Here is a 57,671-nt window from a genome sequence, read left to right as displayed (position 1 = left end):
TTTTATTTCACAGAATTTACAATTTATTATCGATTGTCGATGGTGGCGATATCTACCAGAGTCAGGTGGTTCAGGTCTGTATTCTCAAGACTTGTGACCAGAGCCTCTGCAGTATCAAGGCTTGTAAGCACATTGACACCTGTCTCGATGGCATTACGACGGATCACGAAACCATCTTTCTGATGCTCAACACCCTGTGGCGGTGTATCGATGACAACATCGATCTTGTGGCCAAGGATCAGGTCCATCAGGTTCGGAGACGGCTGCTCCAGTTTATTGGTGCGTGTTACCTTGATTCCGTTCTCAGTCAGGACATTTGCTGTACCTCTTGTTGCGAAGATACGGTATCCCTGAGCCTCGAAGCGTTTTGCGATCGGGATGATATCCTCTTTATCCTCATCCTTAACAGTGATGATCATCTGTTTGTGTTTCGGAAGACGGATTCCTGCCCCGATGAATGCTTTGTAAAGAGCCTCGTTGAAGGTCTTAGCAATACCAAGGCACTCACCTGTGGATTTCATCTCCGGTCCAAGGCTGATATCTGCGCCTCTGATCTTCTCGAAGGAGAATACCGGCATCTTGATTGCGAAGTACTCTGCTTCTTTCTGAAGTCCCGGTGTGTAACCAAGCTCTTTGATCTTATGTCCAAGGATAACTCTTGTTGCAAGCGGAACGATCGGGATTCCTGTTACCTTGCTGATGTACGGTACTGTACGGCTGGAACGCGGGTTAACCTCGATGACATATACATCCTCGCCTACAACGATGAACTGGATATTGATCATACCGATTACATGAAGTGCCTGTGCAAGACGACGTGTGTATTCGGCGATGGTATCTTTTGCTTTCTGGCTGATGGTCTGTGCCGGATATACAGAAATACTGTCTCCGGAGTGGATACCTGCACGCTCGATGTGCTCCATGATTCCAGGGATCAGGATGTCCTCACCGTCGCATACTGCATCGACCTCGATTTCTTTACCCATCAGGTACTTATCAACAAGGATCGGATGCTCCTGTGCGATCTGGTTGATGATTCCGATGTACTCTTCCACGTCCTCATCGCTGACAGCGATACGCATTCCCTGTCCTCCAAGTACATAGGACGGGCGGACAAGTACCGGATAACCCAGCTCATTGGCTGCTTTTTTCGCCTCTTCTGCTGTGAATACGGTATGTCCCTTCGGTCTCGGGATCTCACATTTCTCAAGGATGGCATCAAAGAGCTCTCTATCCTCTGCAGCATCTACGTTCTCAGCAGATGTTCCGAGGATCTTAACGCCCATCTTGATCAGTGCCTCTGTAAGCTTGATGGCTGTCTGTCCACCGAACTGAACAACAGCTCCGTCCGGTTTCTCGATATTTACAACATTCTCAACATCTTCCGGTGTCAGCGGCTCAAAATACAGCTTATCTGCAATATCGAAGTCTGTACTTACTGTCTCCGGGTTATTGTTGATGATGATCGTCTCATATCCTTCTTTCGCAAATGCCCATGTACAGTGTACAGAACAGAAGTCGAACTCGATACCCTGACCGATACGGATCGGGCCGGAACCAAGTACCAGGATCTTTTTCTTATCTTTTGTTTCTACAGCTTCATTCTCTGTCTGCTCATCGCCGTATACAGAATAGTAATATGGTGTCGCTGCCGCAAACTCTGCTGCACAGGTATCAACCATCTTGTATGCTGCACGGATGCCGTACTCTTTACGCAGGTCTTTGATCTCCGCTTCTGTCTTACCTGTCAGGTCTGCGATGATGTAGTCCGGGAACTCCAGACGTTTTGCTTCCAGAAGAAGGTCTTTGTCCAGCTTCTGAGTTTTCAGAGCCTGCTCCATCTCAACAAGGATAGCCAGCTTATCGATGAACCAGATGTCGATCTTTGTGATATCATGAAGCTTCTCCTGAGAAACATTTCGTCTCAGGGCTTCTGCGATCTTCCAGATACGGCGGTCATCCACAATGTTCAGCTCGTCCATCAGTTCTTCATCAGAAAGATGTGAGAAATCATAGGACATCAGACTGTCTACATGCTGCTCCAGGGAACGGATAGCCTTCATTAAAGCGCCCTCGAAGTTATGGCAGATACTCATAACCTCACCGGTAGCCTTCATCTGTGTAGTCAGTGTACGTTTTGCTGTGATGAATTTGTCAAATGGCAGACGCGGGATCTTAACAACACAGTAATCCAGCATCGGCTCGAAGCTTGCGTATGTTTTGCCTGTGATGGCGTTCGGGATCTCATCCAGTGTGTAACCCAGTGCGATCTTGGCTGCAACCTTGGCGATCGGATAACCGGTAGCCTTACTTGCAAGTGCGGAGGAACGGCTTACACGAGGGTTAACCTCGATAACGCAGTACTCAAAGCTCTCCGGATGAAGAGCGTACTGTACGTTACATCCACCTGTGATGCCAAGCTCTGTAATAATGTTAAGAGCAGATGTACGGAGCATCTGGTATTCTTTATCTCCTAAGGTCTGGGAAGGAGCAACTACGATGGAGTCACCGGTATGGACACCAACCGGGTCAATGTTCTCCATGTTGCAGACTGTGATGCAGTTTCCTGCGCTGTCTCGCATTACCTCGTACTCGATTTCTTTCCATCCGGCGATACATCTCTCTACAAGAACCTCGCCTACACGGGAAAGACGGAGACCATTCTCAAGGATTTCACGAAGCTCCGGCTCATTATGCGCGATACCACCGCCGCTTCCGCCAAGTGTATATGCAGGACGGAGAACAACCGGATAACCGATAGTCTGAGTAAACGCAACACCGTCTTCTACAGTTGTTACGACCTTGGATGCTGCAACCGGCTCGCCGATCTTTTCCATTGTATCCTTAAATTCCTGACGGTCCTCAGCTTTACGGATCGTTGCTGCTGTGGTACCGATGAGACGTACATTGTGCTCTTTCAGGAAGCCCTTTTCCTCAAGCTCCATGGCAAGGTTCAGACCTGCCTGTCCGCCCAGTGTAGGAAGTACACTGTCCGGTTTCTCTTTGAGGATCAGCTGCTCTACGACTTCAACAGTCAGAGGCTCGATGTAAACTCTGTCTGCGATGTCTTTATCTGTCATGATGGTAGCAGGATTGGAGTTTAAAAGTACAACCTCCATGCCCTCTTCCTTCAGGGAGCGGCATGCCTGGGTTCCTGCATAGTCAAACTCTGCTGCCTGGCCGATTATGATCGGGCCTGAGCCGATTACAAGTACTTTTTTTATGTCCTTATTCCTTGGCATTATTTCTCTCCTCCCATCATCTTCATGAATCTGTCAAAAAGGTAACTGGAATCCTGTGGTCCCGGGCATGCTTCCGGATGGAACTGTACAGTAAAGATGTTCTTTCCGTTATATGCCATACCCTCGTTTGTTCCGTCGTTGACGTTTACAAATGCAGGATGTGCGATATTTTTCTCCTCAAGTCCCTCTGCATCTACAACGTAGCCATGGTTCTGGGAGGAAATATATACTCTTCCTGTCTCAAGGTCTTTAACCGGATGATTTCCGCCTCTGTGACCGTATTTCATCTTATGGGTGTCTCCGCCTGTTGCAAGAGCCATAAGCTGATGTCCAAGACAGATGGCAAAGATCGGTACATCAGAGTCATAAAGTTTTTTGATCTCTTTAATAATAGAAGTACATTCCTTCGGATCTCCAGGTCCGTTGCTGAGCATGATGCCGTCCGGATTGTCTCCAAGGATCTCTTCTGCAGATGTCAGAGCCGGGTAAATAGTAACCTGGCATCCTCTCTCATTCAGTGAGCGTGCAATGTTTTTCTTGGCGCCCAGATCAAGAAGGGCAACCTTCGGTCCGTTCCCCTTAAGCACTTCCTTTTCGCGGCAGGAAACCTTCTCTACCACTTTTCCTGTTGTATATGCTTTTAATCTGGGGATGATTGTATCCAGGTCATAGTTCTCATCAACTGTGATCATTCCGTTCATGGTTCCCTTCTCACGAAGGATTTTAGTCAGTGCTCTGGTATCAATTCCTGCGATTCCCGGAATGTCGTTTTTGCTCAGAAAATGCTGAATGGTGTCTACGCTTCTGAAGTTGCTGGGAACTCGTGATAATTCGCGTACAATAAATCCGTCAATCCACGGCTTCCTTGATTCCTGGTCATCATAACAGATTCCGTAGTTTCCGATCAGCGGATATGTCATACACACCGCCTGTCCTGCGTAAGAAGGATCTGTCATTACTTCCAGATAACCGGTCATGGAAGTGTTAAAGACAATTTCACTGATGACTTCCCTTGCAGAACCAATGCTAGTTCCTGTAAATACATGGCCATCTTCCAATATCAGAAATGCTTTCATACAATCTCCCTTTCTTTGTTCTCTTATTTTATCCTAAATCTTCAAAATTGTATCACAGGAATCGTCATTTTTCAACACCATATGCAAAAAAAATGTATAAAACTAACTTAAAATATTTTTTTTGAATTTTTTTAATTTTTTTGAATTTTTCTATTGACATTATCCAATTCCTGAGTTATTATAAGTGAGCAGTCGACGAGCGGAGCAAACAAATCAAAGCAAGCCGGTTGAAAAAATGCAGGAATGGCGGAATTGGCAGACGCGCAGGCTTCAGGTGCCTGTGGTCGCAAGATCGTGTGGGTTCAAGTCCCATTTCCTGCATTCTTTTTTATTTTATCCAAAATCAAAAAAACAGAAGCGCCCAACACCGGCACTTCTGTTTTTTTATTTATTTTTCTTTTTCAGAAAAGATCTCGCTCCCGCCCCAGAGAAGCGCACCTGTAAATATGAAAAGATCCGAAATATTAAATACGACCTTCTTAAGCTTCGGATTTTCCACATTCAGGCTCATATAATCCGTGACGTATCCCTTTCTGCGACGTTCCGTATAATTATTCAGACCGCCGCCCAGGATCATGGAAAGCCCAAGCTTGGATATGCGTGTGCCTTTTTCTCCGGAAGTACGTATATACTCCCAGATCGCACCGCCCAGCACCATAGATGCAAGATCTCTCAGGAATTCTTTATCTTTGTTTTTTAATATTCCAAGCATCATCCCATGATTATGGCAATTTCTTACGATCAGTCTGCCTCCCAGGCACTTTTCCTTCAGATCTTTCTTTTCCGATGTGTTGATTTTTTTCTTTATATAATAGTCTGTACCAAAGATTCCCGCCGTCAGTAAATTCCACAACATTATTCCCCCTCCTTATTTCTGTGGTCTGCATAATATTCAGGCAGGCTCCCACTGGGGAAAGCCTGCCTTATATGCTTATGGTTATTCTGTTTTTTCTTCTATTGTTTCTGTATTTTCCGGATCAGCCGCAGGCTCCTCTGTTTCTGTAGATCCCACTTCCGTTCTTTCCTCTTCCAATTCCGGATCTGATCCTGATGTTTCTGTTTCTGACGCTTCTGCGGTTTCTGCTGTTTCTACTACTTCTGACGCTTCTACTGTCTCTTCCGGATCTGCTGCCACTTCTGTAGCTTCTGCGTTTTCTTCCGCTTCTGTCTCCGGTACTTCTGTCACCTCTGCCTCAGCAGCCTCTTCAAGCTCCTCATCTGCCTGCTCGATCACATCGGCAGCTTTCTCTTCCAGCTCCGCTGTAGGACACGCCGCTCCGCAATACGGACAGAAGCTGGCCTCCCGCATCACCGCCTTATGGCAGGCCGGGCAAAACTTCTCCCCTTTGCTGGCAGCGATCGCATCTCTGTAGTGATCTGCCTCCAGCATATGCTGGCTGATCTCCTCGCAGATAGCTCCCGTCTCACCGTCAACGGCTTCTCCCTGCTCATAACGTGTATAGATCATCTTTCCGATATCCATCATCAGCTTTTCGGTCATACGCTCCTGTGCAGAGAGTTTGTTACGGATCTTCTGGATCTCATAGAGATTCTCTGCCCTGGAACTTAAGCCCTTTGCCTTTCTTGTCAGTGTGTTTCCCAGATCATCCCAAAAACTGCTTTTTGCCATATCTGTCACGCTCCTTTATATATTAAAGAATCTTCTTGTTTCTTACCCTTCCAGTGCCGGGATCTCCTGGCCACGCATAAGGATCTTCGGACCTCCGTTGCCCTGAATGTATCCCTCTGTGATCACAACCTCACCGATATTGTCGTCCTTTGGGATCTCATACATGATATCCAGCATATACTCCTCCAGGATAGCCCGGAGAGCTCTGGCCCCTGTATGGCGTTCCAATGCCTTACGGGCAATGGCATGTAAGGCACCGTCCTCAAACTCCAGTTTTACTTCATCCAGTGCCAGAAGCTTCTTGTACTGTTTCAGAATGGCGTTCTTCGGCTCCTTGAGGATCTTCACAAGCATGTCTTCCGTCAGCCCGTTCAGGGTAAAGATGATCGGAAGACGACCGATAAATTCCGGGATCATTCCAAATGCACGGAGATCATCTACCGTTACTTTCTCCAGCACATGCGGATCATCATCATATTTGTCCTTCAGATCTGCATAAAATCCGATAGACGCCTGTTTATTCAGTCTTTCTTTGATGATATTCTCAAGATCCGGGAACGCACCGCCACAGATAAACAGAATGTTCCTTGTATTTACAGTCACCATAGGTACCATGGCATTCTTGCTGGTAGCACCCACCGGAACTTCCACTTCACTTCCCTCCAGAAGTTTCAGAAGTCCCTGCTGGACAGCCTCTCCGCTGACATCTCTCTGGTTGGTATTCTTCTTCTTTGCGATCTTATCGATCTCATCGATGAAAATGATCCCGTGCTCTGCCTTCTCCACATCATTATCTGCAGCCGCAAGGAGCTTGGATACTACGCTCTCGATATCATCACCGATATAACCAGCCTCTGTAAGAGATGTGGCATCTGCAATGGCAAGCGGTACCTGAAGAAGTCTGGCAAGCATCTTCACCAGATAAGTCTTACCGCAGCCTGTAGGTCCGATCATCAGCATATTGGATTTCTCGATCTCAATATCATCCATGGTATCTGTGGCAACTCTTTTATAATGGTTGTATACACCTACAGACATTACCTTCTTGGCATATTCCTGTCCGATCACATATTCATCCAGAGTTGCTTTGATCTTATGTGGTGCAGGAATATCTTTGAGATCGATCACCGGCTTCGGAGTCTCTGATTTTTTCTTGATCTTCTTCGCCTGGTTTCCGGGATTCTGGAAACTGCTGAGATCGATCATGCTCACATTCGGCATGTTAAAAAGATCGGAATAATTTCCATTGTTCATCTGGGTGTTCATAGTATCAAAGCTTTTCTGCATGCAATCCGCACAGATATGTATATGATTAGGAAGATCGATCATCTTCCCTGCCTGACTCTCCGGTCTGCGGCATAAAAAACAGAATTTCTCGTATTTCTGCTCCTGGTCATTGTCTTTATTATTATCAAACTGATCTGCCATAACATTTCCTTTCTGGTTTTTATTATGCATATTATAGCACATAATCCGGCTGTATCAAATTAAGTTTTTATAAACCGGGGAGCTGCATGTTCTTATGCAGCTCCCCGGTTTATAAATGGTTATCCTGTATTTTCTTTTATTTGTCAGAAGAGGGTTTGCTTCCGAGGGTCACTTCAACCGTCTGTTCCTTGTACTCTCCGCTGTTCGCTCTGGAGATCACCACTTCGATGGTTTCTCCTGCCTCATAATACTGCAGCTTATCAACAAGGTCATCCTTGCCGCTTACCTTCTGTCCATCCAGCTTCACAATGATATCGCCTTTTTTGATCCCTGCATTATCTGCTGCGCCACCTTCCGTTACCTCAGTAATAAAAGCACCTGCCGGCATATTATACATCTGGATGGCTTCTGTTGTAAGATCGGCAGCCTTGACTCCCATATATCCTACCTTGGAAGAATCTTCCACCTTATCTCTGGTTTTGCGGTTCATCAGTTCTTCCAGGATCGGCTCTGCCTTGGAGATCGGAATGGCATATCCCATGCCTTCCACCTGACTGTCTGCATACTTGGCCGCATTGATACCGATCACTTCACCGTTCATGTTCAGAAGTGCACCGCCACTGTTTCCGGGATTGATCGCTGCATCAGTCTGGATCAGCCCGCTGGCTTCTCCGTCCTCTGTACTGATGCTTCTGTTAAGGGCACTTATCCATCCGGAGGTAACTGACTGTCCATAGCCCAGTGCATTGCCAATGGCAACCACCTGCTCACCAACTACAAGATCGTCCGAGCTTCCCATCTGTGCGATCTTGATCTCCTCCATGGTCTCATCCGGAATATCGGATTTCTCCACTGCCACCACTGCCAGATCATTCTCTTCATCGGTGCCTTTGATCTTGGCAGAAACTGCGTTATCCACATCCGCATCTCCATCGGAGCTGCTTGCCATAGCCTGGGTTTCTTCTTCCGCTCCTACCACATCACTGCCTGCAAAGCACACAGTAAGTGTAGTCGCTCCAGATACCACATGGTCGTTAGTCGCAATGAGAAGCTCGCTGTCATTTTCTCCTACAATAATACCGGAACCACTTCCTGCACTTTGATACTGCCTCGTTCCATATCCGAAAAAGCTTGGGATTTCCTGCACACTGACAGATGTAATGGCAACGATAGAAGACATGGTTGCCTGGGCTACACCGGCCACTGTACCACTCTCTGCCACAATATCCTTCACAGTAGAATCCGCAGAGCTACTGTCAGTACTGTCCTCTGTCCCGGTAACTGTTTCTGTCTTTCCGATCGTTGTACTGCTGTCATTTCCTCTGTATTTATCTGCTGCAATATTCACGCCCTGAAAAACTACTCCGGCTACCAGCCCAAAGATCACAGCCAGTGCCACCGCAGTGGCTGCTTTCTTTCCAAAGCTGTTGTTGCCTGAAAACTCTCTCTTTTTCCGCGGCTTTTTGGGCGGTATATTTCCACCGGCATAATTACCGGCCTGAGGCTGATGCACCTCATAATGTCCGTATTTTGGTTTCTCCTGCGAAGTGCCTTCACTCTGTCCGGCACCTGCATAACTGTCCTGTCCGCTCTCCTGCATCCTGCGTCCCTCAGAATAAGGATGCGTCAGCGGTTTCTGTTCTGCCGAAGCATTCTTATCCTCATCCGGCAAGTCTGTCACCCATTTATTCTCTTCACTCATGCCTCTGGTGCTCCCTTCTATGTTATCTGATGCATGTATCTGTTACTGCTCACTCCGTTCTCAGTAACATTTATTTCTCTTATAAAAGACAGTTTAACAGGGAATTGTGTTTAAACTGTGATATCTCTTTTAAAAAACCGTGACCTGCTCTTATTTGTTCTTTTTCCAGTATTCCGGATTCATGGTGCAGGAGCGGATCATTTTTTCAGGGAGCTTTTTGTATCGTTTTCCGAGAAAATATCCGGCGTATTTGGAGACACTTTGCAAAAACAGTCCGGGGATCAGCCATATGTGGCCTGTTTTCAGAAGATATGCCATGCTTTTTTTTACCAGCCGGATGCCCTCACCTTCGGAAGGCACTCCTTCAAAAACCTCCGGATGCTCCGCCTGGGAAACTCCCAGATCAAAATTCCTATGGAACTGCTGCATACAGGTGTAATTGTGAGAATGATATACACGCGCTTCTGATACATAGGCAACTCCATAGCCTTTTTTTACCATCCAGCCTGCATAGATCATATCTTCATTAAAAATAGCATGCTCCGGAAATCCACCAATCTCATCATAGATCCTGTGATCATAAGCAGCACAAACGTTGGAGCAGAAATAGGTTTTGATCCCGTAGGTCTGTACATCTTTTTCCGTTTTCAGACAGGACTGTTCCGGATAATTAAAGGAACGGGTATATTTTTCCAGAAATCTGCAGTCCTTTTTTGGAAGCTGACGCGCATAAGCGGCTCCTGCCTGTGGATTCTCTGCAAGAGCTCCTACCAGTGCTCCGATCAGTTCCCTGTCTGCCGGCATTGCATCCTGTGTCATAAATACAAGGATCTCCGCATCCGAAAGCTCTGCCGCCTGCCTTCTGGTACCGCCATGGTCAAATTCTTCTTTTGTAAGATGCCGGACTTCCACAAGCGGATATTCCTGTTCCCAAGTCTCTTTCCAGAATTTCTTTTCTGTATTCATGACAAGGATCTTATTGATAGGATATTTCTGTGCGCTGAGTCTTTCCAGCAGTTTTTCAAATTCTTCTCCCGGACGGTATGCCGGGATGATCACGTCTGTTTTTAATGTTTTCATATTTGTCTCCTGTCCAGAAAGGACCACCCGTTACTGGATGGTCCCTTCTGCTGGTTGCTTATTTTGATGTTTTATTCATTCTCCGAATAATCTTCTCCGTCGGTATAATCGTTATAATCTGTATCGGAATCGCCTCCGGAATAGTCCGTATCTGTGCTGTAATCGTCTCCGGAATAATCCGTATCTGTGCTGTAATCGTCTCCGGAGTAATCCGAATCATAATCTGTGTCTGTGCTGTAATCAGCATCATCACTTGTGTCCGTACTGCTGTAATCTGTGGATGTATCTCCCTGCCACGTGTACGAATCATCCGTTGCGTCATTCGGTGTATCTGTCACCGCAGGTGCAGTGTCCTGCACGTCGCCTCCGCCTGCGATATTTGTGATCTGGGCACTTCTGTTGAGTACATCCTGCGTCGGAGTGTAACTGGTGTCTCCATACAGAAACTGATGCATCTTCAGAACATTGGATTCCAGTGTGGTAGGTACGATAACGCTGCCCTTTACCTGGGCAAATTTATAATCGTTGGGGAAGCCTGTAGTTTCATCAATACTGTAGCCGATCATAGCCGGGATCATCTTCAGGATCTCTGTTTTGGAAACAGAAGTTTTGACCATCGGGAATACCTGATCCATAATATCAAAGATAGTGGAAAGTCCTGCCTTTTTCGCCTTATCTACGATCATCTGGATCACTCGCCTCTGTCTCTCAGTACGTCCCATATCAAGACTTGCGGTATAACGGATACGGCAGTAGGAGGTAGCCTGTACACCATTGAGATGATAGGTATCTACGATCGCTTCCTCATCCTCCGGCTTCGGATCCGGCAGTTCGACCGGTGTGTAGCTCTTTCCGGTTTCCTCTGATGTCTCCACACAGTAATTGTTCATATGAACGATCTCCGCATAGGAAAGAGGGATGTCCAATCCTCCGAGGCAGTCTACCACAGTTACCAGCGCATTAAAATCAATGGCAACATAATCTGTGATATTCAGATCCAGATTCGTATTCAGCATGGAAACCGCGTTGGTCGGTCCGCCAAATGCATATGCCGAATTGGCTTTGGAATAGGTATCATCCTTTACATTGAGAAGGGTATCTCTATAGACAGACACAAGTTTGACTGCCTTCGTATCATTGTTGATACTCGCAATGATGATGGTATCACTGTTCTCTGTATTCAGCTTCTCATTCTTGCTTCTGTGGTCCAGTCCGAACAGTGCATAGGTGGTATATCCCGTCATCTGCGGTGCCTGATCATTAGTTACAATATCCTGGTCTGCAAGATCTGTTTCCTGAATGTCGATCTTATCCAGTTTGGCTGAGATCTGACCATAAACGAACAGACCTCCGATAAACAGGAGCAGTACGACGATCTCCAGGATAAATAAAATCTTCTTGCTTTTTTTCCGAGGTTTTGACATCTTTTCCTTTTCCCCTTTTTAGTATGCGTTCTTATTAATAAATCCTTTGAATATGGTAAGAAACATGATCTTTATATCAAATCCCACAGACCAGTTTTCGATATAATACAGATCACACTCTATCCTTTTTCTGATAGAAGTATCTCCACGATAGCCATTTACCTGTGCCCACCCGGTAAGACCTGGCCGCACCTGATGCTTGACCATATAACGTGGTATCTCCTCCCTAAACTTTTCTACAAAAAATGGCCGCTCCGGTCTTGGTCCCACAAGACTCATCTCACCCTTCAGAATGTTAAAAAGCTGTGGAAGCTCATCCAGACTGGTATGACGCATAAATTTACCGATTCCGGTAACTCTTGGATCGTTCTTTACTGTCCACGCCTTTTTTTCTTCTGATTCTTTCTGGATCTCCATGGAACGGAATTTATACATCCGGAAAGTCTGATTGTGAAGCCCGACACGTTCCTGCTTATAGATCAGCGGTCCCGGCGAAGTCAGCTTGATCAGCATACACAACACCAGCATCACCGGTGAGGACACAATGATCGCAACGATCGCGCCTGCAATATCCATAGATCTCTTGATCAGTGCATTAAACGTGTTGCTCAGGGGCACATACCGGATATTGATCACCGGAAGCCCGAGAATATCTTCTGTATATGGTTTGGTCGGAATAATATTATTATAATCCGGAATAAATTTTGTGTGCACGCCGGATTTTTCACAGAGTGCAACGATCTCTTCCAGACGATAATACTCACTTAAGCCCAGGGTAATGGCTATCTCATCCAGACGACTGGATGGAAGGATGATCATCAGATTGGCGATTCGACCGATCACCTTAACGCCCTTATAAGTAGTGCCTGCCGGCACATTGTCATCCAGTATGCCCCTGATCACATATCCCCATTGCGGATTCTGCAGGATCCTGTCTACATATTCCTCGGCAGCACGGCTGTATCCTACCAGCAGCACCTGTTTCTGGTTCATTCCTTTTTTGCGCATATCCCGGAGAATGTAAAATATGACCATACGCACAAACCATTCCAGGACGATATTGATCACACAGAAAGAAACCAGAGTAAGACGGGAATAGTCCAGCTCTTTAAAATTGTAAAGTGCAAACATGATGATAAGGAGCCCTAACGCATTTGCCTTCACAATTCCGGCAAGTACGAGACGACGCCCCTGCATTCGCATCGGTGTATAAAGATCAAAGGCCTGATAAAGAAGTAAATATCCCGGAATAATGAATATCAGCATAAACATATATTCCTGGACGGTCTTGGACTGGACCGCCGAATGTTCAAAAATTCCCTGAAAACGGATCAACCAGGCCAGGGCATAGGAGGCCGCGATCACAAATACATCGATCAGCATATGGAGACGACTGAAATTTTTCTGGTTGTCTTTAATCAATTTCCGCCACCTCATTTAAGTTCATTGCTTTTATCTTATAATAGATGAAACTCAAAAGCAATAAAATCTTCCCTCCGAAATATAAAAATTCTGTGAAAATATGATGTCTTAACCGGCAAAACGCCTAAAAATGTTGATCCAGAGTTCAAACTGGAGCTGTATATAACGCGGAAGATTCCTCATGGAAAATCTGACTTTTTTGTTTTTGCGGCTGATCTGAAAGCCGTTTTTGATGCCTGCAAGGTACTCACGTCCGAATCCCTTGGACGCAAAAAACAGGATCTTCGCACCGAATCCCACCAGAAAAAACGGAAGGTTCAGCACGATCTGGAGAAACGGCATATTCTTATAGATAAGATAAATATTGTTTCTGGAAGAATACCGGATCTTAAACTGATTATATCTGGAGCCGCTGGTGCCGCTTCCTACATGATAAACCTTCGCTTTTGGAGCATACCAGTTCTGATAACCGCAGATCCTGGCACGATAGCCGATATCCAGATCCTCCAGATAAGCAAAATGCTCCTCATCAAAATCTCCGATCCTGTCAATAAATTTCTTCCGGTAGATCGCAGCTCCCGCACAGGTGGAAAAAATCTTCTGCTCTCGGTCATAATGGCGGATATCCTTACCTTTTCCCCTGGCAAAAGCCCAGCCAAGGGCACAGTAATAATTTCCGGCATCATCCATCTTGTCCCTGTCATGAAGTTGGATCATCTTTGCCTGACAGGAAAATGCCTTCTTATGTCTGCGCAGGGCAGCAACCATCTCCTCCAGGAAATCCGGTTCCGCTTCCGTATCATTGTTCAGAAGCAGCACATATGGGGAACGTGCCGCATGGATCCCTTCATTGACGGCTCTGCTGAAGCCGTAATTCTCCGGAAGCTGTATCATGTGTACCCATGGATATTCCGCTGAAACAAATGCACAGCTGCCATCAGTGGAACCGTTATCCACTAGTATAACCTCAAAATTACGGATAGTCTGTCTTTCAAGACTAGAAAGAACACCATCCAGATATGCCATTCCGTTAAAGTTTGGTATGACTACTGATACTTCCTGCATTGCTTTATCCCTTCTTCTTTCCCATTCCCGGAAGGGGCTTCAGGGAATAATTCCATTTGGTTAAAGAAAGATTTTTGTTATAGTATGGATCTCCTTTTTTCAGGATATCCAGCCAGTGACAGCGCATGTATTCGATCTCCGTCTGGAAACGGCGGACCTTTTCCTCGCTGTCCTCAGTGCCTCTTGACTTGGATTCGTAATGATAGAGCTTCACATACGGATCATAGACGATCAGATGGCCGTGGCTTCGCACCTTCAGACAGAGATCCACATCATTAAACGCAACTGCAAGCTCTTCCGTAAAGCCTCCTGCCTCCAGAAAAACTTCCTTCTTCATCATCATACATGCTGCAGTCACACAGCTCATATCCTGCAGAAGAGAGGCCTTATGGAGATATCCGGTACGCTCTGCCGGCATATTCACAAACATGTTCCCGGCAATTCCGCCCATTCCCACCACGCAGCCTGCATGCTGAATGGTGTTATCCGGATAGATCAGCTTGACGCCAACTGCACCTGTTTCCTTACGCTGGCACACGCTCAGCATCTCTGACATCCAGTCCGGATCGATGACCTTTACGTCATTATTCAGAAAAAGCAGGTAATCTCCTTTGGCATGGCGCACCCCGAAATTGTTGATGGCAGAATAGTTGAAGCCTTTTTTCCAGCGGATCAGATGGACCCTGGGATCCTCCGAAAGCTTTCTGTAATACCGGAAGATCTCTTCGGAGCTGCTGTTATTCTCCACAATGATGATCTCGTAATTTTTGTAGGCAGTTTTTTCAAAAATGGATTCCACGCAAGCCTGAAGCGTTTCTTTCTCCTCACGGTTCGGAATGATAACAGAAACCAGAGGTTCTCCCTGCACCGGATACTTCACACGGTAAAATCCAAAATCCGGAGTATGCTCCACGGTTCCCGGAGTTCCGGTCCGTTTGAGATTCCCCTCAATGGCACGTCTGCCGGCTTCAAAAGCATACATCTTGCTTGCCGGATTATCTGCTGTGGAGGATTTGTGGGTCCTCCAGTGATAAAGGATCTCCGGTACATGGACCACTTCCCTGGCCTGCTCCACACAGCGGAAAATGAAATCATAATCCTGGGCGCCGTCAAATTCCCGGCGGAATCCGCCCACTGTCTGCACTACGGAACGTCTTACCACCAGAAAATGGCAGATATAATTATTGGATCTTAAAAGATCCAGGTTAAAGTCCGGTTTCAGATGGGGCTGAAAATGTTCAGAAAGATCTGTCGTGACCTTATCCTCATCTGTATAGATCACATCCGCCTCCGGATGCTCCTCCAGTGCCGCCGCGATCTCATACAATGCATTAGGTGCCAGCAGATCATCATGATCCAGAAGTGCGATAAAATCACCCTCTGCCATGGCAAAAGCTGCGTTTGTATTTTCTGCAATGCCAAGATTCTCTTTCAGATCCTGATAGCGGATCCTCCTGTCCATCTCTGCATAGGATCTCAGCACAGTCTGCATGTCCGGATCCTCCGGGCTTCCGTTTGCCAGACACAGCTCCCAGTTCTCATATGTCTGTGCAAGGAGAGAGTCCAGCATCTGTCTTAAAAAACGCTCCGGTGTCAGATATGCAGGTACCACAATGCTGATCAGCGGCCCATCCGGAAATTTGCGTTTCCGCTGCTTCTCCAGTGTTTCCTCGTCAGGTCTGTATGCCTCATACCATGGTCCGTAAGGAACCTCTTCCGGTTCAAAACGCTCATGAAGCCGGATCCAGAACTCTTTCAGGCCATAATGCTTCAGGTATCTTAAGCCCTTCTGTACTGTATAGGGGGAAAGCTTCTTTATAAGTCTGTCCCATTGGATTTTTCCTGTAGAATCATCTTTACTCATATATTATCTCCGTATTACTCAGTTTGATGTTACTGTTCACTCTGTTCTCAGTAACAGTTTGATGAACATATTTTACCATTCCATCATTTTTTTTGCAAGGAAGAGAGGAAATGTGTTATACTGAGCTTACGTATGTATTGCTTACATAAGAATTATTTTTTATACAGGAGTACCATTTATCATGAAAAAATCAAGAATAACCACAGCGCTTCTGGCTATTGGGATCTCCGCTTCCATGGTGTTCCAGACTCCAGTTTTCGCCACAGAAGAAACCGCTGTTGCTGTATCCTCCGGTGTTACCACCAATGGGATCAGCGGATGGCCTCAGGGGCCTGAGATCACTTCCGCATCTGCCGTGATCATGGAAGATACTTCCGATACGATCCTCTATGCCAAGGATATGGACACCACGCTTTCTCCGGCCGGCGCAGTTAAGATCATGACCTGTCTTCTGGCACTGGAGAACAGCCAGCTTGACGATCAGGTTACCATGACAGAAACCGGTGTATCCGGTGTTACAGACGGAGGCGCTCATATTTCCTCACAGCTCGGAGAGGTATTTACCATGGAGCAGTGCCTTTACGCTCTGATGCTGGCCTCTGCCAATGACATTGCTCTCCAGGTCGCAGAACAGATCGGCGGATCTGTGGATGCCTTTGTCCAGAAAATGAACGACCGTGCCAAGGAGCTGGGATGTACCAATACGGTATTCACCAATCCTACCGGTCTCCCGGATGACAACCAGCATACCACAGCACATGATCTGGCTCTGATCATGCAGGCGGCTATCCGTAATGACAGCTTCCGCACCATCTCCGGAGCCACCTCCTATACGATCCCGGCTACCAATGTTTCCGGCGGTACCCGTAACCTGACAAGCTCTTTTACCATGACAGATCCTGCATCCGCTTCCTATTATGAAGGATGTATCGGCGGTCGTGAAAGTACCACCACTGCTTCCGGAAGCGTTCTTGTCACAGCTGCACAGCGAAACGGTACTACTCTGATCGCAGTAGTCATGAACGGAGCGACCGGTCAGACAGCCAACGAAGCGATCTCACTTCTGGATTACGGTTTTTCCAATTTCCAGCTTCTGGATCTCAGCGAGGATGATTTTCACATCCTGTCCGGCGGCACTGTAATGGTTCCATCCGGTGCGACCGCAGACGACCTGACTACGGAAGATACGGAATCTGATGGTCAGATCTTACGTACCTATTCCTTTGGCGGAACTCAGGTGGGAACTGCAGTTGTCGAGGATCCCTCCCAGGAAAGCTCCTCCGATGTACTGGAAAATGATGAAAACATGGATTCTGCAAAAGCTTATTCCGAATCCAGATCCCAGATCCCGTATTTTGCCATTGGCGGTGTGGGCATCCTGCTCCTGATCCTTCTGCTGTGGCGCATGATCCGGATCATCCGTTCCTGATCTTGGTCCCCAGGCGGATATACTTCAGAATTAAAAAATCCCTCCTATGTACCGGTCATATCCGGATACATAGAAGGGATTTTTTTCTGCCATCTCACCCGTCGGGGTGTCAGCCATAAAACGGAACTACCAGGAAGATATAGCATAAAAACGGCGAAGCAGCCAGAAGTGCTGTCAGGACCCGGTATATCCACATTCTGATATTTTCCTTTTTTACAAAACGCTCAAGCAGACGATTCCAACCGGCTGTCACAAAATACATGGCCGGATACAGTGCCGGCATGATATAACGTCCCTGTGCCTGGTTGTCACTATAATATACATAATACATAAACAGACCCACAGGGATCAGGATCAGAAGGATCAGCAGCAGATGAAAGATCCCTTTTCTGTCCCATTTATCGTACACGGTTATTGTTTTTATCTTCAGCTTTTCACTTCCTGCTGCTTTTCGTTCTTTTACCACAGTACGTTTCTTCGGATAAAACATTCCCAACATGGTTAAAATACCGATCCCACCCATTCCAAAGAACAGGAAATATGCCTTGCTCACACTATAAGGCATATAGATCTGCATCAGGCCAAAGGTTCCGATAAAGCTTACCAGAACTGTCAGCAGCCAGTTATGCTGCCAGCCCGGGTCCTGATACAGAAGGATATCCTTCCATGACCAGTTCAGCTTCTCCGGTGTAGGGTATCTGGACGGTCTGTAATCAACAGCCGCATATTTTTCCGCACACTGTGCACAGGCTTTTCTTCCGATAAGATCTCCGTCATAGAGAACGGCATTTCGTATAAACCACCAGCCGCATAAGGCAAAGGTTACTGCCGCGATCACGATCCCTCTCCGGAGCAGAAATGCAACTCTCTGTTTTACCGGCTCTTCCCTGCACAGAAGGACTGTCAGGCAGAAAAACAGAAAGCTGCATAAGATCCATCCGTAGGCATTATAGTAGGACAGTGCACAGACTGCCATTCCAACAGCCAGAAGGATCGAATTTCTGAAGCTCCAGTCTCCCGCTTCCAGATAACAGGACCAGGAATACAGGATCATCGCCATGGATAAAAGCGCCAGGGAATCCGTATTTACATAAGTTCCCAGAAACAATGCCTGCGGCATAAAGCCTGCCAGTGCGGCAAACAGCCATCTTCCCTCTTTCGGAAAAAGCTTTCCGGATGCTTTCACCACAAAATATACCGCTCCAGTCACAAAGAGCACATCTGCCATCCTCGCCGCATGGAGTAATCCGTCTGCAGATGCATGGAACAAACCTGCGATCCCCATAAATACAGCAGATACCATATAGGAAAGGATCGGATAATAGGCATAGGAAATCCCCCATGTCGCATCACGGATGGTTGGCTCATCTCCAAGAGGCAGCTTTCCCGGATGCTCATGAAGATACTGTGCCACCATGTAGCGCATTTTTTCATCGGGGCCTGCCCCCAGGGGCTGCATAAACGCCCATGCAGTCAGGAGCAGAAATGCTGCCAGGACAAGAACCCCTGCCTGAACTCTCTCATCCTTCCAGATTTTTTTCTTTTCCAAAATATAACCTCCTATATCCGCTTCAGAGAGAAATCCTGGCTCTCCAGTGTAAGGTTCGGATTATAGTAAGGATCTCCGTCACGGAGGATCTCCGGCCAGTGCTTCTCAAAGGAAGCGATCTCGCGGTTAAATCTTGCCACCTTCTCCGGTGTATCCTCAAGACCTCTGGATTTGGATTCATAGTGATAAAGCTCCGCATAAGGATTGTATACAACCAGATATCCGGCTTTTCCCAGACGAAGGCAAAAATCTATGTCATTAAAGGCAACCTGAAATTCCTCACTTAATCCGTGAACCTTATCAAAGGCCTCACGCTTCACCATCATGCAGGCTGCGGTTACAGCGCTGTAATCCTGGGCACAGATGATCCTGTGGCAGTATCCGGTAGCGTCTCTCTTCTGCTGCACAAAGCAGTGTCCCGCAATACCGCCGAAGCCAACGACTACTCCTGCATGCTGCACGGTATCATCCTCATAATAGAGCCGCGCTCCTACAGCTCCCACATCCGGTCTCATACAGTATCCCAAAAGCTGCTCCAGACAGTCCGGGCTGATGATCTCCGTATCATTGTTGAGAAGAAGCAGATAGTCACCCTTAGCATGAGCAGCTCCGAAATTATTGATGGCAGAATAGTTGAAAATACCATCCCAGTACACCACATGGGCTTTCGGATTGGATGCTTCCAGCTCTTTATAGTAAGCAAAGGTCTCATCCTCCGTACTGTTATTCTCCACGATCACATACTCATAATTGCGGTAAGTTGCCTTTTCTTCGATGGAATCAATACATCTCTTCAGATCATCGATGTGATCCTTGTTTGGGATGATGATGGAGATCAGCGGTTTTTCCTCCCAGAGGAATTTTGTACGGTAAAGTCCAAGATATTCACCCTTTTCGATTTCCACCGGAACTCCGAGCCTGTCATAATGAGCCTTGATGGCACGTGCTCCTGCATCAAAGGCATACATCTTGCTTTCCGGATTCTCTGCTGTGGAATCCTCATGGCATCTCCAGTGATAAAGGATCCTGGGGATATGATGGATCTGCTCTCTTCCCGCAGCTTCCACACAGCGGAACACAAAATCATAATCCTGTGCACCGTCAAATTCCTTTTTCAGCATTCCGATCTGATCCACGATTTCTTTTTTTACGACAAAAAGATGACAGATGTAGTTTACTGTACACAAAAGATCAATATTGAAGTCCGGTTTGAAATGCGGCTGAAAGAATTTGTGCCCGTCCATGGACATCTTATCTTCATCGGAATACAGAACCTTAAGCTCCGGATCCTCATTCAGCGCTTTCACACACCGGAACAAGGCGTCCGGCGTCAGCTCATCATCATGATCTGCAAACACGATAAAATCTCCTGTTGCCGCTTTCATAGCCGCATTGGTATTCTCTGCGATCTGAAGTGCCTGGTCGTTGCGGATCACACGGATCCTGTCATCACTTTTTTCCAGCCTGTTCAGATAATCGGTAAGAGGAGAATCTGCTCCGCTTCCGTCGGAAAGACAGAGTTCCCAGTTCCCGTAGGTCTGGGCTTCTATGGAATCTACCAGCTGCTGGAGATATTTTTCCGGTGTTTTGTAAAGCGGGATCACAATACTGAATTTTGGATTCCTGGAAAATTTCGTTTTTCTTTCTTCTGCAAGCTCTGCCTTGTCCGGCAGATGCTTCACGATCCATTTGGAATAATCCACCGGACGGTTTTTACGGTCCAGCACCTTTCCAAATACCTTTCCGGTAAGGGCTGCTGCCCCGTGAAGCTTCATGTAACGGCTTCCCTTACGGAAATATACCGCAGCTTTCTCCGCAAGGCGCTTCTGTGGCTGCAGATGTACCAGACGAAGCGTCCGCACATTGCCTGCCTCAAATACAATGTAGAATTCCTTCACACTGTCATAATGGAATTCAAAGAAAAAACCGCTCTTCTCATCGATCTCTGTTTCCTGGTACTGATTCTGTACATCCACACGTTTCAGTCTGGTGATCTCGCAGGGGATTTCCTTCCGGCTGCGATCCTCCAGGCGTATGGTCAGGGGGCTGTTAAAGGCTGCCCAGCCACGGACACGGCAGATCTTTTCCCCGGCTTCCACCTCGATGCTCTCAATAAAGTACTGCGGTTTTCCCTGTTTCCTGTAAAGCTGTGCTGCAGGAACAGAAAACCACCGGACACGTTTTTCACCCTTTACCGCATAAACAACAAGCTTCTTTTTGCCCTCCAGATCCGGCAGGCAGATTTCCATCTGCACACGTTCTCCGTTTACCAGATCCAGATCCTTAAAGCGCTCCAGGGCGCTGACACGCTCCTGGGCACTGATGGCTGCCGGAAGCTTTTCCCCGTCAAGAACGGCTTCCGGCTTATGATCCTTCGGCCAGGTTCCCTGAAGGTGATACAGAGAACTGTCCTTCAGGTCAAACCTGTCCTTTTCTACTTCGTATAGCTCTCGCTGCATAACAATTCCTCCATTGCATCCTTTCCGGTATTTACTGTAAGGTAATGTTCCATAACCTTCTGATGTGCGGCCTCACCCATGGCTTTTCTGGCCTTCTCATCAGTAACCAGAGCTTCCAGGGCATTGACCCACTCTTCTTTTGTGGTGCACATCCAGCCATCTTTTCCGTTTTCGACCACGTATTCCATCTCACAGTTACGGCTCATGACACTCGGAACCTTTACAAGGGCAGCCTCTGTCCACTTATTCTCGGATTTACACCAGTGGAACAGGCTGTTCTCCAGTGGCATCAGATTGATATCAAGTCCTGCGATCACGGCAGGCAGCTGTCTCCAGTCCATAAACGGAAGCTTCTCAATGCGGTTCTGCACCGGCTCCATTCCGGATTCATCCAGCACACCCACCAGCTTCAGATAAACCTCCGGGTGGCGCTCCATCACCTCCAGAAGTGCTGCCTCCACCTGGGCAAAATCCTGATCATGAGTTTTGGAACCACTTAAATATCCGATATAGATCCGGTCTTTAGCCTTGTCTGTCTGCTCCACAGCCTCGTGAGACAGGATCTCCATCTCCATACTCATACAGTTTCGGTTGATCACCACCGGTTTTTCCGGAAATTCTTCCCGGATCTCTCCTGCCAGTGTCTCCGTGGATGTAAAATATCCGTCGCAGAATCCCATACATCCGCGGATACGGTCTGTAGTTGTGCGGAAGTCACTGTACTCGCTTCCCTTCAGGAAATGCAGCCCGGAAATTTTTTCGTAATTAAATACCAGGTCATCCACATCATAGTAAACAGGGATTCCGGCTGCTTTCGCCCGGTTGGCAAGCAGCTCTGCTTCCATCAGCTTGCTGCAGCGGTACATCACGATCGCTGTATATTCCTCGATCTTTTCCTGCTCTGCCTGATCTATCTGGATAAACTTCGATGCATAGCCTTTAAGGATCAGCTGCTCCCGGAAATGCTCCACACGATATCTGGAGGCAAAGGAAATCTCCTCTCCTACGAAAAGAAGCCTGCGTTTTTCCACAGGGAGCTCACTTTCGCCGAGAGTTTTCCACAGAGAAATCATCTCTTCCACAATATTCTCCGGCTTCTCATCTTTCAGGACAAGGCCCTTGGCATAGCGTTTCACACGTTCTACAGGTGCACCTACCGGAAGTACCGCTACCGGAAATCCCATGGAAATGATCTCCGAGGTTGTGTAGGAGAAGGTCTCCGGCCATACGGACGGGATCAGGAACATATCAATATCCTGCTCCAGGGTAAGTCTTGGGATCTCCTCTCTTGTATATCTTCCTGTCTGGGAAAATACCGGACTTTCGATCTCTTCGTCGGAAGTACCGATCAGTCTCAGACGGATATTCAGTTCATTCTCTTCGATATATCCTGCAAGCGCCTTCACAACCTCCAGGCCTTTTTTGTAGCAGAGTACGCCGATAAGACCAATGTTAAAGGTCTCTGTGGTTTTTTTATTTTTTTTCACTGCCGGAAGGTAATGGGGTGCATGCGGGATCACATGGAGATTGTATACATCCGGATAAGCACGCTTGAACAGCCTTGCCGTATCATCGGAAAATGCACGGATCTCATCACAGTTTGACAGAAATTCCCGGAATTTTGTACGCCAGAGCGTTCCGGTTCCGTATTCTGTGCAGGCATTGCTGCGGTTATCCGGAATACATTTATCGCAGACCTCACAGGATGGAACACCACAGTATTTTCCTTCTGCATCGATCAGATTCACTGCCGGACAAAGGGCAAAGAAATCATGAAGAAGCATAAGGAGCTTCGCACCCTGCTCTCTCTTAAGACGCAGGATACGTTCCAGGGTTCCGTAAAGGTTCTGATAGGTCACAAGCTCATTGATCCAGATCTCATCCACACGCATCAGCTCACCAAGGGCAGTTTCCAGATCATTTGCAAAAAATTCCATCTCATACTGCTTATACTGATACGTAAAGTAAAAACGATTGCTTACGATATTATAGCGGATGGTCACAAAACGGTATCCTTCCCGCAGAGCCAGACGTCTTTTCTCCACAAGATAAGCCGTTGCACCGCCGCCAAGATCATGGTCAAAGGCCACAATGGTAGGCACATCCAGCTTCCTGTTGAGAAGCTTCATTTCCACGTAGAGTCTTACCGGACGAAGCGGGTCTCTTCTGCAGTAATCCGCAGTATCCTTGTTGTAATCCGGATGCTTGCGGAGCAGCGCCTCACTGTGCTCTTTCAGAAGTCTCTGCTTTTCCTCAGACGGGAAGCTTCCACCATGCTTGTGATATACAAACAGGTTATCCACATGCACGTTCTCATAGCCTGCAGCTATGGCACGCTGGCACCAGTCATTCTCCTCACCGTAGCCTTTTCCGAAATTCTCCTCATCCAGAAGGCCAACCTCCTGGATCGCTTTCAGGTTCATACCCATGCAGAAGCCCACACCGGTAGGCATAGCCGGATACTGCGGACGGATCATGCGGAATTCATCATCGATCTCCCACAGCGGCATTCCCTCAAACAGTTTGTTATCCCGGCAGAAATCCGGGAAGCTGCAGATGGTTCCGCAGGTGGTAAACGGTGTAGTGGTTGCAATGTTTTCCTTGGCAAAGATCGGAAGCATCAGGCGCTCCAGCCACTCTTCCGGAACCTCCACATCTGTATTTACAAGAGCCACATGATTTTCCGCCATCTTTAATCCACGGTTTACAGACGGAAGAAAGCCCATATTGGTCTCATTATTCAGAAGTACCACATTGTCATGCTCTGCGGCATATTTTTCCAGATAGTTTCCTACCTCAGGATCCGGACTCTTGTCATTTACGATGATCAGACGATAAGGAACCTTTGTCTTTTCAATTCCGGAAAACAAGGCATCAAAATACTCCAATCCGTTGTAAACCGGCACGATCACATCCACCTTCTGCTGATAGACTGCCTGTGGATATGCCTTTCTTGTGCTGCGTACATGACGCTGTTTGAAATGGCGGAGATTTCCGATACTCTTCGGATCTTCGATCGCGTATACCAGAAGCTCTTTCTGATCCCTGGTTCCCGGGATCTTTCCGATAAGGAATCTTCCGGTATCCGCTGCGGTTCCGTATTCCAGGAAAACAGAAGTCTCTGCCGGCGCAAGAACCGTTGCCAGGAAAGAAAATCCGGCACTTTCCGCATCCGGATTTCCAATGGCATTAGCCACATCCGTACGGTAGATCGTAGTACAGGAAGCCTCCTGAAGCTTCTGTGTTCCCTGATAAAATGCGATCCTTGGCTGTCCCATAGACGCAAATGTCGGATCAAAGGCCCAGCCAATGGCATTTAAGGTGCCATTCTCATAATGGAAGAAATCAACACTGCCCATACAGGTAGGAGTTGTCTCCACTCCCATCACTGCTGCCGGCTCTGTATGATAACGAAGAACCTTTTTGACCAGTTTCTTTACCTGCGCTTTTTTGCCTGGATGACGAAGGGCCTCTTCCTGCGCACGTGCTGCTTCCTCTGCTGCCTGCTTTGCGGCACGTTCAGCCTCTTTTCTGACACGCTCCTGTTCTCTTCGTACTTCACGCTCTTTTTCAAAGGCCAGAAGCTTTTCCACATCCGGAAGCTCAAGGCAGTCAAGTTTTCCCTCTATTACGATCCTGTCCACATTTTCCGGGTGCGTAACATCGATAAGATAAAAGCCATCGGTGGTAAAAAACGCAGTGGTACTGTTATCCACTTTCATATGGACACCCTGAGGCACAAGCTCCGCGCTGCATCCGCAATCCAGACGCTCTATCCTCACTTTCAGGAAATGACCGTTTGCGGGATTCCAGCGGAGATTTCGTATTCCTTTGATACCGGAAAGCGCAAACTCTACCCGGAAACGGTTTCCGGAAAGTTTTCCCTCTGCATAAAGTGTATGCTCTTCACAGAATCCCTCACCAAGATCATAGTACATCTTGCTGTGCATCTGGTGCTTTTCTCTTTCTCTGTTCACCAGCTCTGTTACGGAAACCGGCACTTTTTTCTGTTCAAACGGGATCAGAGAACCGCAGCCCACATACTCATAGACGAAATGCATGGTCCAATCCATAAATATCTCATAGTCTGTATAGCTGATGTCAAACTCCGCCATCATCTCATCCTCATGACATAACCGCGGCAGCTCAGAAACATGTGTATACAGTTCATGGATCAGGCGCCACATGATAAAATTCACAGGCACAGGGAAATCAAACATCCACTCATAATCTATGATCTGATTTTCCTTTTCTCCCATAAAGATGTTGCTGCAGATCAGGTCCACATTGGCCGGGCAGACACATTCGTAATCCTCTCTTCCCGGATGATCACCAAATACCTCACGGAACTCTCCGGTCCTGTAATCCACAGCCTGACGAGCCCCGAAAAATTCCTGATAGAATTTTTTAAGAAGGGCCTTGATCTCTTCAAGATCTTCTTTCTGGGCAAGCTCTGCGATTTCCTGGTGAAGAGTTTTTCCAGTAAGGAGCGGATAAGAAATCTTTCCGTTTTCTGCCCTGCAGGGAAGATTCTTGTATTTATCGGATCCGGTACTCTCTGTTCCGGTTTTTTCCAGTTTTTCCACAAATTTCTCAGCCTGGGGCACCATAGCTTCTTTTTCCGCACGGACCTCTCCGTTCTCCCGGACGATCCTGGTCAGAAGACGAAACTTTTCTTTTCGCTCCTGGTTCAGCTTCACATAAAGGATTTCCTCCGGGTCCTGATTCTTGGTACGTCCTGCCTCCACAAGAAAAGAATTCACAAAGCTGTCCAGGATCTTCTCTTTTTCGAAGGCCTTTACGCCTTCACTTTCTGCAAAAAGATCTGCTGTCTTATCTGTGTATACAGGATAGCTTCTTCCGTAGGAATTGGTATAAAGGCTCTCATCTGTAAAAATCTCTGTCGGAAATTTGTAATCCGGATACGGGTAGTAAAAGCGCAGAAAAGGAAAGCCGCTGTTTTCCAGCAGCTCTCCCAGTTCATTCTTGGAAAAGGTGCGCACAGACTGATTTCCCGGATATCCATTGATCCCGAAAAAGTGAAGATCTGTGTGATCCTCCGGTGCTCCGGCAAAGTACTTCAATCCCAGTCTGTTCTCAATGGCGATCAGAAGTCTTCCCTCCGGCTTCAGATAAGCGCCCATACGCTGAAGAAATGTCTCGTAAGGAGTTTTTCCCTCGGTAAAGCTCATGGCATACTCCAGCACACCGTTTACTACCACATAGTCGAATTTTTCCGGAAAAGTCATGTCATTCAGGTTTCCAACCATGATCGTCAGATTTTCCTTATCCCTGTTTCTCGCATAATTGATATCTGCCCGACGTTTGGAAAGCTCCACGGAAGTCACATGACCGGCCTTGCGGCAAAGCATTCCGGTAATGGCTCCGCATCCGGCTCCGATCTCCAGAACGGAATCTGCCTTTTTCAGAGGGTACCAGCTTAAGATGTTCTCCCGCAGCCCTGAAAAATGGTAGACCATTGGAAAACTCACCTCTTCCTCCGGCAGGTCTTCAAAAGATTTGCCTTCCTGTGCCATTTTCAGAAGTGTTTCCTCGATATCCCCATCGGAATAATGATCCTTCGCCGTATAATAATCTAAATTCAACTCCGCCATAGTCGTTCCTCCACTTATTTCACAGATACTTTGGAAAACAGATCAAAATATCCCACTGCTTTCTTATCTGTGATCACGGTCAGGTTACACACATCGTAAAGACGATGAAATACGGTAAAATCGCCGTCTTTATATCCGGTGCAACCCAGACACAGCATATATTCCCCTGCCTCCAGAGGCATCACCTGTTTGAAGGTGATCTCACGGACATCGCCTGCCTTCTGCGGTTTCAGAGGCGTATGTTCATACATGGTATTGGTTCCTGTGATCTCGGTGCCTTTCAGATCTTTCAGGGTAAATGCAAAGATCGGATCGCTGACATCTGCCTGGAACTTCACTTTCATCTGAACGGAAAATTCCTTGCCTTTTTCGATCACATTGGTGATCATACCTGTATCATCCCGGATGGCAAAATCCACGATCTCGCCAAGCTTACTGCCGTATTCCAGGACCTTGGGATTCAGGTTCAGGCTGTCCTTCATAGCTTTACCGCTTCCGGTATGTGCTTTCAGTGAAACGTCTGCTCCGGCTGCCTGGTTCTCCGTCGTCTGTCCCTCTTCTGCATCGTCTGTGTTTTCTTCCAGATCTGCATCGTCATACTGATTGACCAGCACACGACGGTAAAGATTGACCATCTCCTTGGCACCACCCTCTGCAAGCTTCTCACCTTTGTTTAGAAGCACAACACGGTCACAGTATTTTCCGATGCTGCTCAGGTCATGGCTTACAAACAGAATAGTCTTCCCCATTTCCTTGAACTCTTCGAATTTTCGGTAACATTTTGCCTGGAAAAATACGTCACCTACGGAAAGAGCCTCATCAACGATCAGGATCTCCGGATCGATATTGATAGCTACCGCAAAAGCCAGACGCACGAACATACCACTGGAATATGTTTTTACCGGCTGATAGATAAAATCACCGATATCTGCAAAATCCAGAATAGACTGCAGCTTGGCATCGATCTCTTCCCTGGAAAAACCGATCATGCTTCCGTTGAGATATACATTTTCAAGTCCGGAATATTCTCCGTTAAATCCGGCTCCCAGCTCCAGAAGCGCTGAGATCCTTCCGTTTACGGCTATTTCTCCGGCCGTAGGCGAAAGTACGCCGGTGATGATCTTCAGGATCGTGGATTTACCAGAACCATTTGTTCCGATAATTCCCACTGTTTCTCCCTTATGCACCTGAAAGGATACATGGTTGAGCGCATAATGCTCTTTATATTTCTTTTTTCTGGATAATCCCAGGGACTCCTTAAGACGATCCATAGGATTATCGTAAAGCTTGTACATCTTACTGACATCATTTACTGAAATCGCAATATCTTCTGCCATTTTCAACCTCACTTTTGTGTAAATCGTTCACTCTCACAATCTGCCGCCGTTCTGCTTTTTATCCTTACAGAGCAAATCCCCCATGGGAACTGTCCGGTCCGGATCAGGCGGATATCCGCCATCCGCATTCAATTAAAGCACATCTGCAAAATGCGGCTTCAGACGTTTGAATATCACAGATCCCAGTCCGAAAAGCAGGATCGTAACTACCCAGAAATAGATCGTCCATGAAGCATGGTTCCAGATCCCGATATGACCAAGCATGGAATCACGGTAGCCCGTAACTACATAGTACATCGGATTCAGCTTAAACAGCTTGATCAACCATGGATGTGAAGAAAGCATATTGATATCCCACATGATCGGTGTAAGCCATACACCCACCTGAAGAAAAATACTGATGATCTGGGTCAGATCACGGAAAAAAATGACGATCGCACTTGTAGCATACACAAGTCCCAGTACAAAAAGGAAGGTGCAGACAGAGTAATAAATGATCTGCAGTGTATAAAGGCTTGGTGTATATCCGTAGCATGCACATAAGATCAGTGCAAAGGCCACAAAGAAAACATGCACGAAAAGTGCGGAGATGATCTTTACGATGGGAAGGATGCTGATCTTGAATACAACCTTCTTCACAAGATAATTGTATTCGATCAGGGCATTGGTTCCACCGTTTAATGCATCCTGGAAGAAAAACCACGGCACGATACCGGATACCAGATAGAGTACAAAAGGGTAATCCGATACCGTTCCGGCCTTCAGTCCTACGGAAAATACAAACCAGTAGACCAGGATCGTTACGATAGGCTGGATAAATGCCCAGACAATACCAAGATAGGATCCTGCATATTTTGTTTTGAAATCATTTTTTGCAAGGCTTAAAACCAGCTTTCGATTCTGGTACAGCTCCGCCGGCAAAGCTAATATTTTCTTCATTCTGCAATTCCTTATCGATTCTTATATTCCTCGAAGCTTCCCCACTTCTGGTCCTTGTCGGAGAAAATAAGCTCCATGCCTTCCGGGATCGGCCACTCAACGTTAATGTCCTTGTCATTCCAGATCAGTCCGCCCTCATCGTTTGGATGATAGAAATCAGAGCACTTGTAGGTGAACTCTGCATTCTCGGAAAGTACCAGGAAGCCATGAGCAAATCCCTTAGGAATAAAGAACTGTTTCTTGTTTTCTGCGGAAAGGACTACACCATACCATTTTCCAAAGGTCTTGGAGCCTTCACGAAGGTCAACCGCAACATCAAACACTTCTCCGTTTACCACACGTACCAGCTTGTCCTGGGGATAGCTGATCTGGAAATGAAGTCCGCGGAGAACACCGTAACGGGAGCTGGACTGATTGTCCTGAACGAATTCCACATCAATGCCTGCTTCCTTGAAATCGTTATAATTGTATGTTTCCATGAAATATCCTCTGGAATCACCAAATACAGTTGGCTCGATCACTTTCAGTCCTTCAATATCTCCGCACTGTGTTACTTTTATTTTTCCCATTTTTTCTTTCTCCTTTTCTGTTTTGATTTATTTGTGATGTTTCTTTTCTTTTATTCTGAGAGCCGCAAGAAGGGCGATCAGGATCAGGATCATCGCTGCCATGATCATAAGAAGGATCTTACGCAGGGCAGGAATGCTCTTTTTTTCGCTGGTGTCCTCTCCGGCTGTACTCTTCTCTGTTGTTTTGCTGTTATCTTCCTCTGCTGATTCTGTGGAAGCTTCCGCTTCGGAACTGTCCGCTTCCTGGCTGTCCTCTGCCGCCGCGGTCGGTTCCGGTACCGGTGTATCAGTTGCCTGTGCAACACTTGCGGTACCGATCAGATAATCTCCGAAATAGTAACCGGTTTCTGTTTTCCCATTGGTATTCTCTGACTTCTCGGTAAGGGAATTCAGCTCCACCCCTTTTGGAAGGAATACATAGCCGCCATTTACTTCTGTTTTTGTGAAATTCTCAAATGCGTAATTGAACATAGCTGTACTGTCCATACAGGAATTGGAAAGCTCTGTTCCACGCATAGTCACTGCAATATATGTGGTATTATCTCTGGTCACTCCTGTGACAAGTGTATGCCCTGCCGCAACGGTAGTTCCGGTTTTTCCACCAATGCAGCCTTCATAGTAAAATCCGCTTTCCGGTGCAAACATAGGATGATGGGTATGCAGGATCCTCTGCTGGCTGTTCATATTTGTAGGCTGGATGATATAGTCCGGTGTGCCCACGACCGTACGGAATGTTTCATTTTTCAGGCCTTCTCGGAAGATCAGCGCCATATCCCGTGCTGAAGAATAATGATTATCATCCGGAAGTCCGCTGGAATTTGCAAAATGTGTATTGGTACATCCGATCTCACTGGCGCGCTGGTTCATCATATCGATAAATGCCTGCTCTGTCCCGCCGATATGCTCTGCGATCTGTGCCGCAACGTCATTGGCAGACTGGATGATCAGAGCATGAAGACAATCCTCCATAGTCAGGACTTCGCCCACCTTTGTGCCGATATTACTGGAATCTGCCGTAACATTACGCACCCCGGTCTCTGTAAAGGTCACCTTCTCATCCATGGTGGAGTTCTCCACTGCCACCAGCAAGGTCATGATCTTGGTAATGCTGGCCGGATATCTCTGTTCATCTCCGCCCTTGTTATAAAGAACAACTCCTGTGTCTGCATCCATCAGGATACCGGTATCTGAGGTAATATCCGGTCCTGCCGGCCATCCCTGGATCTGGTTGGTGCTGATATCATATTTCGCATTCAGATCCACTGCAGCCATGGTCTGTAACGGCAGCATCAGCGCCACACTGACTGCTGCGAAAACTGCCAGTAATTTTTTTATTTTTTTCATAGTTCTCCCCTTCTTCTGTCAAAACCCGTCAAAGGAAGCAATCGCATCCACAACTCTCTTCGCATCCTCCATATCCAGATTATAGAACATAGGCAGTCGCATAAGACGCTCGCTTTCTTTTGTAGTATAAACATCTTCTCCGGAAAATCTTCCGAATTTTTTTCCTGCCGGTGCGGAATGAAGGGGTACATAATGGAACACACTGCAGATATCCTTTTCGCGGAGATATTTCAGAAGCCTTGTGCGTACCTGGATATCATGTACCTTAATGTAGTACATATGTGCATTATGTGTGCATTCTTCCGGTACATAAGGCTGCTGGATCTTTCCTTCCTCCGCCAGAAATCTAAGGTTCTCATTGTAAAAATCATAGATCTGCATCCGCTTATCGCTGATCTTCTTATGCTGTTCCAGCTGAGCATAAAGATATGCCGCATTCAATTCGCTCGGAAGATAGGATGATCCATAATCCATCCAGCGGTATTTATCTACCTGACCACGGAAAAACTTACTGCGGTCCGTTCCTTTTTCTCTCAGGATCTCTGCCTTCTCCAGGTACTGCTCCCCGTTGAACAGGATCGCACCGCCCTCTCCCATGGTATAGTTCTTAGTTTCATGGAAGCTGTAGCAGCCAAAATCTCCAATGGTACCAAGGGCTTTTCCCTTATAGTAGGCATCCACACCCTGGGCCGCGTCTTCCACTACCTTCAGATCATGTCTTCCGGCAATCTCCATGATCGTGTCCATCTCGCAGGCTACTCCTGCATAATGGACCGGAACGATCGCGCGGGTCTTATCTGTGATCGCCTGTTCGATCAGCTTCTCGTCAATATTCATGGTATCCGGCCGGATATCCACAAATACGATCCTTGCACCGCGAAGCACAAATGCATCTGCCGTTGATACAAAAGTATAAGACGGCATGATCACCTCATCGCCAGGCTGGATATCTGCCAGAAAAGCAGCCATCTCCAGTGCATGGGTACAGGAGGTTGTCAGCATCACATGACCCACATGAAAGCGCTCTTCCATCCATGCAGAACATTTCTTCGTGTAGATCCCGTCGCCGCAGAGCATTCCCCGTTCTACTGCGTCACGGATGTACTCAAATTCCTTACCTGTAAACGCAGGTCTGTTAAAATCAATCATGTATTTCCTCTTTATTTCTTATTCTTCATGGTTTTTCTACATTAACTGCACATTTCATTTTCTCACACTCATGTTGTAAATTCAATGCCTATTTTTCTGCCGGTGCATAATCCGGGATCTGATTATGGTATGCCACCTCCTGGCCGTTGGGATCCAGAATATGCATTTCCTCATAAAACTCTTCTGTGAGAAGATCCATTTCCTTACGATTCTCTGTTTTTACATAATATAATGCCAGATACGGATTAGGGCCATGCTCAATGACCTTCTCTCCTTCCTGATAAAAGATCCAGGGCTTTTCCACCTGTTCTTTCTCTCCCAGCCGGACTGCCGCAGACTGATCTTCGATGGTAAGAAGCCTTCCCTGAAAATAAATGACAGCTCCACAGCACTGTGGTTTATGAACATCGTGTTCTGCAAGCATTTTTTCCAGTTTATCCGGATCATAGAGAGATGCAAGAAGAAGCTCTTCCATATTAAAGCCATAGACCATATCGGTCAATTCATGCTCATATCCGAAAAATCGTGCGGCGATCTCGCAGACCTGGATACCTTCTCCCGGCTTCCAGAAAAACTGCATGGAAAGGGCTCCGTCTTTCTGACCGGTTCTGTCCGCATATGCCTGAAGAAGTTCTGTGGCAGGCTTTTCAACTTTTGACAATAATCTGGAAGGATACACATTTCTTGTGCTGATGGGGATCTCACCTTTGGCAACAAATGTCTTTTCACGGTCTGCAATACTGATCACATGGACTTTTCCATGCCGCACCCAGGTCATCATATTGAATTCATAGCCATCGTTATATTCTTCCACCAAAATCTCCGGCATATCAGAAAATCCTGCTGTTTTTTCTGCCCCGTTTATCAGCTCCTCCAGATCTTCGGATATATAGATCCCGCGGGAGCCGTATTTATCCAGTGGCTTGCTGACCACCGGATAGCGAAGTCCCTCAAGCAGCTCTTTCAGCTGAGTTCTTTTGGACCTGTCTTTAAAATATGCGATCGGGATTTTTCGAAAGCCCGGAGTGGGAAGTCCCAGTTCAGTAAGCAGTGCTCTGGTCGCTGATTTATCACGATACCAGGGAAGCTGCTCCGGTTTCAGATAACAGGGGATTCCTGCCCGGTCCGCGATCTTTACCATACATTCCAGAAGAAGGTCGGAAAAAGATGTGATGATCCCATCGATCTCTTTTTCTCGGCAGAGACAGGCGATCCGTTCCGTATCTGTTACCGGGATCTGAAATGCCTCATCTGCAAATTTTCTTGCCGGACCATCCGGATATCCGTCACAGACAATGGTGTAGTATCCTTTTTCGCGGGCCTTCTGCACCAGCTGCTCAAATTCTCCCAACGTTCCCAGTATCAGCAATCTGTGTTTCATGATTCCGTTTCCTCCCATTCTCTTATGGAATCCGCGATATACTGCATTTCTTCTGCCCCGTATCTCTGGTCACAGGGAAGCGGCAGCACATTGGCAGCCCAGTCATATTCCATGGTATCCCTGTCAAATTCTTCCAGGATATTGCGCCAGTTTGTCGGTACAAAAATCTTCCGGCCTGCCAGCCAGTGTCGAAGCTCCAATCCGTTCTTATGATAATACGGATAGGCAAACGGTCCCTCCGGCACCTCCCCTGTAAAAGCATTCCTTGAAGGAAGAAGCTGCGACAGCAGACGGTAGTTCTGTTCTCTTCTTGCTTTGATACCGGAATAATCCATAGTCCTGAGGAGGTTTCCGGTCAGACGGGACATTCGGCGGATCTCCATCTCATGATAATTTGCTGCATTATCCAGCATTTTCTGATAGAAGGTTCCGGCATCATATTCATAACGTCCCAGAATATGCTCCATTCTTCCCATGGAATGGTCCAGAGGCTTCTTTTCCGGTTCCAGTTCCGCATCGGTAGACAGATATGCTCCGTCACTGACTCCGAGAAATTTTCTGCAGGAGTACAGAGTGTCCACACCCGGCAGCGGCTTCTGAAAAAACGCATGCGTATGATCCACAATGATATTTCCATAGATTTTTTTATATTTCCGGATCTTATCATCGGTAAGCTGGCCATAATAATTTACCAGATACAGATATTCTCCTTCCGGAAGAGTTCTCTCCTCAAGAACCGGATGCAACCCTTCATCCATATGATAAAATTCGATTTCTGCCCCGGACCTCTCACAGGCACCGGTTACGGAATCGCAGAGAAAAAATGGCAGGTAGATCTTTTTGCACCTGCGTGCTTCCATCAGCCACAAAAGCGCTGTTCTTCCGAGATTCACGCCGCAGAGATCCGGATAGTATTCCTGTCCCGCCGGTTCTTCCAGTTCCAGATAGCCGCCGATCTCTTTTTTCATCAGTCTGTCTCCTCCTGACGGATCACATAGTGCGGCATCTTTTTGGCCTCATTGAGAATATTCATGAGATAAATACCGATGATCCCGATTGAAAGCAATGTCAGTCCGAAAAATGCCAGCATCACAAGCATCAGAGATGTCCAGCCTTCCACTGAGATCCCGCACAGAAAATATCTCACCAGATAATAGATCCCCAGTAAAAAGCTTACCAGAAAACTGGCAATGCCGATGTTTCGCACCATAAGCAACGGAAATGCCGTATGGGCAGTAATATCATAGATGAGATCCTTCACAAGACGGCGAAAAGAATATCCGCTCTTTCCATATGCACGTGCTGCATGCTGCACCGGAACATTGATGATACGGTTGGAGCTTAAAACCAGAAGATTTCCGATCTGCGGAAGATATGTATTGGTCTTCAGCATGGCTTCCACCAGAAACCGGCGGATCAGTCGATAACTGGTGATCTGAAGGTTCGGATCCTTGCCGAGCATTTTGGAAGTTGCCCATACAGACAGCTTTGTGCCCAGCTTCCGGATCAGATTATGCTTACGTCCTTCATAGCTTGCAATGATCACATCCACATCGTCACGTTCCTTCATTACATTGATCATTTTGGGGAGCTCCTCAGGCTGATGCTGAAGGTCATCATCCATAGTTACGATGAACTCTCCCTTTGCGTGGGCAAATCCGCACAGAAGCGCAGGATGCTGTCCGAAATTCCTTGCCATCTGGATGATCTTGACACGGGGATCTTTTTCCCGGAGTTCTTGCATAACCGCAAAAGACCGGTCCCTGGACCCGTCATCTACAAGGATCAGTTCAAATTCTTCTTTTATCGTTTCACGGAATACTTTTTCCAGACGGGTGTACAGTTCCTGCAGCGTATGTTCTGAATTGTATACAGGAACAACCACTGAATATAAACACATATCGTTTTTCCTCTCTTTTGTATCAATTGACACTTATCGTTTAATCTTATCATTTTCATTTCCTGTTGTAAACCGTTACATTGTTCAAACATTTTCTTGCATAAACCTGCCGGATGATATATATTGATTATCAGTCTATGATAATCGCATTTATGATATGGAGGAAACATGACAAAAATCAAAGATTATATTCAGCTTCATCTGAATATCCTGCTGTTTTCTCTTACCAGCGTTTTTTCCAAGCTTGCATCGGTTTATTACAATAAAGAAGGGCTTCATAGTCCTCTTCTCTATGTATTTCTTTTTCTTATGATCGCAAACTGTGGGATCTACGCCATTGCATGGCAGCAGGTGATCAAAAAATTTTCCCTTTCCACGGCCTACGCCAACAAAAGCGTCTATCTTCTGTGGTCCCAGGTATGGGCTGTGATCATTTTTCACGAAAATCTTTCGCTTCAGAACATCATCGGCATCCTGATCGTTCTGATCGGAGTCTGGATGGTGCAGAGATATGAATAGAACGTTTATGCTGATCATGCTGGCCGGAACCTTTTTTTCGGCAATTTCCCAGGTACTTCTGAAGCAGAGTGCCAATATGGAATACAAAAATCCCCTCCGGGAATATCTGAACTGGAGGGTGATCCTGGCCTATGGTATCTTTTTTGGAGTGTTGCTCCTGAATACCTGGTGCTACACCAAAGTGGATATGAAATTCGGACCGGTGATTGATACTGCCGCCTATGTTTTTGTCCTGCTGTTTTCCTGGCGGATCCTGAAAGAAAAGATTTCCCGCGGAAAGATCATCGGAAATCTGATCATCATCCTGGGAATCCTTGTTTATACCTTATGATCATAAAAATGCCGGCAGCTTTATGTTCGCTGCCGGCATTTTTTTATTTTTTCTTATTTGCTGCGGATACAGTTGTGTATACACCATCTTCATCGAATGTATAGCTCTTTCCGTTTTTCTCAATAGTACAGTTTTTGTACATGATTCCTGTTTCCGGATCAAAATAATATCTCTTTCCGTCCAGTTTGAGCCAGCCTCTCTGCATCTTTCCATTGGAGCCAAAATAATAGGTATGGCTTTCATTGTTTCCGCTCCATGTATAGAATACCTTTTTGACCATAACGCCGTCACCGCCAAAATAATATACATCATTCCTGCTGTTCATGTACCGCACATGTCTCATCATGTATCCGTATTTGGCCTGAAAATAATAATAGTTCTTTCCAACCTTTTTCATGCCTTTTAATGCATGTCCGTTTTTGTCAAAATAATATTTTTTCTCCTTATAGGTGATCCAAGTATTTTTCACAAGGACTCCATTTTTGTCTACATATCTGGAAATATTCTTGGAATCCCTGATCAGCTTTGAACGGCACATTCCTGCGGTCTTATGGATATAATATTTCTTATTTTTCACCTGAACCCAGCCGTATTTTTTGACACCATTGACATAATAAAATTTCTTTCCGTTCTCTGTTGCCCAGCCGGTTTTTCCTTTATAGTTGCTGGTATCCGGTCTGGTGGATGCCTTGTATCCGGTCTGTGCATGCCATCTGGATGTGATGATCTTGGTATAATCAACATAACCGAAGTCAATATCTACAGTAGAATAAGACGGGATTCCCGCAACCAGACCCTTGGTGGTATTCAGATATCCGCCACCGTCACCATCGGTGGACTGCCAGATGGTATATTTGTACTTTTTCTTGTCAGGAGCCGGAATCGTATCACCATACCGCGCAAGCCATACATCATACCCTGTCATCTTGCTCCAGTCAAGCTTGTTGTCATACCAGTCTGTATTGCAGTAGATCATTGGATGATATCCGGCTTTTTTTACCTCATTGCAGAAGGTCTTTGCCAGATCTGCGATCTGTGATGCGGAAAGATTGCGCATCTGATCATATTCAATGTCATAAACCACCGGATAGGATACTTTATATCCATCCATTTTACGGATAGCAAGCTGCGCTTCCTTCAGTGCCTGCTGTGTGTTCAGCGCAAGGCTGTACACATAGGTTCCTGTCGGAACTCCTGCCTTCTCTGCCTGTTTCATGTTGTAATCATATGTCTTATCCAGATGATTCAGACCATAGGAGATCCTGACAAAAGCAAAATCTACATTAGATTTTTTGACCTGGCTCCAGTTGATGGTATCCTGCCACTCAGAAACATCGATTCCACGTGTGACAGCACCTTCCAGCTTCTGGCCGCTTCCGTTATAGCAGACACCGTTGATCTTCTTCCAGGCCTTTGAACTTACCCTGGAATTCTGTGTTGCCTTCCCGCTGGGGACCTTTTCTTCCTCAGCAACTGCCTCGCTTCGGTCTACGCCTCCGCCGCCCATGGCCATCGCTGTAGTTCCCATTGTTCCTATTCCCAGCAGTGCTGCCATACAGCCTGCCACCAGCCATTTCTTCCAGTTTTTCATTTTAGTTTCCTTCCATAAATTATGTTGTTTATTTGTGCATGACTTTTATTATACATATGAAAAAATGGAAAGTAAAGCCATATATGGAAAAAGACCGATGTCAGCTTCATACAGCTGAACATCGGTCTTCAGTTATTCTATATATTTCTTTCTGGTACTGTTCGGTAAAGATCACGGAACTTCCGGGTCTGTAGGATCAAAGTTTCCGGCTCCACGGAAGGTTGCCAGCGGTCTGCGGCCTAACGGTCCCTTGAAGGATTCATTGTTAACGTAATTTCCGCTGCTGTAAATGTGGATCGTAGAACCGTTACAGTTCTCAAATACCCACTTCGCATCAGCCACACAGGTACGGATACATCCGTGAGATGCAGGCTGACCAAGCTTCAGGTACTCGCCTGCCGGAAGATTATAAACACTCCTGGTCGATCCGGCTACGGAATGGATAAAGATTCCTCCCTGTCCGCATCCGTCAACATGTGTTCCATACTGTCCCCAGGACGGTCCCATCAGTGGCTGCCATCTCAGACTGCGGGTCAGTCTGTATGTACCATCCCATGTAGGTGTTCCGGAGAGACCTACAGAAACACGGATTGTCTTAACAGGAATCGTCTTGCTACTATTTGTGTATACAGTCATAACACCGTTGGTCTTATCAACCTCCAGGTAATATGGTCCTCCGTAAATACTGGAAACATCATTGCGGCGGTAACCATCCTTATCAAAGTAATACAGTTTTCCATCGATCCATCTGCTTGTATTGGTCAGATACTTGGAACCGCTGTCCGGATCGATATATTTGACCTGATCATAGTAATCGCTGACGATCACCCAGCCGGTGGAAAAACGTCCCTGGCTGTCCAGATAACCATTTACGGAACCACGCTTCATGGATTTATTTGTCACAACGGTATAGTTCTGCAGATAGTACCAGTATTTACCTACCTTCTGCCAGCCTGACTTTTTCAGAACACCGTTGCCGCCTGCATAATACCACTTATTCTGGTAACGGATCAATGTACTCTTGTACATCCAGCCTCTGTGCGCATTGGCATCTGATGTTGCAAAGAAATAGTATTTTTTGCCGATCTTTGTTTTTCCTGTTGCAAGCTGTCCTGTGCTATTAAAGTAATAGCTCTTTTTGGAGGACTTGTTTGTTATCATCTGGCTCTTATAATGGTTTCCGTTTTTGTCAAAGTAAAACCATCCGAAGAACTGGCCTTTTGCGTCGGTCACCTTCTGCCAGCCATATTTTTCAACAACTTTTCCTGCTGTGCTTCCGAAATAATAAATCTTGTTGGATGCACCCGGGCAGCCATGCCAGCAGTTCTTCCAGGAAACTCTCTGGCCATTGCCTCCGAAATAATATCTGCTGCCTTTATACTTCACAAGTTTTTTTGTAATGATGCGGCCCTTGCTGTCTGAAACATAATATGCGTTATTCTGCGCCTTCGCCATTGTATTCGTCATAACATAGCCGCTGGCATTCAGCATATATCGATATTTCTTGGACATTACAGGTGATACATAAACTCCATGTTTCATGATCTGTCCACGTGTGGCAGCCTTCGGACTACAATAGATAAAACGTTTTTGATTTTTGCTGTTTAAAACATATGTCCATCCGCCATAAAAAAGCTTTCCTGGAATCTCTCCTGCCTTTGATGCCGGCTGGAAGTAATACTGATATGTTGTGGAACCGGTTGTCAGCTTCAGGATTCCTGTTCGCGGTTTTCCGTTACGCATCAGTGTATAATAAGCATTTCCGATCTTTTTGATCTTGCCTACAAGGTTCTGAGCCTCTATGGATTTGTAATCACCCTGGGAATTATAATAGCGGAAAACAGTTCCTGTCCATAACCAGTAATTTCTCTTCTGCTGGCCAAGATTGGATGTCCACGGTGTGATTGCTTTTCCGGTGGAATCCGAATACAGGGAAGCTTTGGAGTTTTCGAGGAAATACCATTCTGTCTTCTGTGTTCCGGTATAACCTGCTGCACCTGGCTCACGGGTCATACGGCCGGTTACCAGATATCCGTCTTCATTAAAAAGATAATATCCCACATGTCCGTTGGTATTGATCTTAAGAAGACCATCCTGCGCAGTAAAATAATTATCTTCGATGGAACCTGTTTCTGATACCTGAGAAGCGTTCCCTTCATCCTGGGCAAGAGTCTCTGCGTTATCTACGCTCTCTGATGTTTCGACTGCCGTCTCTGTTTCTGCGGGTGCTGTCTCTTCGGATGTCTCCTCTGCAGACACTACATCTGCGGATGCTGTCTCTGCAGAAGCTTCTGCTGCGGATACTTCCTCTGTAGAAACTTCTTCTGCTGCAGTCTCCTGCTCTCCTTCTGCTGACTCATTCTGGATCGCCTGAGCCTGATCACTCTCTGCTGCACCATCCGGAAGCTCTTCAGTCTGCTGTACTTCCTGTACTGCTGCAGCTGTTTCATCAACTGTTGTTTTCTGCTCTTCTTCACTGCTTTCTGCCGGATCCTCAGAAGCTTTTCCCTCCGGGGCTGCAGATGCAGCAACCTTCTTTTTGCGGAGTCTGTAAAAACCGTTTGCAGAAACCCAGTCACTTGTCTTGGCAACGACTACACCGTTTACCAGTGATGCTCCGGTAGCAGAAGTTTCCTCTGCCTTGTTGTTCTCTACTTTGTTCTGTACTGCGGTATCTGCTGACGGTGCATCCAGCTCCTGTGCATCACCTGCACTGAAATCATCGCCCGGATCTGTACTGTCTTCTGTTGTCGCATCCGGTGCTTCTGTAGCCTCCGGTGTTTCTGTAGTTTCCGGTGTTTCTATAACATCCGGTGTCTCTGCTGGATTCTCCGGTTCAACCGGTATTTCTTCTGAACTGTCAGTACTACCTGTCTGATCCGCTTCTGTCTCCGGCTGCTGTACAGTCGTTCCCTCTTCATCACTGAATACATCCTCAGCCGGATCGCCGGCTGTCTCTGCTGCCATCTGCACGTCTGTACTTCCCAAAGCCGCAGCGCCGGCTTCCAGAGTTCCGCCCATGCATAATGTCAGACTGAGAAAAATTGCCACAACTCTTCTCTTCACGATAATCCCTCCTGATCATGCTGCTGTAAATAATTATTGTATCTGTTACGTATCATTCGCCCAGTCCGCCTTCGATAAGAGCCACAAGCGCATCTATCGCAGCCTGTTCATCCTCACCCTCGCAGACCAGTGTGATCTCATCCCCGCTTTTAACACAGGCACCCAGAACACTCAGAACACTTTTGGCATTCGCTGTACCTCCGGCATACTGAAATGTTATGGACGATTTGTATTTTATTGCCTCGCCGCACAAAAGCCCTGCGGGACGAAGATGAAGCCCTGACGGGTTCCTGACCGTTACCTTATAACTTAACATTGCTGCTGTCTCCCTTTATATTACTTATCCTTCAAGCCTTGTCCAAAGCTGTGATTACTTACTGACTGCTGCTGTCTACATTGGAAACCTTGGAGATTTTGATCTCGGCGGTTACATCCTCCAGCAGCTTGTAGCCTTCCGGAAGGCTGATTTTGATCGGTACTTCGTAGCTGCCCTCCTCCCAGTCATCCATGGAAAGTGCTGCTCCTACCGACTTCAGATCAAATTGGGAAAGATCTCCATCTTCCGCCTGCACCTTCAGTTCAATATCCGCAACTTCAAACGCCAGCTGCAGATCATCAGGCAGACCCTTTACTTTGATATCCTCTGTCGGGAAGCTGTATATCTTACTGCCCTCCGGCAGGATATTGACTGTGATCCAGAGGTCCGTACTGGATCCAGATGTCAGCTTAAGGCCATCCGGAAGAAGTTCTGACAGGTTTACTTTCTTTTCCACGTCATTGCTCTTTCCTGAAATATCCACATTCTCATTATCAAGATAAATAGTATTTCCCTGAAGTTTCAGATTGTTCAGTGCTTCTTCACTTCCAGCTACGCTGAAAGTCTCCGGTACTGTCGTGACACTGTCCACAACATAACCTTCTGCCGGTTCTCCCGTATATCCCGCACTGATCCGTATATCAGAACGCACCTTCCAGAGCTTTGCCGTGACATTAACCTTTCCGTTGTTGTCAAATTTCAGATAGCTCATGGAATTTGATGAAAGTGTATCCTGATTCTTATCTGTGATGGTCAGTTCTGCGCCTGTGATCGTCGTATCCTGGTCGATTCCCTCAAGCTTTGAACTTACATCCACACTCACACTGTCTATCTTACCAACTAGGGATTCCGGTCCTGTAATACGGACTTTTTCCGGATTTGCGGTAAGCGAAGCAACCTCCAGCCCCTGTGCAGGCTTGCTGTCATCACTGGTAACGTTGATCGCAAATTCCTTGGTCACCTTTTTTTCCAGATGGACACTTAGATTCTGCGGTGACACCTGGATATTCTCTGGAAGTATCCCGGAACAGGTTGCTGTAATGGGGATCATTACAGGGTCTGTATCGGTAGACTGAGCCTGCTGCAGGTCTGCAACTGCCTTAATATCACTTGAGGTGAGACGGTTGACTATCTTCCGCTCACCTGTAATATAAACACGTACTGAATTTTCACGATCATCCTGCATGACCATCTTGCCCAGCTGATCCACATAAGCTTCATTGATGATCTGCACATCTGAGATCACAAAGCCTTTCGTAATGATAGGGTCATCAACATTTACTACGATCAGCCACACCAGGATTCCCACAATGATCGACATGATTTTCAAAGGGATGTTCTTAGTCAGATTTTTCTTCATGTTTCACTCTCCCTTTCAGCAGATTTCTCAGCTTACCGTTGTCAACAACCTTTTTATTCTGAGCAGAAACAAGTACTTCACGAAGCTGCTTACTGTTAAGCCCTCTGGATAACTCACCGCCTCTGGCCACAGAAACCTGTCCTGTCTCTTCCGAAACAATGATCGTAAGAGAATCCGTAGCTTCGCTGATACCCACACCTGCTCTGTGTCTTGTTCCCAGCTGTTTACTCAGTTCCATATTATCTGAAAGAGGCAGATAGCAGGTTGCTGCTACTACGCGGTTCCCCCGCACGATCACCGCTCCGTCATGAAGAGGTGTATTATGCTCAAAAATATTGATCAGTAGCTGACTGGTAAGGATACCGTCAATATTGATACCGGTTCTCACATATTCATCAAGCCGGATCTCTTCCTCGATTACGATCAGTGCTCCGGTCTTAACTTCACCCATATCAAAACAGGCCTTTACCAGTTCGTTGATAGTCTTGTCATTGAAACGCTCCTGCACTTCCCTGCCGGAATCAAAGGGAATAATGTTGGAAACAAACTTCTTCTGTCCCAGCTGCTCCAGCGCCTTTCTCAGCTCCGGCTGAAAGATTACGATCACACCGATCACCAGCACATTAGCCAGGTTCCGGAAGATCCAGAGGATCGTATTCATTTTGAAGATATATGCGACCAGGATAAATCCAAGGACGATCAAAATGCCCTTCAGAAGGGTATATGCACGTGTAAATTTGATCCATGCCATAAACTGATATACAAAAAAGGAAATCAGTCCGATCTCAATGATATCTATCACGCCAAGTCCCGGAAGGGAAATTTTCCCAAGATATCCGACCACAACTGTCAGCACATTCTGCATAAGTCTCCTCCTTTCTTCCTGAGCTATTCCAATCGTTCCTGTTTAAAGATCCTTCAGCGATTCCTCCAGCTGTTTTTCGAAATCGATCTTGTCCAATCCCTGCGGTTTCTCACTTACTGTATTTTCGGAAACCATATCCGGCATCTTTACTGTATGCATTTCGTTCTTCTCAGGAAATACATCATCACTGAAAGACACAACATTGTCTTCTTTTTTTTCTTCTTTTACCGGCTCCGCATTGATTTTTTTGATACTTCTCTCAGAAGTGGCGACTGATGCCTTCGGAACGGCTTTTACGTAGTAATAGTACTCATCATCCTCATATTCCAGACGTTCTGTTCTGCTGTAATCTCCGCCAAAAACAAAGAACTCCAGAACAAATCCTGCCAGTACGGAGATCACTGTGGACAGGATCATCGGCACCATGGCTACCGTAATACTAAGGCAGAAATCTCCGGCAAGGATAACCAGGATATAGATCACGCCACCGGCAATGACAGCGATCCTCCATGCATAATCAAACGCCCGTGTTCTCAGAAGGTTCACAAACAGGATCACTACCACAAACGCGATCACCGTGATCCACATTGCCCAGTTGTGGACAAGTCCGTCAGAGATCAGCTTCAGTTTTTCTGTGATCTCTGCAGCAGGATCACTGAGTGCCGCCGACTGTGCATGTACAAACCGTATAAAATAATAGATCACAACACCGCATCCGGCCGGAAGCGCTGACAATGCGCTACCCAGCAGGCCTGCTCCGATCGGCATAAGTGCAGGAACACCAAATCCGAAGGAAAGTGGTGTAAGGATCATTGCAAGATTCTGTGACCTGCTGAATCTGAGGAACAGGATCAGCATCAACAGAATAAGAAGCAGCATAAATCCTGCCGTTTCGATCCCGACTGCATAACAGTGCCCGATCATCAACGCAAATCCCAGAAACATCATCACGGAAACCGGAAGGATCGAACATACAAGCGCCAGGATCAGGACAACAAAAATATTATCCAGCTGTTTCATGTAACCCATATTGCTGTTGATCCAGAGAAAATAGGCAAATGCCAGAACAAACTTCAGGACCGGCAGTATATATACTTCATATTGTCCGTAAAATCTTTTGATATTCTGTTTGATCTCAAGTAAAGCTGTCATTTTCTATGTCCTCCTGCATTTCTCCGGACCGGATTTCTTTTTTCCTCCCGCCCGTAGATTTTTTCCAGTCTTGTAAGATCCTGATAATATTCCCTGACACTTTTTTTTGCCCGGAAATATTTCACAGAATACTGGATGTAGGTCAGTATCGAATATACAACAAGCACGATCAGATAACCGACGATGATATAGATCCCAACCTCGACCAGATTAATCTTATTCACATTATCCATAAGATATTCGCTGAAATATGCGGCAACGCCTGCAAGTCCCAATATATATCCGATCGTTACCAGAAAAAAGTTTCTGATCAGTGCAAGTCCAATATAATCACTTCGATAATATCTGCTCACCGGAAGATACTTCCTGCCTTCTCCATGCTCATACATGGCCAGACGGTTCATGATCTTCACTTTTTCTTCATTTACCATAAAAATAACTCCTCATAAGCTTTCTTTATCAGGAAAATCCCCGATATATGATCTGCATTACGCTTTCCATACAGTTATACTGTTTAACTGCAATCAAATTTATTGTAGCATAGTTCCATACCTATGAAAAGTGTTTTTTCGGCTGTTTCATGCCCTTCCTGCGCATATTGTCAGAAAATAAACTTTCTCTGCACCGGCCTCAAGAAGACACATTGCCATGGCATCTGCCGTACTTCCTGTTGTGTATACATCATCCACCACAAGTACAGAAAAACCCGGGATCTTTTCGGTTACCTGATATGCATTTTTCAGGTTCTGACGCCTCTGTATGGCATTAAGTTTTTTCTGAGATCTTGTGCTTCGTATCTTCTTTACCAGATGCTCATTCCATGGGATCCCCGTAAGAACACTGAGCCTTTCTGCCAGATATGCTGCCTGGTTAAAACCTCTCATCCTTTTTTTTCTGGGATGCAGAGGAACGGGAACGATCAGATCAGGCTTCCACCGTTCCAGATATTTTTTTCCGAAGACGCTCATTGCCTTTGCATAAAAATCCCCATATTCCCGACATCCGTAATACTTAAATCGTACCAGAGACTGTCTCCAGACCTCTCCGTACCAGAAAATACTTCTGCCCTCCGTAAAATGATGGGCACCCTTGCGGCAATCTTCACAGTATTCCTCTTCCATTTTTACCGGTCTTCCGCATTTCATACACCTGGGACCGGATATAGGCCTGACCTTTCCGGAACACTCCGGACAGATCAGCCGGTCTTTTTCTTTCAGTATCTGATGACACAGCGGGCATTTTTTCGGGTAAAGCATGTCCAGTAAAAAATCTGCTGTTTTTTTCAAGAAAGTCCTTTCTCCCCGATGGCGCTCTCCTTCTGTTCAGATTCATCCAGCTCCCGGATCCGTCTGTCCAGAGAGCTGTATCTCTGCTGCTGTTTTTCATTACGGATCATCTCCGCAAAAGTGGTCTCGCTGCCTACTACGGTAACACATTTTCTGGCTCTGGTCACTGCTGTATACAGAAGATTCCGATTCATCAGCATCCTTGGTCCGGAAAGGATCGGAAGGATCACTGCCGGATATTCTGAGCCCTGGGACTTATGTATGGTCACTGCATAGGCAAGTTCCAGTTCCTCAAGCTGTTTGAAGGAATATTCTGCCTGTCTGCCATCCTCAAATTCCACGGTGGCCGTTTCCGCAAATTCATTGATCTCCGTCATAATACCGGTATCTCCATTAAACACGCCCACACCTTTATCCACAGGAATCTTGTATCGTCCAAGGATTTCCCACTCCAGCTGGTAATTGTTCTTCACCTGCATCACCTTATCCCCTTCACGGAAAAGGCGCTGTCCGATCTCTTTCTCCTTTTTCTTTTCATCCGGCGGGTTCAGATATCTCTGAAGTATCTGGTTCAGCCGCTCCACACCTAAAAGTCCCTTACGCATAGGCGTGAGCACCTGGATCTCATAGGGCTTTGCATCTACATAACGCGGAAGCTTCTCCTGGATCAGTGCGATCACCACACGGATAATGATGTCCGCGTCATATCTTTTCAGAAAAAAGAAATCCCGGCTCTTGTTATTGATGGTCACCTGCTCGCCCCGGTTGATCTTATGTGCATTCACCACAATATCACTTTCAGATGCCTGGCGGAAAATCTTTTTCAACTCTACTACCGGAAAACAGCCGCTGCGGATAATATCCCTCAGAACATTTCCCGGGCCTACACTGGGAAGCTGATTTTCATCACCTACCAGGATCAGTCTGGTCCCTGCTGTCACTGCAAGAAGCAATGAATGCATCAGTGCGATATCTACCATGGACATCTCATCAATGATGATCACATCCGCTTCCAGCGGATTCTCCGAATTCCTGTCAAAATGAACTGCACGGCCTTCCTGCTCTTCCTCCGGCATTCCATTCAGCTCCAGAAGTCTGTGGATCGTCTGAGCCTCGTATCCGGTAGCCTCTGTCATTCGCTTGGCTGCACGGCCGGTGGGAGCTGCAAGCCGCAGCTCAGCGCCTTCCTCTTCAAAATAACGGATAATCGCATTGATCGTTGTAGTCTTTCCGGTTCCCGGCCCGCCGGTCAGAATGAACAGACCATGACTGGCAGCTGCCGCCACTGCCTGTTTCTGCATTTCATCTAACCGGGTTCCTGTCTCCTTTTCGATCCTGTTGATCCGTTTCTCCATCATCTCCTCATCTTCCGGGCAGAGGATGTTCAGCTCACAGAGCATTCTGGCTGAATTCAGCTCAAGATAATAATATCGTGTGGGATAGACAACTGCACCGTCTTCTGTTTCTTTCAGGATCAGTTTCCGGTCTACTACCATATCCATGAGATGTTTTTCCATGTAGGAGGAATCTACTCCCAAAAGTCCGGATGCCCTGGAAAAAAGTTCCTCCTTCGGGAGATAGATATGGCCTTCTCCTGAAGCCTGTAGGAGAGTATACAACATTCCGCTTCTTATCCTGTAATCTGAATCTGTATGGATCCCGATCCGGGAAGCGATCTCATCTGCGATACGGAATCCCACACCACTGATATCCTCTGCAAGGCGATACGGATTCTCCTGCAGGACTCCATATACAGTCTGCCCATATTTCTGATAGATCTTTGCGCCGAGATTCAGTGATATCCCGTATTTCTGGAGAAAGATCATAGCGCGGCGCATATCTGCTTTCTCCGTCATCTGTTCTGCGATCTCCATGGCCTTTTTTTCGCTGATTCCCTTGATCTCAGCCAGCCGCTCCGGCTCTTCCTCTACAATACGCATAGTATCATCACCGAAACGACGTACGATCCTGGCTGCCAGTGCCGCTCCGATCCCCTTGATCGCGCCAGAACCCAGATAGCGTTCCATGGCCAGTGCATCCTCCGGCATTTTTTCTACGTAGGAGGATATCTGAAACTGTTTACCATACACCGGATGTGTTGTATAATTTCCGGAAGCTTCAATGGCAGCCCCCTGGGTGATCGCAGGAAATGTCCCCACACAGGTCAGTTCCCGTTCCTCTTCCATCCCTTTCAGTACCATGACCGTATATCCATTCTCTTCATTTCGGAAGATCACATGATCTATATATCCTGTAACTGTCTCACTCATCTTTTTCTCCATCTGTAAACCTCTGATAACAGCAAAAGGCACTGCAGCTGCAGCGCCTTATCTGTATGAGTTTCCTTCGGCAGTCTCTTCTCTGACCCTGTGCCGTCCGGACGCCTCATAACGGTTTACATCCTTGACATGATTTCCGCATATTTTCCTGTTCCGGCAGCCACTACAAGCATTGCATCCTGCACAGTCAATGTGCTGACTCCTGTTTTCTGCTCGATCAATGCATCCATTCCATGCAGCATGGCACCTCCGCCTGTAAGAACGATTCCTCGGTCCATGATATCTGCCGCCAGCTCCGGCGGTGTTTTCTCAAGAACGCCATGGACTGTCTCTACGATCTGTCCGGTCGTTTCCCGCAAAGCGGTCCGGATCTCCTCAGAAGTCAGTGTTGCCACCTTCGGAAGTCCTGTGATGATATTTCTGCCCTTGACCTCCATCGTGCGAAGATCCGCTTCTTCACTGGCTGTTCCGATCTTGATCTTTATATTCTCCGCTGCATCCTCCCCGATAAAGAGGCTGTGCTTCTCACGTACATAATTCATGATCGCATGATCAAAATTATCTCCTGCAACCTTCACAGAAGCGGAAACAACCACACCTCCTACGGATACGACCGCAACATCCGTGGTCCCTGCACCGATGTCCACGATCAGATTGCCAAATGGCTTGGTAATGTCTACACCTGCCCCGATAGCAGCAGCGATAGGCTCGTCCACAAGAAAAACTTCCCTGGCCCCTGACTGATAAGCAGCTTCCTCAACTGCCTTGCGCTCGATCTCCGTGATCCCGCTCGGAACACTGATGCTGACTCTCGGTTTCCGGAACGCTCTCCGTCCCATAGCCTGTGAAATAAAATATTTCAGCATCTTTTCCATTACATTATAATCTACGATCACACCTCTTCGGATTGGCCAGATCACTTCCATATTGGAAGTCAGATGGCTTGCCATCTGTCTGGCTTCCTCACCGATTGCTCTGATCTTCTCTGTATCTTTATCATAAACAACCACAGAGGGCTCTCTTAAAACGATTCCCTTGCCTGTGGAAAACACCAGACTGTTTCTGGTTCCCAGATCGATTCCAATATCCTTTGCCGGCATAAATCCTCCCGCCTGCGTCATACACATTCATATGCTGACGCATTTCTGACTTATTCTGTTCCGGTCTGTGCCGAAACGTTCCCGCACTTCATTATATACAAAACCACAGAAATTGAAAAGAACTTTTACCGGTTATTTCTGTTCCAGATATTTTTTCACATATTTACCGGTGTAGGAAACCGGATTCTCTGCTACTTCCTCCGGAGTTCCTCTGGCAATTACCGTTCCGCCTCTGTCACCGCCTTCCGGTCCGATATCAATAATATGATCCGCCGTCTTGATCACATCCAGATTGTGCTCAATGACCACAACGGTGTTTCCTCCTTCAGACAGACGGCGCAGGATTTCGATCAGTTTGTGGACATCCGCAAAGTGCAGTCCTGTGGTAGGCTCATCCAGGATATAGATCGTCTTTCCGGTACTGCGCTTGCTGAGTTCTGTGGCAAGCTTGATACGCTGTGCTTCTCCTCCAGAAAGAGTGGTGGAGGGCTGACCCAGGCGGATATAGGAAAGCCCTACATCATACAGGGTCTCGATCTTTCTCCGGATCGACGGTACATTCTCAAAAAATGTCAGTGCTTCTTCCACAGTCATATTCAATACATCATAAATGCTCTTGCCCTTATACTTCACTTCCAAAGTCTCACGATTGTAGCGTTTGCCCTTGCAGACTTCGCAAGGCACATATACATCCGGAAGAAAATGCATCTCGATCTTGATGATTCCGTCACCGCTGCAGGCCTCGCACCGTCCGCCCTTGACATTAAAACTGAAACGGCCTTTCTTGTAGCCCTTTGCCTTGGCATCTGCGGTGGCTGCAAAAAGATCACGGATCTGGTCAAAAACTCCGGTATATGTGGCAGGATTGGAACGGGGAGTTCTTCCGATCGGGGACTGGTCGATATTGATCACCTTATCCAGCTGATCGATACCCAGGATGTCATCATGTTTCCCGGGGATCACTCTGGCACGGTTCAGGTCTCTAGCAAGTCTCTTGTACAAGATTTCATTGATCAGAGAGCTCTTACCGGAGCCGGAAACACCTGTGATACAGGTCATCACTCCCAGAGGAATATCTACGTCGATATGCTTCAGGTTGTTCTCTGCCGCACCCTTTATATGAAGAAATCCGGTTGGTTCCTTCCTCACTTCCGGTACCGGGATCTTCAGCCTTCCGCTTAAATAAGCTCCTGTCACAGACTGCTCATTTTTCATCAGATCCTCAGCTGTCCCCATTGCGACCAGTTGTCCGCCATGTTCTCCGGCTCCGGGGCCGATATCGATGACACAGTCTGCCGCACGCATGGTATCTTCATCATGCTCCACCACGATCAGACTGTTGCCAAGATCACGGAGACGCATCAGTGCCCCCAGAAGCTTGTCATTATCTCTCTGGTGAAGCCCGATACTCGGCTCATCCAGGATATATGCAACCCCCACAAGCCCGGATCCGATCTGTGTGGCAAGACGGATCCTCTGAGCCTCTCCGCCGGAAAGGGTTCCGGTAGCTCTTCCAAGTGAAAGATACTCCAGGCCAACCTCTGCCAGAAATCCAACCCTGGCACGGATTTCCTTCAGGATCTGCCTTCCAATAAGCTCCTGCTGCTTTGAAAGCTTCAGATCGCGGAGAAAGCCCTGCAGCTTCTGTACCGGCATATTGGTCACTTCATAAATATTCTTATCCGCCACGGTCACTGCCAGGGACTCTTTCTTCAGCCTCTGTCCCTTACATGTGGTACAAGGAGTAATCCGCATAAAACTCTCGTATTCCTGCTTCATAGTCTCGGAACCGGTTTCACGGTATCTCTGCTCCACATTGCGGATCAGTCCCGGGAACGCCACATCGTAAACGCCCTCTCCCCGCTGTCCTTTATAATAAACCTTCACAGAATGACCGCCGGTACCATGGATGAGGATATCCTGGACCTTCTTCGGATACTCGCAGAAAGGTGTATCCAGAGAAAATTCATATTCCCTTGCCAGGGCATCCAGGATCGCTCTGGAAAAGCTTCCCTGCGTGGTACAGGACTGCCATCCGAGAACAGCGATAGCCCCTTCATTGATACTCCGTTTCTTATCCGGGATCATCAGATCGATATCAAATTCCATCTTATATCCAAGACCCAGACACTGGGGGCAAGCACCAAACGGATTATTAAAGGAAAAACTCCTGGGTTCGATCTCATCAATGCTGATGCCGCAATCTGGACAGGAAAAACTCTGACTGAAATTCAGAAGCTTCCCGTCCATAGTGTCTACTACCAGCAGACCATCCGACAGATCCAGCACGGTTTCAATGGAATCGGAAAGACGCTTCTCTATTCCCGGTTTCACAATAAGTCGATCCACAACGATCTCAATGTTATGTTTGATATTCTTATCCAGCTTGATCTCCTCAGAAAGCTCATAGAGATTTCCGTCGATCTGCACTCTCACATATCCGCTTCTTCTGGCCTGATCCAGAAGTTTAACATGGGTTCCCTTGCGGCCCCGCACTACCGGTGCAAGAAGCTGGATCTTCTGGCGTTCCGGAAGCGTCATGATCTGATCCACCATCTGATCTACCGTCTGTTTGCGGATTTCCCTTCCACATTTGGGACAGTGCGGGATTCCCACACGGGCATACAGAAGTCGGAAATAATCGTAGATCTCCGTTACCGTACCCACTGTAGAACGGGGATTCCGGTTCGTTGACTTCTGATCAATGGAGATTGCCGGCGGAAGGCCCTCGATACTCTCCACATCCGGTTTCTCCATCTGTCCCAGGAACTGCCTCGCATAGGAAGAAAGTGACTCCATATAACGTCTCTGTCCCTCTGCATAAATGGTATCAAATGCAAGAGATGACTTACCAGAGCCACTGAGTCCGGTAAGTACCACAAACTGGTCTCTGGGAATATCGACGCTAAGATTCTTAAGATTATTCTCATTGGCTCCGCGTATCCTGATAAAACGCTTCTTATCGTTTGCTTCTGCTGACATGAAAGCCTCCTACTCTGTCCGGTCATAAAAAATACTCCGGTATTCTTCTCAACAGCAGAATCTACCTCTCTTATTCCGCTGTAAAACTTCTGATTTTTTATCAGTATACTGCCAGAACATCCGTTCGTCAAGGTGAAAAAATCGACAAATTTTCTACAACAGAAAATCCGCCATCACTCCATTGCTCACATGGATTCCCTTTCTCGAAAGATATATCCTGTCTCCTTTTTGTTTCAGCATTCCGATCTCCAGATGTTTTTTCAGGACCTCTCCGTAAACGTTTTCCATATTTTTTCCGAAATATTCCGCAAACGCTTCCATTGAAACGCCCTCTGTCATCCGAAGCCCCAGAAACATAAACTCAGCCATCTCATCTGCCTCTGTAAGGCTTTCCATATTCTGGCGGATCTTATCCGGAAACGCACTGTTTCCAATATATTCCTTCATATCCGCAGTATTGGAAAAACGCATATGATCCAGAAGTGAAGACGCCCCAAGTCCCAGTCCCAGATAATCGATCCTCTGCCAGTATCCCTTATTATGACGGCATTCCCGTCCACCTTTCGCATAATTGGAGATCTCGTACTGATGAAACCCATATTCCGCCAGAATCCCTGCCGTATTCTCATACATACGGTACTCCGTATCCTCATCCGGCAATTTCAGCTTTCTCTCCCCGAAAGGAGTGCCTTCCTCAATGATCAGACTGTAGGCGGAAATATGTTCCGGCGAAAGCCCTGCCACCGTGCGGAGATTTTTTTCCCAGTCTGCATAGGTCTGTTCCGGAATGGCACTCATCAGATCGATATTGATGTTGGAAAAGCCTGCATCCCTTGCCATAAAAAAGCTCTCCTGAAACTCTTCCCACGTATGGATCCTTCCAAGGATCTTTAATTCCCGATTCTGCGGGGACTGAAGCCCCAGACTCAGCCGGTTGATCCCGTGTTCCAGATATATTTGAAGTTTTTCTTTATATAAAGTCCCCGGATTTGCTTCGATGGTGATCTCAGCATCCGGGGCCACAAAAAACTTATTTCTGATCTGATCCAGCATCTCTCCAACAAGAGACGGATCAGGCACGGAAGGTGTTCCTCCGCCGATAAAAACTGTAGTGATCTCCCTGTCCGAAAAATCCGGAACAGCAGCAATCTCCCTTTCCAGAGCCTGGAAATATTCACGCTGCCTCTCTTTTCCGGCAGGTCCGGAAAGGAAATCACAGTAATCACATTTTTTCACACAAAACGGAACATGGATATAGAGCTCCAGCGGTTTTTTCGCCTCATTCTCCATCCATAGCTCCTTCCTCTCCACCACTACCTGATGTATCATTATCCTCATCAGAGCTTGTATCTTCACCGGCACTATCCGCATTATCCGTGCTTCCATCCGAAGCAGCCGGTGTCGGTGTCACGCCATCGATCCCCAGTGCCTCACTGCCGTTTTCTGCCAGGTACTCATTGACCATTGTCAGATTTCCATTGCTCGTCACTGCATCCGGATCTACGGTTTTCGGATCAGGAGTGGCAGTTGGTTCCGGCGCTGTACTGATTTTGATCACACTTTCCTCTTCTGCATTTTTCTTCTTTGAACCACATCCGGTAAGCAGAGCTCCTGTTATAGCCAGAAGTCCTGCTGCCAGAAACAGTTTTTTTATATTTTTTTTCAAAAAGTCATCTCCTATTTATCATCCAGCTTCAGGACACTCATAAATGCCTTCTGCGGGATCTCCACGTTACCTACCTGACGCATACGTTTCTTACCTTCCTTCTGTTTTTCCAGAAGCTTCTTCTTACGGGAGATATCTCCACCGTAACACTTGGCAAGTACGTCTTTACGCATGGCTCTTACCGTCTCTCTGGCAATGACCTTGCTTCCGATAGCTGCCTGGATTGGAATCTCAAAGAGCTGTCTCGGGATCTCGTCTTTCAGCTTCTCACACATCTTTCTTCCACGCTCGTAAGCAGTATCTGCATGCACGATAAAGGAAAGAGCATCCACTTCTTCTTTATTCACAAGGATATCCAGCTTTACAAGCTCACTTCTCTCATATCCGTCCAGTTCGTAATCCAGGGATGCATAACCTCTGGAACGTGATTTCAGTGCATCAAAGAAATCATAAATGATCTCGTTCAGCGGCAGTCTGTATTTCAGGAGTGCACGGGTTTCTTCCATATATTCCATGCCTTCATACTGACCACGTCTCTCCTGGCAGAGATCCATGATCGCACCAATGAACTCTGTGGTTACCATGATCTCCGCCTTCACCATAGGCTCTTCCATGTATTCGATCTCTGAAGGATCCGGAAGGTTGGTGGGATTGGTCAGCTCGATGATCTCACCATTGGTTTTATAGACCTTATAGATAACACTCGGTGCTGTAGTTACAAGATCCAGGTTATACTCTCTCTCCAGACGCTCCTGGATGATCTCCAGATGAAGAAGTCCCAGGAAGCCGCAGCGGAAACCAAATCCAAGGGCGACCGATGTCTCCGGTTCATAATAAAGGGAAGCATCGTTGAGCTGAAGCTTCTCCAGCGCGTCACGGAGATCGCCGTACTTGGCACCATCTGCCGGATAAAGGCCACAATAAACCATAGGGTTTACCTTCTTATATCCCGGAAGTGCCTCTGCACAGGGGTTGTCCGCATCCGTTACCGTATCACCCACGCGGGTATCACGGACATTCTTGATGCTGGCTGTGATATATCCGACCATACCTGCTGTCAGCTCGTCACACGGGATAAACTGACCCGCTCCAAAATATCCAACCTCCACAACCTCCGTGGTGAATCCGGTCGCCATCATATGGATCCTCGTGCCCTTTTTCACACGTCCGTCCTTCACTCTGCAAAATACGATAACACCCTTATAAGGGTCATAAACAGAGTCGAAGATCAGAGCCTTCAGAGGTGCATCCACATCCCCCGCCGGCGCCGGGACCTTATTGACGATCTGCTCCAGGACCTGGTCTACATTCAGTCCTGTTTTTGCGGAGATCTGCGGTGCATCCTGCGCTTCAATTCCGATCACATCCTCGATCTCATTGATAACACGCTCCGGATCCGCACTTGGAAGGTCGATCTTGTTGATCACCGGAACCACATCCAGATCATGGTCCAGTGCCATATATACATTGGCAAGTGTCTGAGCTTCGATTCCCTGTGCTGCATCCACAACAAGGATCGCTCCGTCACAGGCAGCAAGGCTTCGGGAAACTTCATAGTTAAAGTCTACATGTCCCGGGGTATCGATCAGGTTAAAAATATACTCATTTCCGTCCTTGGCTTTGTATACAATACGAACCGCCTGGGATTTGATGGTGATCCCTCGTTCTCTCTCAAGGTCCATGTTATCCAGAACCTGGGCCTGCATTTCCCTCTCGGTAAGAAGTCCCGTCATCTCGATGATACGGTCCGCAAGTGTTGACTTGCCATGGTCGATATGTGCAATGATACAAAAATTCCGAATTTTACTCTGGTCTATCATTCAGGAAGTCCTCCTTAAATTTCTCTCGTATAAAGCGTTCAGAACGCATATTTTTCCATACTGCTCTTTATCATATCATATTTCAGCCTTCTTTGTCACTGCCTTTCAGAACTCTGTTTAAGATATCTGCAAATGGTTCCATGGCATTTCGGACTTCCTCCACGGTATTTGTCTGTGCTCCGGCCTCCAGAAGCAGGGCCCGTGGCTTAAGATGCAGATTATAGCGAAGACCTGCCAGATAGATCCCCCGGTAAAGATCGGGGTAATACTGTGCCGCCTGATATTCCAGCTGAAAGGAAAATGCCAGATTCTCTTCTATGTAAGGATTGGGCAGATAACTCACTGCCCCCTGACTGACTGTATAGCTTAATCCATTATAAAAAAGCAGCTGAGCAGTAGGTTTTCCATTCACCTGCGTTACCAGATGACGCTCATCCGGCACACCATCTCTGTGAAGGTCGATCACAACTTCAATGGTGGGATTTTCTTCCAGCACTTTTTCTATGGATGCCCTGGCATAATCATAAGCCTTGCTCCTGTCCAGTGTTCCTCCCATCATATCAAAGGCATCTGTTATATGAATGACCTGGTATCCATATGTTTTTTCCAGAAGTTCAGTAAGATGATCTCCCACTCCCACGATGGTGTCCTCAGTCTGTCCTTCCCTTGAATCTGCAAAAGCCTCCTGGGAATGGGTATGATAAATCAGGATCTGGGGTACCGATGAATCCTTTTTAACGGACAGATCCTCCTTCAGAAAACGGGGCGCACTGATCTGCTGCGCATTCGTTTCCGTATTGGAATCCAATATAAAAAACTGATTCATCACATAGTCAAAATCTGCCAGTTTCGCCTGAGACAAGTCAATCTGCGGATGTGGCAGTGCCACAGTCTCCTGTTCCTTCGCAGTATTTTCACCGGATTGGTTCTCCTCTGACGGAGGAGTCTCCGGTTCTGTGTTCCCCGGCTCCGTAGCTTCCTGTTCTGAACCTCCCGGCTCTGTAATTTCTGGCTCTGCAACTTCCTGTTCTGCATTTCCCTTAACAGTCTCCTTTTCATTTTTTTTGCCGTCAGGAGATTTTTTCTCTGCCTCTTCCGCTTCTTTCTTTTGAATTTCTTTTTTCTTTTGAAGCTCTTCTTTCTTCTGAAGGGCTTCTTTCTTCTCCACTTCTTCCGCCTCGGCCATCAACAGCGTCTCCTGCTCTTTTCGGTTCTCTGCTTCCACTTCTTCACCCAGATGCTCTGCGTTTTTTTCCTGCAAAAGCATCTCTGTTTCCCGGTCTCTGCCATTTTCCTTCTGCAGAGCTTTCTTTTCCAGAAAGCAATACAGCGGCAGCTGTCTGTAGATCTCACCATGCCTGAAAAAATCTCCCGGAAGGACAGCCACCACACCCAGGAAGATCAGGCTCAAAACCACGCAGAAAGCCCTCTGGATATTCGTCACCCACGATCACCTCTTATGGTATTTTATGACCTGTCCTCTTCGATTAGACTATCGGAAAAAGCCAGATTCAGTCCCTCGGAAATGGTAAAGCTTAAATATCGTACCGTTTCATCCACATCCTTTGGTGTTACAAACATGGTGTAAAGCTTCGGCGAGATCATTTCTTCCAGAAACTCCTTCTGCTCATCCTCCTCCAGTGCCTCCAGAAGCTCTGCCATGGAATCATGGACAATAGTAGCCGCATCCACCACAGTCGGAACACCGATCCCGATCACACGGACCGAAAGATT

The 57,671-nt window shown here is 46.8% G+C and carries 41 protein-coding genes and 1 tRNA gene (1 of these 42 cut by a window edge); 4 read left to right on the top strand and 38 right to left on the bottom strand.

Annotation, left to right across the window (positions count from 1 at the left end; genetic code table 11):
• Positions 1-26: 26 nt before the first annotated feature.
• Positions 27-3,242 carry a carbamoyl-phosphate synthase large subunit gene (gene carB, locus NQ489_RS04125; RefSeq protein ID WP_021651919.1) on the bottom strand — a complete coding sequence of 1,072 codons (3,216 nt, stop codon included), beginning with the start codon at positions 3,240-3,242 and terminating at the stop codon, positions 27-29.
• Positions 3,242-4,318 (bottom strand): carbamoyl phosphate synthase small subunit, encoded by a 1,077-nt coding sequence (locus NQ489_RS04120; protein WP_015527400.1) that lies wholly within the window; start codon positions 4,316-4,318, stop codon positions 3,242-3,244. The genes carB and NQ489_RS04120 overlap by 1 nt, the downstream gene beginning before the upstream one ends.
• 237 nt (positions 4,319-4,555) lie before the next feature.
• Between NQ489_RS04120 and NQ489_RS04115 the strand changes: the two genes are divergently transcribed.
• A tRNA-Leu gene (locus tag NQ489_RS04115) sits at positions 4,556-4,639 on the top strand.
• Positions 4,640-4,706: 67 nt separating this feature from the next.
• Here NQ489_RS04115 and NQ489_RS04110 read toward each other — a convergent pair.
• From NQ489_RS04110 to NQ489_RS04070, 9 genes are all read right to left on the bottom strand, one after another.
• Complete coding sequence (locus tag NQ489_RS04110; RefSeq protein WP_021651918.1) at positions 4,707-5,174, bottom strand: signal peptidase II; 468 nt, start codon at positions 5,172-5,174, stop codon at positions 4,707-4,709.
• Positions 5,175-5,255: 81 nt separating this feature from the next.
• Positions 5,256-5,948 (bottom strand): zinc ribbon domain-containing protein, encoded by a 693-nt coding sequence (locus tag NQ489_RS04105; RefSeq protein WP_021651917.1) that lies wholly within the window; start codon positions 5,946-5,948, stop codon positions 5,256-5,258.
• 42 nt (positions 5,949-5,990) lie between these two features.
• Positions 5,991-7,376, bottom strand: coding sequence for an ATP-dependent Clp protease ATP-binding subunit ClpX (gene clpX / locus NQ489_RS04100; protein ID WP_022426973.1), 1,386 nt, complete (start codon positions 7,374-7,376; stop codon positions 5,991-5,993).
• 136 nt (positions 7,377-7,512) lie between these two features.
• Entirely contained in the window at positions 7,513-9,078 is a 1,566-nt protein-coding gene (locus tag NQ489_RS04095; protein ID WP_021651915.1) for a S1C family serine protease, read from the bottom strand.
• A 150-nt stretch (positions 9,079-9,228) separates the two neighbouring features.
• On the bottom strand, positions 9,229-10,158 hold the full coding sequence (locus tag NQ489_RS04090) for a glycosyltransferase family 2 protein (protein WP_021651914.1): 930 nt from the start codon (positions 10,156-10,158) through the stop codon (positions 9,229-9,231).
• Between the two features lie 71 nt (positions 10,159-10,229).
• Positions 10,230-11,582: an LCP family protein gene (locus NQ489_RS04085; protein ID WP_021651913.1), complete on the bottom strand. Its 1,353-nt coding sequence runs from the start codon at positions 11,580-11,582 to the stop codon at positions 10,230-10,232.
• Between the two features lie 18 nt (positions 11,583-11,600).
• On the bottom strand, positions 11,601-13,004 hold the full coding sequence (locus NQ489_RS04080; RefSeq protein ID WP_022426969.1) for an undecaprenyl-phosphate glucose phosphotransferase: 1,404 nt from the start codon (positions 13,002-13,004) through the stop codon (positions 11,601-11,603).
• 108 nt (positions 13,005-13,112) lie between these two features.
• Positions 13,113-14,069 carry a glycosyltransferase family 2 protein gene (locus tag NQ489_RS04075; RefSeq protein WP_021651911.1) on the bottom strand — a complete coding sequence of 319 codons (957 nt, stop codon included), beginning with the start codon at positions 14,067-14,069 and terminating at the stop codon, positions 13,113-13,115.
• Between the two features lie 4 nt (positions 14,070-14,073).
• Complete coding sequence (locus NQ489_RS04070) at positions 14,074-15,933, bottom strand: glycosyltransferase family 2 protein (RefSeq protein ID WP_021651910.1); 1,860 nt, start codon at positions 15,931-15,933, stop codon at positions 14,074-14,076.
• Between the two features lie 181 nt (positions 15,934-16,114).
• Here NQ489_RS04070 and NQ489_RS04065 point away from each other — a divergent pair, with 181 nt between their 5' ends.
• Positions 16,115-17,362: a D-alanyl-D-alanine carboxypeptidase family protein gene (locus tag NQ489_RS04065; protein WP_021651909.1), complete on the top strand. Its 1,248-nt coding sequence runs from the start codon at positions 16,115-16,117 to the stop codon at positions 17,360-17,362.
• A 109-nt stretch (positions 17,363-17,471) separates the two neighbouring features.
• Here NQ489_RS04065 and NQ489_RS04060 read toward each other — a convergent pair whose 3' ends face one another.
• The 11 genes from NQ489_RS04060 to NQ489_RS04010 form a co-directional block, all read right to left on the bottom strand.
• Positions 17,472-18,911 (bottom strand): ArnT family glycosyltransferase, encoded by a 1,440-nt coding sequence (locus NQ489_RS04060; RefSeq protein WP_021651908.1) that lies wholly within the window; start codon positions 18,909-18,911, stop codon positions 17,472-17,474.
• 11 nt (positions 18,912-18,922) lie between these two features.
• On the bottom strand, positions 18,923-21,370 hold the full coding sequence (locus NQ489_RS04055; RefSeq protein ID WP_021651907.1) for a glycosyltransferase family 2 protein: 2,448 nt from the start codon (positions 21,368-21,370) through the stop codon (positions 18,923-18,925).
• Positions 21,346-26,985, bottom strand: a complete 5,640-nt coding sequence (locus NQ489_RS04050; protein ID WP_021651906.1) for a glycosyltransferase — start codon at positions 26,983-26,985, stop codon at positions 21,346-21,348. Before NQ489_RS04050 ends, NQ489_RS04055 begins: the two co-directional genes overlap by 25 nt.
• A 14-nt stretch (positions 26,986-26,999) precedes the next feature.
• Complete coding sequence (locus tag NQ489_RS04045; RefSeq protein WP_021651905.1) at positions 27,000-28,322, bottom strand: ABC transporter ATP-binding protein; 1,323 nt, start codon at positions 28,320-28,322, stop codon at positions 27,000-27,002.
• Between the two features lie 132 nt (positions 28,323-28,454).
• Positions 28,455-29,261: an ABC transporter permease gene (locus tag NQ489_RS04040; protein WP_015527413.1), complete on the bottom strand. Its 807-nt coding sequence runs from the start codon at positions 29,259-29,261 to the stop codon at positions 28,455-28,457.
• Positions 29,262-29,272: 11 nt separating this feature from the next.
• Entirely contained in the window at positions 29,273-29,830 is a 558-nt protein-coding gene (gene rfbC / locus NQ489_RS04035; RefSeq protein ID WP_015527414.1) for a dTDP-4-dehydrorhamnose 3,5-epimerase, read from the bottom strand.
• A gap of 27 nt (positions 29,831-29,857) precedes the next feature.
• Positions 29,858-31,174, bottom strand: a complete 1,317-nt coding sequence (locus NQ489_RS04030) for a D-alanyl-D-alanine carboxypeptidase family protein (protein ID WP_021651903.1) — start codon at positions 31,172-31,174, stop codon at positions 29,858-29,860.
• An 18-nt stretch (positions 31,175-31,192) separates the two neighbouring features.
• Positions 31,193-32,323, bottom strand: a complete 1,131-nt coding sequence (gene rffA, locus NQ489_RS04025; protein ID WP_021651902.1) for a dTDP-4-amino-4,6-dideoxygalactose transaminase — start codon at positions 32,321-32,323, stop codon at positions 31,193-31,195.
• A gap of 88 nt (positions 32,324-32,411) precedes the next feature.
• Positions 32,412-33,704 (bottom strand): ATP-grasp domain-containing protein, encoded by a 1,293-nt coding sequence (locus NQ489_RS04020; RefSeq protein ID WP_015527416.1) that lies wholly within the window; start codon positions 33,702-33,704, stop codon positions 32,412-32,414.
• The gene (locus NQ489_RS04015) at positions 33,701-34,672 is read right to left on the bottom strand and encodes a hypothetical protein (RefSeq protein ID WP_021651900.1); all 972 of its coding nucleotides are present in this window, start codon (positions 34,670-34,672) and stop codon (positions 33,701-33,703) included. The genes NQ489_RS04020 and NQ489_RS04015 overlap by 4 nt, the downstream gene beginning before the upstream one ends.
• Positions 34,672-35,604 (bottom strand): glycosyltransferase family 2 protein, encoded by a 933-nt coding sequence (locus NQ489_RS04010; RefSeq protein WP_015527419.1) that lies wholly within the window; start codon positions 35,602-35,604, stop codon positions 34,672-34,674. The genes NQ489_RS04015 and NQ489_RS04010 overlap by 1 nt, the downstream gene beginning before the upstream one ends.
• Before the next feature lie 168 nt (positions 35,605-35,772).
• On the opposite strand from NQ489_RS04010, the gene NQ489_RS04005 reads away from it, so the two are divergent.
• Complete coding sequence (locus tag NQ489_RS04005) at positions 35,773-36,123, top strand: EamA family transporter (protein WP_015527420.1); 351 nt, start codon at positions 35,773-35,775, stop codon at positions 36,121-36,123.
• On the top strand, positions 36,116-36,454 hold the full coding sequence (locus NQ489_RS04000) for an EamA family transporter (RefSeq protein ID WP_015527421.1): 339 nt from the start codon (positions 36,116-36,118) through the stop codon (positions 36,452-36,454). The genes NQ489_RS04005 and NQ489_RS04000 overlap by 8 nt, the downstream gene beginning before the upstream one ends.
• A 43-nt stretch (positions 36,455-36,497) precedes the next feature.
• On the opposite strand, the gene NQ489_RS03995 is transcribed toward NQ489_RS04000, so the two are convergent.
• The 16 genes from NQ489_RS03995 to gpr all read right to left on the bottom strand — a co-directional run.
• Positions 36,498-38,045 carry a GH25 family lysozyme gene (locus tag NQ489_RS03995; protein ID WP_021651897.1) on the bottom strand — a complete coding sequence of 516 codons (1,548 nt, stop codon included), beginning with the start codon at positions 38,043-38,045 and terminating at the stop codon, positions 36,498-36,500.
• A gap of 171 nt (positions 38,046-38,216) precedes the next feature.
• Positions 38,217-41,111, bottom strand: a complete 2,895-nt coding sequence (locus tag NQ489_RS03990) for a L,D-transpeptidase family protein (protein ID WP_049947003.1) — start codon at positions 41,109-41,111, stop codon at positions 38,217-38,219.
• A gap of 52 nt (positions 41,112-41,163) precedes the next feature.
• Complete coding sequence (locus tag NQ489_RS03985) at positions 41,164-41,427, bottom strand: HPr family phosphocarrier protein (protein WP_015527424.1); 264 nt, start codon at positions 41,425-41,427, stop codon at positions 41,164-41,166.
• A gap of 58 nt (positions 41,428-41,485) precedes the next feature.
• Entirely contained in the window at positions 41,486-42,787 is a 1,302-nt protein-coding gene (locus NQ489_RS03980; RefSeq protein ID WP_021651894.1) for a CdaR family protein, read from the bottom strand.
• Positions 42,768-43,652, bottom strand: a complete 885-nt coding sequence (gene cdaA / locus NQ489_RS03975) for a diadenylate cyclase CdaA (RefSeq protein ID WP_021651893.1) — start codon at positions 43,650-43,652, stop codon at positions 42,768-42,770. Before cdaA ends, NQ489_RS03980 begins: the two co-directional genes overlap by 20 nt.
• Before the next feature lie 42 nt (positions 43,653-43,694).
• Positions 43,695-44,804, bottom strand: coding sequence for a hypothetical protein (locus NQ489_RS03970; protein ID WP_021651892.1), 1,110 nt, complete (start codon positions 44,802-44,804; stop codon positions 43,695-43,697).
• Entirely contained in the window at positions 44,801-45,235 is a 435-nt protein-coding gene (locus tag NQ489_RS03965) for a hypothetical protein (RefSeq protein WP_015527429.1), read from the bottom strand. Before NQ489_RS03965 ends, NQ489_RS03970 begins: the two co-directional genes overlap by 4 nt.
• Before the next feature lie 147 nt (positions 45,236-45,382).
• On the bottom strand, positions 45,383-46,090 hold the full coding sequence (locus NQ489_RS03960) for a ComF family protein (RefSeq protein ID WP_021651891.1): 708 nt from the start codon (positions 46,088-46,090) through the stop codon (positions 45,383-45,385).
• Positions 46,087-48,360 carry an SF1B family DNA helicase RecD2 gene (gene recD2, locus NQ489_RS03955; RefSeq protein WP_044961723.1) on the bottom strand — a complete coding sequence of 758 codons (2,274 nt, stop codon included), beginning with the start codon at positions 48,358-48,360 and terminating at the stop codon, positions 46,087-46,089. Before recD2 ends, NQ489_RS03960 begins: the two co-directional genes overlap by 4 nt.
• Positions 48,361-48,485: 125 nt before the next feature.
• On the bottom strand, positions 48,486-49,469 hold the full coding sequence (locus tag NQ489_RS03950) for a rod shape-determining protein (protein WP_044961702.1): 984 nt from the start codon (positions 49,467-49,469) through the stop codon (positions 48,486-48,488).
• A 132-nt stretch (positions 49,470-49,601) separates the two neighbouring features.
• A complete protein-coding gene (gene uvrA / locus NQ489_RS03945) occupies positions 49,602-52,451 on the bottom strand; it encodes an excinuclease ABC subunit UvrA (RefSeq protein WP_021651887.1) in 2,850 nt (949 codons plus the stop codon).
• Positions 52,452-52,604: 153 nt separating this feature from the next.
• The gene (gene hemW, locus NQ489_RS03940; RefSeq protein WP_021651886.1) at positions 52,605-53,741 is read right to left on the bottom strand and encodes a radical SAM family heme chaperone HemW; all 1,137 of its coding nucleotides are present in this window, start codon (positions 53,739-53,741) and stop codon (positions 52,605-52,607) included.
• Positions 53,731-54,117, bottom strand: a complete 387-nt coding sequence (locus NQ489_RS03935; protein WP_021651885.1) for a hypothetical protein — start codon at positions 54,115-54,117, stop codon at positions 53,731-53,733. Before NQ489_RS03935 ends, hemW begins: the two co-directional genes overlap by 11 nt.
• Before the next feature lie 11 nt (positions 54,118-54,128).
• A complete protein-coding gene (lepA, locus tag NQ489_RS03930) occupies positions 54,129-55,937 on the bottom strand; it encodes a translation elongation factor 4 (protein ID WP_021651884.1) in 1,809 nt (602 codons plus the stop codon).
• A gap of 82 nt (positions 55,938-56,019) precedes the next feature.
• On the bottom strand, positions 56,020-57,381 hold the full coding sequence (locus tag NQ489_RS03925; protein ID WP_021651883.1) for a stage II sporulation protein P: 1,362 nt from the start codon (positions 57,379-57,381) through the stop codon (positions 56,020-56,022).
• Between the two features lie 23 nt (positions 57,382-57,404).
• A protein-coding gene (gene gpr / locus NQ489_RS03920) for a GPR endopeptidase (protein ID WP_021651882.1) crosses the window boundary here: on the bottom strand, positions 57,405-57,671 show its 3' end. 663 nt of this gene lie beyond the right edge of the window; the window shows 267 of its 930 coding nt (coding positions 664-930); its start codon lies off the right edge, out of view — the gene reads right to left on this strand; the stop codon is at positions 57,405-57,407.

Source organism: Blautia sp. KLE_1732_HM_1032, assembly GCF_025147905.1.
Classification (GTDB): domain Bacteria; phylum Bacillota; class Clostridia; order Lachnospirales; family Lachnospiraceae; genus Blautia_A; species Blautia_A fusiformis.
Note: the sequence above shows the minus strand (reverse complement) of the source record. Positions and strands in the feature narration are given on the sequence as shown.

What these genes read in the sequence shown, in the direction of transcription:
- carB (WP_021651919.1), bottom strand. Translation starts at nt 3,242, where the DNA reads ATGCCAAGGAATAAGGACATAAAAAAAGTACTTGTAATCGGCTCAGGC.
- NQ489_RS04120 (WP_015527400.1), bottom strand. Translation starts at nt 4,318, where the DNA reads ATGAAAGCATTTCTGATATTGGAAGATGGCCATGTATTTACAGGAACT.
- NQ489_RS04110 (WP_021651918.1), bottom strand. Translation starts at nt 5,174, where the DNA reads ATGTTGTGGAATTTACTGACGGCGGGAATCTTTGGTACAGACTATTAT.
- NQ489_RS04105 (WP_021651917.1), bottom strand. Translation starts at nt 5,948, where the DNA reads ATGGCAAAAAGCAGTTTTTGGGATGATCTGGGAAACACACTGACAAGA.
- clpX (WP_022426973.1), bottom strand. Translation starts at nt 7,376, where the DNA reads ATGGCAGATCAGTTTGATAATAATAAAGACAATGACCAGGAGCAGAAA.
- NQ489_RS04095 (WP_021651915.1), bottom strand. Translation starts at nt 9,078, where the DNA reads ATGAGTGAAGAGAATAAATGGGTGACAGACTTGCCGGATGAGGATAAG.
- NQ489_RS04090 (WP_021651914.1), bottom strand. Translation starts at nt 10,158, where the DNA reads ATGAAAACATTAAAAACAGACGTGATCATCCCGGCATACCGTCCGGGA.
- NQ489_RS04085 (WP_021651913.1), bottom strand. Translation starts at nt 11,582, where the DNA reads ATGTCAAAACCTCGGAAAAAAAGCAAGAAGATTTTATTTATCCTGGAG.
- NQ489_RS04075 (WP_021651911.1), bottom strand. Translation starts at nt 14,069, where the DNA reads ATGCAGGAAGTATCAGTAGTCATACCAAACTTTAACGGAATGGCATAT.
- NQ489_RS04070 (WP_021651910.1), bottom strand. Translation starts at nt 15,933, where the DNA reads ATGAGTAAAGATGATTCTACAGGAAAAATCCAATGGGACAGACTTATA.
- NQ489_RS04065 (WP_021651909.1), top strand. Translation starts at nt 16,115, where the DNA reads ATGAAAAAATCAAGAATAACCACAGCGCTTCTGGCTATTGGGATCTCC.
- NQ489_RS04055 (WP_021651907.1), bottom strand. Translation starts at nt 21,370, where the DNA reads ATGCAGCGAGAGCTATACGAAGTAGAAAAGGACAGGTTTGACCTGAAG.
- NQ489_RS04050 (WP_021651906.1), bottom strand. Translation starts at nt 26,985, where the DNA reads ATGGCGGAGTTGAATTTAGATTATTATACGGCGAAGGATCATTATTCC.
- NQ489_RS04045 (WP_021651905.1), bottom strand. Translation starts at nt 28,322, where the DNA reads ATGGCAGAAGATATTGCGATTTCAGTAAATGATGTCAGTAAGATGTAC.
- NQ489_RS04040 (WP_015527413.1), bottom strand. Translation starts at nt 29,261, where the DNA reads ATGAAGAAAATATTAGCTTTGCCGGCGGAGCTGTACCAGAATCGAAAG.
- rfbC (WP_015527414.1), bottom strand. Translation starts at nt 29,830, where the DNA reads ATGGGAAAAATAAAAGTAACACAGTGCGGAGATATTGAAGGACTGAAA.
- NQ489_RS04030 (WP_021651903.1), bottom strand. Translation starts at nt 31,174, where the DNA reads ATGAAAAAAATAAAAAAATTACTGGCAGTTTTCGCAGCAGTCAGTGTG.
- rffA (WP_021651902.1), bottom strand. Translation starts at nt 32,323, where the DNA reads ATGATTGATTTTAACAGACCTGCGTTTACAGGTAAGGAATTTGAGTAC.
- NQ489_RS04020 (WP_015527416.1), bottom strand. Translation starts at nt 33,704, where the DNA reads ATGAAACACAGATTGCTGATACTGGGAACGTTGGGAGAATTTGAGCAG.
- NQ489_RS04015 (WP_021651900.1), bottom strand. Translation starts at nt 34,672, where the DNA reads ATGAAAAAAGAGATCGGCGGCTATCTGGAACTGGAAGAACCGGCGGGA.
- NQ489_RS04010 (WP_015527419.1), bottom strand. Translation starts at nt 35,604, where the DNA reads ATGTGTTTATATTCAGTGGTTGTTCCTGTATACAATTCAGAACATACG.
- NQ489_RS04005 (WP_015527420.1), top strand. Translation starts at nt 35,773, where the DNA reads ATGACAAAAATCAAAGATTATATTCAGCTTCATCTGAATATCCTGCTG.
- NQ489_RS04000 (WP_015527421.1), top strand. Translation starts at nt 36,116, where the DNA reads ATGAATAGAACGTTTATGCTGATCATGCTGGCCGGAACCTTTTTTTCG.
- NQ489_RS03995 (WP_021651897.1), bottom strand. Translation starts at nt 38,045, where the DNA reads ATGAAAAACTGGAAGAAATGGCTGGTGGCAGGCTGTATGGCAGCACTG.
- NQ489_RS03985 (WP_015527424.1), bottom strand. Translation starts at nt 41,427, where the DNA reads ATGTTAAGTTATAAGGTAACGGTCAGGAACCCGTCAGGGCTTCATCTT.
- NQ489_RS03980 (WP_021651894.1), bottom strand. Translation starts at nt 42,787, where the DNA reads ATGAAGAAAAATCTGACTAAGAACATCCCTTTGAAAATCATGTCGATC.
- cdaA (WP_021651893.1), bottom strand. Translation starts at nt 43,652, where the DNA reads ATGCAGAATGTGCTGACAGTTGTGGTCGGATATCTTGGGAAAATTTCC.
- NQ489_RS03970 (WP_021651892.1), bottom strand. Translation starts at nt 44,804, where the DNA reads ATGACAGCTTTACTTGAGATCAAACAGAATATCAAAAGATTTTACGGA.
- NQ489_RS03965 (WP_015527429.1), bottom strand. Translation starts at nt 45,235, where the DNA reads ATGGTAAATGAAGAAAAAGTGAAGATCATGAACCGTCTGGCCATGTAT.
- recD2 (WP_044961723.1), bottom strand. Translation starts at nt 48,360, where the DNA reads ATGAGTGAGACAGTTACAGGATATATAGATCATGTGATCTTCCGAAAT.
- NQ489_RS03950 (WP_044961702.1), bottom strand. Translation starts at nt 49,469, where the DNA reads ATGCCGGCAAAGGATATTGGAATCGATCTGGGAACCAGAAACAGTCTG.
- uvrA (WP_021651887.1), bottom strand. Translation starts at nt 52,451, where the DNA reads ATGTCAGCAGAAGCAAACGATAAGAAGCGTTTTATCAGGATACGCGGA.
- hemW (WP_021651886.1), bottom strand. Translation starts at nt 53,741, where the DNA reads ATGGAGAATGAGGCGAAAAAACCGCTGGAGCTCTATATCCATGTTCCG.
- lepA (WP_021651884.1), bottom strand. Translation starts at nt 55,937, where the DNA reads ATGATAGACCAGAGTAAAATTCGGAATTTTTGTATCATTGCACATATC.